The 57,671-nt window shown below is 57.2% G+C and carries 53 protein-coding genes; 29 read left to right on the top strand and 24 right to left on the bottom strand.

Translation table 11 applies throughout. The features are described 5' to 3' along the window. Positions 1-23 precede the first annotated feature (23 nt). Positions 24-1,319, top strand: coding sequence for a M23 family metallopeptidase (locus PGS25_RS10755; RefSeq protein WP_270418647.1), 1,296 nt, complete (start codon positions 24-26; stop codon positions 1,317-1,319). Between the two features lie 197 nt (positions 1,320-1,516). Here PGS25_RS10755 and PGS25_RS10750 read toward each other — a convergent pair whose 3' ends face one another. From PGS25_RS10750 to proB, 8 genes are all read right to left on the bottom strand, one after another. Then, positions 1,517-3,301 carry a Na/Pi cotransporter family protein gene (locus PGS25_RS10750; protein ID WP_118478622.1) on the bottom strand — a complete coding sequence of 595 codons (1,785 nt, stop codon included), beginning with the start codon at positions 3,299-3,301 and terminating at the stop codon, positions 1,517-1,519. A 676-nt stretch (positions 3,302-3,977) separates the two neighbouring features. Further along, positions 3,978-5,246 (bottom strand): diaminopimelate decarboxylase, encoded by a 1,269-nt coding sequence (locus PGS25_RS10745; protein WP_270418646.1) that lies wholly within the window; start codon positions 5,244-5,246, stop codon positions 3,978-3,980. 31 nt (positions 5,247-5,277) lie between these two features. Continuing rightward, complete coding sequence (locus PGS25_RS10740; protein WP_117490977.1) at positions 5,278-5,511, bottom strand: DUF3006 domain-containing protein; 234 nt, start codon at positions 5,509-5,511, stop codon at positions 5,278-5,280. An 89-nt stretch (positions 5,512-5,600) separates the two neighbouring features. Beyond that, positions 5,601-7,097 (bottom strand): sodium/proline symporter PutP, encoded by a 1,497-nt coding sequence (gene putP / locus PGS25_RS10735; protein ID WP_270418645.1) that lies wholly within the window; start codon positions 7,095-7,097, stop codon positions 5,601-5,603. Between the two features lie 161 nt (positions 7,098-7,258). Further along, positions 7,259-8,476 carry a cation:proton antiporter gene (locus PGS25_RS10730; protein WP_270418644.1) on the bottom strand — a complete coding sequence of 406 codons (1,218 nt, stop codon included), beginning with the start codon at positions 8,474-8,476 and terminating at the stop codon, positions 7,259-7,261. A gap of 327 nt (positions 8,477-8,803) precedes the next feature. Further along, positions 8,804-9,409, bottom strand: coding sequence for a CYTH domain-containing protein (locus PGS25_RS10725; RefSeq protein WP_118360206.1), 606 nt, complete (start codon positions 9,407-9,409; stop codon positions 8,804-8,806). Next, complete coding sequence (locus PGS25_RS10720) at positions 9,409-10,656, bottom strand: glutamate-5-semialdehyde dehydrogenase (protein ID WP_270418643.1); 1,248 nt, start codon at positions 10,654-10,656, stop codon at positions 9,409-9,411. The genes PGS25_RS10725 and PGS25_RS10720 overlap by 1 nt, the downstream gene beginning before the upstream one ends. Before the next feature lie 124 nt (positions 10,657-10,780). Next, positions 10,781-11,581: a glutamate 5-kinase gene (gene proB, locus PGS25_RS10715; RefSeq protein ID WP_117490982.1), complete on the bottom strand. Its 801-nt coding sequence runs from the start codon at positions 11,579-11,581 to the stop codon at positions 10,781-10,783. Positions 11,582-11,868: 287 nt separating this feature from the next. Here proB and PGS25_RS10710 point away from each other — a divergent pair, with 287 nt between their 5' ends. From PGS25_RS10710 to PGS25_RS10640, 15 genes are all read left to right on the top strand, one after another. Next, entirely contained in the window at positions 11,869-12,180 is a 312-nt protein-coding gene (locus PGS25_RS10710; protein WP_158574630.1) for a cell division protein ZapA, read from the top strand. Then, positions 12,177-14,210 (top strand): U32 family peptidase, encoded by a 2,034-nt coding sequence (locus tag PGS25_RS10705; RefSeq protein WP_270418640.1) that lies wholly within the window; start codon positions 12,177-12,179, stop codon positions 14,208-14,210. The genes PGS25_RS10710 and PGS25_RS10705 overlap by 4 nt, the downstream gene beginning before the upstream one ends. Next, positions 14,210-14,770, top strand: coding sequence for a Maf family protein (locus tag PGS25_RS10700; RefSeq protein WP_270418638.1), 561 nt, complete (start codon positions 14,210-14,212; stop codon positions 14,768-14,770). Before PGS25_RS10705 ends, PGS25_RS10700 begins: the two co-directional genes overlap by 1 nt. A 60-nt stretch (positions 14,771-14,830) precedes the next feature. Continuing rightward, the gene (mreC, locus tag PGS25_RS10695; protein ID WP_158575586.1) at positions 14,831-15,676 is read left to right on the top strand and encodes a rod shape-determining protein MreC; all 846 of its coding nucleotides are present in this window, start codon (positions 14,831-14,833) and stop codon (positions 15,674-15,676) included. A 3-nt stretch (positions 15,677-15,679) separates the two neighbouring features. Further along, positions 15,680-16,192, top strand: coding sequence for a rod shape-determining protein MreD (gene mreD, locus PGS25_RS10690; protein WP_270418637.1), 513 nt, complete (start codon positions 15,680-15,682; stop codon positions 16,190-16,192). 26 nt (positions 16,193-16,218) lie between these two features. Beyond that, positions 16,219-18,555 carry a penicillin-binding transpeptidase domain-containing protein gene (locus PGS25_RS10685; RefSeq protein WP_270418636.1) on the top strand — a complete coding sequence of 779 codons (2,337 nt, stop codon included), beginning with the start codon at positions 16,219-16,221 and terminating at the stop codon, positions 18,553-18,555. Positions 18,556-18,974: 419 nt separating this feature from the next. Next, complete coding sequence (locus PGS25_RS10680; protein ID WP_117490997.1) at positions 18,975-19,715, top strand: nucleotide-binding protein; 741 nt, start codon at positions 18,975-18,977, stop codon at positions 19,713-19,715. A 40-nt stretch (positions 19,716-19,755) separates the two neighbouring features. Further along, a complete protein-coding gene (locus tag PGS25_RS10675) occupies positions 19,756-20,166 on the top strand; it encodes a methylglyoxal synthase (RefSeq protein WP_110437294.1) in 411 nt (136 codons plus the stop codon). Positions 20,167-20,242: 76 nt separating this feature from the next. Then, on the top strand, positions 20,243-21,601 hold the full coding sequence (hisS, locus tag PGS25_RS10670; RefSeq protein WP_270418634.1) for a histidine--tRNA ligase: 1,359 nt from the start codon (positions 20,243-20,245) through the stop codon (positions 21,599-21,601). Between the two features lie 94 nt (positions 21,602-21,695). Then, positions 21,696-21,905: a hypothetical protein gene (locus PGS25_RS10665; RefSeq protein WP_117491001.1), complete on the top strand. Its 210-nt coding sequence runs from the start codon at positions 21,696-21,698 to the stop codon at positions 21,903-21,905. Between the two features lie 12 nt (positions 21,906-21,917). Beyond that, the gene (locus PGS25_RS10660; protein ID WP_117491003.1) at positions 21,918-22,103 is read left to right on the top strand and encodes a hypothetical protein; all 186 of its coding nucleotides are present in this window, start codon (positions 21,918-21,920) and stop codon (positions 22,101-22,103) included. Positions 22,104-22,143: 40 nt separating this feature from the next. Further along, positions 22,144-23,955, top strand: coding sequence for an aspartate--tRNA ligase (aspS, locus tag PGS25_RS10655; RefSeq protein ID WP_270418633.1), 1,812 nt, complete (start codon positions 22,144-22,146; stop codon positions 23,953-23,955). Positions 23,956-24,028: 73 nt separating this feature from the next. Further along, entirely contained in the window at positions 24,029-26,032 is a 2,004-nt protein-coding gene (locus tag PGS25_RS10650) for an LTA synthase family protein (RefSeq protein ID WP_270418632.1), read from the top strand. Between the two features lie 418 nt (positions 26,033-26,450). Next, positions 26,451-28,169 carry a solute:sodium symporter family transporter gene (locus PGS25_RS10645; RefSeq protein WP_116704803.1) on the top strand — a complete coding sequence of 573 codons (1,719 nt, stop codon included), beginning with the start codon at positions 26,451-26,453 and terminating at the stop codon, positions 28,167-28,169. Between the two features lie 119 nt (positions 28,170-28,288). Further along, positions 28,289-28,693 carry a VOC family protein gene (locus PGS25_RS10640; RefSeq protein WP_270418631.1) on the top strand — a complete coding sequence of 135 codons (405 nt, stop codon included), beginning with the start codon at positions 28,289-28,291 and terminating at the stop codon, positions 28,691-28,693. Between the two features lie 224 nt (positions 28,694-28,917). On the opposite strand, the gene iolD is transcribed toward PGS25_RS10640, so the two are convergent. Next, positions 28,918-30,879: a 3D-(3,5/4)-trihydroxycyclohexane-1,2-dione acylhydrolase (decyclizing) gene (gene iolD, locus PGS25_RS10635; protein WP_270418698.1), complete on the bottom strand. Its 1,962-nt coding sequence runs from the start codon at positions 30,877-30,879 to the stop codon at positions 28,918-28,920. 335 nt (positions 30,880-31,214) lie between these two features. Beyond that, positions 31,215-32,021 (bottom strand): 5-deoxy-glucuronate isomerase, encoded by an 807-nt coding sequence (locus PGS25_RS10630; RefSeq protein WP_270418630.1) that lies wholly within the window; start codon positions 32,019-32,021, stop codon positions 31,215-31,217. A gap of 369 nt (positions 32,022-32,390) precedes the next feature. Between PGS25_RS10630 and PGS25_RS10625 the strand changes: the two genes are divergently transcribed. Then, positions 32,391-33,272, top strand: coding sequence for a helix-turn-helix transcriptional regulator (locus PGS25_RS10625; protein ID WP_270418629.1), 882 nt, complete (start codon positions 32,391-32,393; stop codon positions 33,270-33,272). 1,058 nt (positions 33,273-34,330) lie between these two features. Here PGS25_RS10625 and PGS25_RS10620 read toward each other — a convergent pair. Then, positions 34,331-36,544 (bottom strand): hypothetical protein, encoded by a 2,214-nt coding sequence (locus PGS25_RS10620; RefSeq protein ID WP_270418627.1) that lies wholly within the window; start codon positions 36,542-36,544, stop codon positions 34,331-34,333. Positions 36,545-36,557: 13 nt separating this feature from the next. Further along, on the bottom strand, positions 36,558-37,331 hold the full coding sequence (rlmB, locus tag PGS25_RS10615) for a 23S rRNA (guanosine(2251)-2'-O)-methyltransferase RlmB (RefSeq protein ID WP_110437307.1): 774 nt from the start codon (positions 37,329-37,331) through the stop codon (positions 36,558-36,560). A 234-nt stretch (positions 37,332-37,565) separates the two neighbouring features. On the opposite strand from rlmB, the gene PGS25_RS10610 reads away from it, so the two are divergent. Beyond that, on the top strand, positions 37,566-38,144 hold the full coding sequence (locus PGS25_RS10610; protein ID WP_270418625.1) for a hypothetical protein: 579 nt from the start codon (positions 37,566-37,568) through the stop codon (positions 38,142-38,144). Between the two features lie 47 nt (positions 38,145-38,191). Here PGS25_RS10610 and PGS25_RS10605 read toward each other — a convergent pair whose 3' ends face one another. Then, on the bottom strand, positions 38,192-39,289 hold the full coding sequence (locus tag PGS25_RS10605) for a stalk domain-containing protein (RefSeq protein WP_270418623.1): 1,098 nt from the start codon (positions 39,287-39,289) through the stop codon (positions 38,192-38,194). A 226-nt stretch (positions 39,290-39,515) separates the two neighbouring features. On the opposite strand from PGS25_RS10605, the gene PGS25_RS10600 reads away from it, so the two are divergent. After that, positions 39,516-40,010 carry an RNA polymerase sigma factor gene (locus PGS25_RS10600; RefSeq protein WP_270418622.1) on the top strand — a complete coding sequence of 165 codons (495 nt, stop codon included), beginning with the start codon at positions 39,516-39,518 and terminating at the stop codon, positions 40,008-40,010. Continuing rightward, positions 39,997-40,992 carry a hypothetical protein gene (locus PGS25_RS10595; RefSeq protein ID WP_270418620.1) on the top strand — a complete coding sequence of 332 codons (996 nt, stop codon included), beginning with the start codon at positions 39,997-39,999 and terminating at the stop codon, positions 40,990-40,992. Before PGS25_RS10600 ends, PGS25_RS10595 begins: the two co-directional genes overlap by 14 nt. Positions 40,993-41,036: 44 nt before the next feature. On the opposite strand, the gene PGS25_RS10590 is transcribed toward PGS25_RS10595, so the two are convergent. The 3 genes from PGS25_RS10590 to PGS25_RS10580 form a co-directional block, all read right to left on the bottom strand. Further along, positions 41,037-41,552 (bottom strand): HD domain-containing protein, encoded by a 516-nt coding sequence (locus tag PGS25_RS10590; protein ID WP_110437311.1) that lies wholly within the window; start codon positions 41,550-41,552, stop codon positions 41,037-41,039. A gap of 105 nt (positions 41,553-41,657) precedes the next feature. Beyond that, positions 41,658-42,113 carry a GNAT family N-acetyltransferase gene (locus PGS25_RS10585; RefSeq protein ID WP_118647224.1) on the bottom strand — a complete coding sequence of 152 codons (456 nt, stop codon included), beginning with the start codon at positions 42,111-42,113 and terminating at the stop codon, positions 41,658-41,660. 194 nt (positions 42,114-42,307) lie between these two features. Continuing rightward, entirely contained in the window at positions 42,308-43,576 is a 1,269-nt protein-coding gene (locus tag PGS25_RS10580; protein WP_195386709.1) for an O-acetylhomoserine aminocarboxypropyltransferase/cysteine synthase family protein, read from the bottom strand. A gap of 142 nt (positions 43,577-43,718) precedes the next feature. Between PGS25_RS10580 and PGS25_RS10575 the strand changes: the two genes are divergently transcribed. From PGS25_RS10575 to PGS25_RS10550, 6 genes are all read left to right on the top strand, one after another. Beyond that, positions 43,719-44,201: a hypothetical protein gene (locus PGS25_RS10575; protein WP_270418617.1), complete on the top strand. Its 483-nt coding sequence runs from the start codon at positions 43,719-43,721 to the stop codon at positions 44,199-44,201. Between the two features lie 63 nt (positions 44,202-44,264). After that, entirely contained in the window at positions 44,265-44,471 is a 207-nt protein-coding gene (locus PGS25_RS10570) for a DUF896 domain-containing protein (RefSeq protein WP_116704796.1), read from the top strand. After that, positions 44,471-45,805, top strand: coding sequence for a CCA tRNA nucleotidyltransferase (locus PGS25_RS10565; RefSeq protein ID WP_270418616.1), 1,335 nt, complete (start codon positions 44,471-44,473; stop codon positions 45,803-45,805). The genes PGS25_RS10570 and PGS25_RS10565 overlap by 1 nt, the downstream gene beginning before the upstream one ends. Beyond that, a complete protein-coding gene (locus PGS25_RS10560; RefSeq protein WP_110437317.1) occupies positions 45,795-46,364 on the top strand; it encodes a hydrolase in 570 nt (189 codons plus the stop codon). Before PGS25_RS10565 ends, PGS25_RS10560 begins: the two co-directional genes overlap by 11 nt. A gap of 2 nt (positions 46,365-46,366) precedes the next feature. Next, a complete protein-coding gene (locus PGS25_RS10555; RefSeq protein ID WP_270418615.1) occupies positions 46,367-46,768 on the top strand; it encodes a secondary thiamine-phosphate synthase enzyme YjbQ in 402 nt (133 codons plus the stop codon). Between the two features lie 65 nt (positions 46,769-46,833). Next, on the top strand, positions 46,834-47,376 hold the full coding sequence (locus PGS25_RS10550) for a nitroreductase family protein (protein ID WP_270418614.1): 543 nt from the start codon (positions 46,834-46,836) through the stop codon (positions 47,374-47,376). 890 nt (positions 47,377-48,266) lie between these two features. Here the strand turns inward: PGS25_RS10550 and PGS25_RS10545 are convergent. From PGS25_RS10545 to PGS25_RS10520, 6 genes are all read right to left on the bottom strand, one after another. Then, on the bottom strand, positions 48,267-48,608 hold the full coding sequence (locus PGS25_RS10545; RefSeq protein ID WP_270418613.1) for a hypothetical protein: 342 nt from the start codon (positions 48,606-48,608) through the stop codon (positions 48,267-48,269). Beyond that, the gene (locus PGS25_RS10540; RefSeq protein ID WP_270418612.1) at positions 48,608-48,910 is read right to left on the bottom strand and encodes a DUF2089 family protein; all 303 of its coding nucleotides are present in this window, start codon (positions 48,908-48,910) and stop codon (positions 48,608-48,610) included. The genes PGS25_RS10545 and PGS25_RS10540 overlap by 1 nt, the downstream gene beginning before the upstream one ends. Positions 48,911-49,046: 136 nt before the next feature. Further along, positions 49,047-49,541 (bottom strand): GNAT family N-acetyltransferase, encoded by a 495-nt coding sequence (locus tag PGS25_RS10535; RefSeq protein ID WP_116704791.1) that lies wholly within the window; start codon positions 49,539-49,541, stop codon positions 49,047-49,049. Positions 49,542-49,543: 2 nt separating this feature from the next. After that, entirely contained in the window at positions 49,544-50,317 is a 774-nt protein-coding gene (locus PGS25_RS10530; RefSeq protein ID WP_270418611.1) for an alpha/beta hydrolase, read from the bottom strand. Positions 50,318-50,325: 8 nt separating this feature from the next. Then, positions 50,326-51,348: a LacI family DNA-binding transcriptional regulator gene (locus PGS25_RS10525; RefSeq protein ID WP_188885664.1), complete on the bottom strand. Its 1,023-nt coding sequence runs from the start codon at positions 51,346-51,348 to the stop codon at positions 50,326-50,328. Positions 51,349-51,605: 257 nt separating this feature from the next. Next, positions 51,606-52,301, bottom strand: a complete 696-nt coding sequence (locus tag PGS25_RS10520) for a 4Fe-4S binding protein (RefSeq protein ID WP_118285109.1) — start codon at positions 52,299-52,301, stop codon at positions 51,606-51,608. A gap of 905 nt (positions 52,302-53,206) precedes the next feature. On the opposite strand from PGS25_RS10520, the gene PGS25_RS10515 reads away from it, so the two are divergent. From PGS25_RS10515 to PGS25_RS10505, 3 genes are read left to right on the top strand one after another with little or no spacing between them, the layout of a single operon-like run. After that, a complete protein-coding gene (locus tag PGS25_RS10515; RefSeq protein ID WP_110437327.1) occupies positions 53,207-53,875 on the top strand; it encodes a Crp/Fnr family transcriptional regulator in 669 nt (222 codons plus the stop codon). A gap of 26 nt (positions 53,876-53,901) precedes the next feature. Further along, complete coding sequence (pepV, locus tag PGS25_RS10510) at positions 53,902-55,266, top strand: dipeptidase PepV (RefSeq protein ID WP_270418610.1); 1,365 nt, start codon at positions 53,902-53,904, stop codon at positions 55,264-55,266. 9 nt (positions 55,267-55,275) lie between these two features. Further along, entirely contained in the window at positions 55,276-56,643 is a 1,368-nt protein-coding gene (locus PGS25_RS10505) for an MATE family efflux transporter (RefSeq protein WP_270418609.1), read from the top strand. Between the two features lie 41 nt (positions 56,644-56,684). On the opposite strand, the gene PGS25_RS10500 is transcribed toward PGS25_RS10505, so the two are convergent. Then, entirely contained in the window at positions 56,685-57,407 is a 723-nt protein-coding gene (locus PGS25_RS10500; RefSeq protein WP_270418608.1) for a peptidoglycan recognition protein family protein, read from the bottom strand. Beyond that, positions 57,404-57,671: hypothetical protein (locus PGS25_RS10495; protein WP_270418607.1), on the bottom strand; the 268-nt coding region annotated here is incomplete at its 5' end. The genes PGS25_RS10495 and PGS25_RS10500, both read right to left, overlap by 4 nt.

Genomic DNA, 57,671 nt, shown 5'->3' with positions numbered 1-57,671 from the left:
CATCATTCCGCCATACTACCATCATGCGAAACCTGTTATCTTTTGTTTTGGGCGTGATTTCACGCCTGCTCTACCTGCTTCTGCGGCTCATCCTGCTGCTCGACCGCACGATCTGCCGCGTATACGATCTGCCGGTCTGGAGCCGGTTCGCCGGCGTTCTGCGGCAGGCAGGCCGCCGCCGTTCGGTCTGTGCGCTGAGCGTATTCGGACTGCTGTTCCTGCTGCCCGCTCTGCTGCTGACCCGGCCGGGCACGCTGCTGCTTGCAGACGGTCAGCCGCTCGGTGTCATCGAGGATAGCGCAACGCTGCTGAACGCAGTAAACGCGGTTGAATCCAGTGCATCTGCCGTTTCCGGCACGGACTATTACCTGCCGCTGCGCCTGCAGGCCAAACCGGTGCGGACAGCTGCTCCGCTGCTGACGCAGGAGGAACTCGAGCGCAATCTCATTACTGCCAGCGGCGAGTTGGACACGCTTGCCATTATTTCGGTGGACGGCAAACAGACCGCCATTGCCGCCGATACGGACGGCGCGCAGGCCGCGCTCGACCGGATCAAGGCCGCGTACACGACAGCGGCAGACGAAAACGTACACTTCCTGCAGACCGTCCGCGTGGACAAGGCCGTTGCGCCAGCCGCGCTTGCAGAGACCGATTCCACGCTGTATGATACCCTGTCGCAATGCCTTGACGTGACTGCGACCCGCGCCGTCACCTACACCGAGCAGATTCCGTTCGACACCGTGACGCAGAAGAACGAAAATCAGGACCAGACCTACCGTGAAACCGTTCAGCAGGGCTGTGCGGGTACCGCGCAGGTCACCGCCGAGATTGAAACCGTGGACGGTGAGGAGCGCACGCGCACCATCCTTGCGCGCACCGTGCTCCGGCAGGCCACCGACGAAATTGTCGAGGTCGGCACGCGCAATGTCGGCATCGGCACCGGAGAATTTGCCGTACCGCTGAACAGCTACACGTTCACCTCGGCGTTCAAGTACCGCTGGGGACGCCTGCACGGCGGCGTGGACCTCGCCGTGGACGAAGGCACGCCGGTCTATGCCGCGGATAACGGCAAGGTCATCGTTGCAGAGGACTCCGGCAACGGCTACGGAAGCTATATCATCCTCGACCACCGGAACGGCTTCAAGACGCTGTACGGGCATAATTCACAGCTGCTCGTGTCGGTCGGCGATGTGGTCAGCAAGGGCGATAAAATCGCGCTTTCCGGCAATACCGGCAACTCCACCGGCCCGCATCTGCATTTTGAGGTGCAGGTGAATGATGAAAAGGTAGATCCGACGCAATACGTTAATCTGTCATAATTTTGCAATCATCTCAAATTTATAACCATGTAAACCGTAGGGCAGGATGAGGTCATACCCCAGAGCACCTTCTCTTGCCCTTTGGGCAATTCACCTTGTCCCGCCCTGCAATAAAGCCTCATCCTATGCAGCAATAATTACTAATTTCTAACTACTAATTAAAAAAGAGAGATTGGTTTCCCAATCTCTCTTTTTGATTACTCCATCGCTTCGACTTCATCAATCTTGGTGAGGTACTTATTCTGATAGAATTTGAGCTTCTCCGCGAACTGCGGGGTCTCCTTATATGCCTGCTTGACGTAGGCGTGCGTATCAAACTCGGCTGCGCCCTCGGCCAGCTGGATGGTATAAATGGCGATATTCGAGCAGTGGTCGCTGATCTTCTCAAGGTCATGCACAATATCCAGGAAGTGGATACCGGTCTGCATGGTGCACTCGTTCCGGCCCAGACGCTCGATGTGGCGGCTCTTGAGACGCTCCTTCATCGTATCCACGACTTCTTCCAGCGGCTCGACCATACGGGCGGTCGAAACAGCCTGATTGTCATAGCCGTCAACGGTCATGTCGAGCACCTCGGCAACCGCTTCGCACATGGTGCGCAGTTCCTGCATCGCACTCGGCGAGAAGGACAGACCGGCCTCACGGAACTCGTCGGCACGCTCGAAGATGTTCTGCGCATAGTCACCGATCTTCTCAAAATCGGACAGCGAGTGCATCATCTCGGCCATCTGGCGGCGTTGATCGACCGAACGGATGTTGTGGATGGTAGTCAGGTAACGGCCAATCTCAACCTCTGCACGGTCGAGGAAGGCCTCGTGCTCGTGGAAGATCTCCTCGTTTGCAGCCGCGCCGCCGAACAGCGGGTCGGTTGCCAGATGGAAATTCTGCTTGGCAGTGTCGCCCATGTCAGCAATGCAGCGCTGTGCCTGATCGAGTGCCAGGGACGGCGTGGTCAGGAAGCGAGGCTCCAGCTTTGCCAGCGGATCCTCCTGCGTCTCCTCTGCGGGCACGCTCGCCGTTGCCAGCTTGACCAGCAGACCGGTGAACGGCAGGAACAGCACCGTACAGGTGAGATTGAACAGCGTATGGAAGTTTGCGATGCCGCCCTTGTCGATTGCGTTATCCCAGAAAGAGAAACCAACCGTGTACTGAATCGCATAAATGCCGATCAGGAACAGGATGGAGCCGATCAGGTTGAAGTAGAAGTGTACCATCGCGGTACGGCGGGCATTCTTGGAGCCGCCCACCGAGGACAGGAATGCGGTGATACAGGTACCGATGTTCTGACCGAGAATGATCGGGATAGCAGCCGAATAGGTGATCGCACCCGTGGTGGACAGCGCCTGCAGAATACCAACCGATGCGGAGGACGACTGGATGATCGCGGTAACGCCCGCGCCGACCAGCACGCCGAGCACCGGATTGGAGATAGCAGCGAACAGATCCGCGAACTGCGGCAGATCAGCCAACGGTGCAACCGCGCCCTCCATGACCGACATGCCGATGAACAGAATACCGAAGCCGGTGAAGATATCCGCGATATCGCGGGTACGGCGCTTTTTTGCAATCATCATAATGATTACGCCGACAAGCACGATGATATATGCCAGATTCTTCGGCTTGAGCAGATCCATGAACAGGCTGCCGCTGCCCTCGCCGCCGGACAGACGCAGGATCTGCGCGGTAATCGTAGTACCGATGTTGGCACCGAGGATAACGCCGACCGACTGCTTGAGCGTCATGATACCGGCGTTTACAAAGCCGACAACCATAACGGTCGTTGCGGACGAAGATTGAATGACCATGGTAACGACCATGCCCATCAGCAGAGCCGTAACGACATTGCCCGTCATTTTTTCAAGCGTTTTCTCCAGTTTAGAGCCTGCTGCGCGCTCCAAACCTTTTCCCATTGTCGTCATACCGTAGATGAACAGCGCAAGACCACCGATCATCTGCACGATTGACAGCACATCAAAACCCATATGCTTCCTCCCGTTTTGTTACACAATCATTTTCATTATTTCTTTACGATTTACATACATTTTAATTATATGGTTTTTACATGGTACTGTCAATAAAAATTGCGTTAATACGCAGGCTTTACACACATTTAACATTGGTTTGCCTACCCGGCAGGGGCACAAGAGGGTAGACACCTGCGGTTTCCACCCTCTGATTTTCACCCCTTTCCCTTTGGGATAGCACGGCGAAATTTGCAGAACTGAGACTATAAAGGAACGGCAGAGGATTTTTTCTTCCGTAGGGGCGGACCAATGTGTCCGCCCATTCCCCTACCTCTATGCAATGCCAGATACATTACTGCTACACATATGGTTTACTCTACGCAGACGCAACACAAGGTGAATTGCCCGAAGGGCAAGAGAAGGTCCTCTGGAGGATACCCGTGTCGCGCAACTCGTTGGCTCGTTATTACGGACGGCACCTACGAATATAATCCATTAATATCATTTAACAACTATCCGTAGGGCGGGGTGCCCTCACCCCGCCGTTCCCCAATAACCCCCATATGTTAAACCCAACCGGAGACATTGTTTCATCTGTACGTTCATTTTCCATTCTCCATTTTCAATCCTCAATTACTCCACAGAACGCAAAAAAGGACCCCAAAGGGGGTCCTTTTCTGTGTGCGTAAGGCTCTTACTTAATATTATCAAACAGTCCGGTAAAATCAAACGTTGCAAAGTAGTCCTTCGGGGTCTCTGCGCGGCGGATCATCTCTACCGAGCCGTCCTCGCGGAGCAGCAGCTCTGCGGAACGCAGCTTTGCGTTATAGTTATAACCCATCGAGAAGCCGTGCGCGCCGGTATCGTGGATATAAACGTAATCGCCGATGTCAATCTGCGGCAGATTGCGGTCAACGGCAAACTTGTCGTTATTTTCGCACAGACCGCCGGTCACGTCGTAGGTATGATCGCACAGCGCGTTTTCCTTGCCGAGCACGGTGATATGGTGGTATGCGCCGTACATCGCCGGACGCATGAGGTTTGCCGCGCAGGCGTCCAGACCGGCATACTCCTTATAGGTATGCTTCTGGTGGATGCACTGGGCAACCAGAGCGCCGTAAGGGCCAAGGATAAAGCGGCCCATCTCGGTGTAGATGGCAACATCGTCCATGCCGGCCGGAACAAGAACCTCGTCGTATGCCTGATGCACGCCTTCACCGATGGCCATGATGTCGTTCGGCTCCTGCGACGGACGGTACGGAATGCCTACGCCGCCGGACAGGTTGATGAATGCGATATGCACGCCGGTCTCCTTCTGCACGTCAACCGCCAGCTGGAACAGGATGCGTGCCAGTGCCGGATAGTACTCATTGGCAACCGTGTTGGAGGCGAGGAATGCGTGAATGCCGAAATGCTTAACACCCTTTTGCTTCATGTACTTGAACGCTTCGACCAGCTGCTCGCGGGTCATGCCGTACTTGGCCTCCTGCGGGGTATCCATGATGGAGTTGTTCAGCACGAAGTCGCCGCCCGGATTGAAGCGGCAGGACATGGTCTCCTTCCAGTCGCCTACTACCTTGTCGTAGAAATCGAGGTGGGTAATATCATCGAAATTGATGATGGCGTTCAGGTCGGACGCGAGCTTGTAGTCCTCTGCCGGAGTAACGTTGGAGGAGAACATGATGTCATGCTCCTTTACGCCGCAAACATCGCTGAGCTGCAGCTCGGGCAGGCTGGAGCAGTCACAGCCAAAGCCTTCCTCATGCAGAATCTGGATGAGACGCGGGTTCGGCGTCGCCTTAACAGCGAAGTATTCCTTGTATCCCGGATTCCACGCAAATGCTTTCTTTACCTTGCGGGCGTTCTCACGGATCGCCTTCTCATCGTAAATGTGGAACGGAGTCGGATAGGTTTTGGTGATCTCCTGCACTTGCTGGAGCGTCACAAAGGGTTTCTTTTCCATTGGTGTGTTCGCCTTTCCTTTACTGGGGTATTCAATCGGTATTCTTACCGAGAATTCGCTCAAATCGACGGCGCATATCGTTTTCCATGCGCTGAGTCTCGATTTCATCGATATCAACGATACGGCCGTCCTTGATGATGACCACCATGCCCTCGCACAGCATTGCCGGTGCATCGGCACGGTCGAAATTCACCATTTCGCCGTTTACTTCAACGACTACGGAATCGCCTTCAAAGCGATCTACAATTCCGGTCTGCTTTGTCATAGCAGTCTCCTCCTCGCCTCATTGATTCTGGGCGGTACCACATTGGGTATTCCCTTTTACTTACATTACTTACTCTTAAATTCTGCAGATTACTCTACGCAGTGATGGTAGGAATCGAACTCATCGGTCACTGCCTTGGTCGGTGCCGGCGTCAGCAGGCTGACAACAACGATGGCAAGCAGACCGAACACAAAGCCCGGCACGATCTCATACAGATCGAAGATGCCGCCGGACAGCTGCGCCCATACCAGATCGACCACGCCGCCAACGATAATGCCGGCATACGCGCCCTGCTTGTTCGTGCGTCTCCAGAACAGCGAACACAGAACCAGCGGACCGAAGGCAGAGCCGAAGCCGCCCCATGCGTAGGATACCAGACCAAGGATGGTGCTGTTCTGGTTGGTTGCGATCAGAACAGCGATAATTGCTACCGCCATAACGCAGCCGCGGGAGACCCACATCAGCTCCTTCTCGCCTGCGTTCTTGCGGATCTTGTTGTGGTAAAAGTCCTCCGTGATAGCGGATGCGGTAACCAGCAGCTGGCTGTCCGCAGTGGACATGATGGCTGCCAGAATAGCCGACAGGAAGATACCGGCGATGAATACCGGGAAGATCTTCGCTACCATGTTAATGTAGATGGTTTCCTGATTGCCGTCATTGAGCAGCAGTCCGTCGCCGAGGAACATACGGCCGGAAACGCCAATCATGATAGCTGCGGTCAGCGAGATAAGCACCCATACCGTAGCAATGCGTCGGGATTTCTTGATCGCCTGCGGAGACGAAATGCCCATGAAGCGCACGAGGATATGCGGCTGACCGAAGTAGCCGAGACCCCATGCAAGCAGCGAGATGATGCCCATTGCAGTATACGGCACGCCGGTCGCACCGTCAACGAGCATATTCAGGAAATTCGGATTGAACGCTTCCACCTGCGAGAAGAACTCGGTCGGGCCGCCCATCGAGAAGATAGCGATGGTCGGAACCGCGAGCACGCAGAAGAACATCAGGATGCCCTGGAAGAAGTCGGTCCAGCAAACAGCGAAAAAGCCGCCTGCAAACGTGTACGAAATAACGACTACTGCACCGACCAGCAGCGACACTATGTACGGAATGCCGAATACGGACGAGAACAGCTTCGCGCAGGATACAAAGCCGGACGCAGTGTAAAACAGGAAAAACACCAGAATGAACACCGCTGCAACAACCGAAATCCAACCGCTTTCATCGTGGAAACGGTTTTTGAAGAACTGCGGCAGCGTAATCGCATCACCTGCGGTTTTGGTGTACTGGCGCAGACGCTTTGCAACGAGCAGCCAGTTAAGGTAAGTGCCGATGGCCAGGCCAATGGCAATCCAGCCTGCGGAAATACCGGACAGGTACGCCGCACCCGGCAGACCCATCAGCAGCCAGCCGGACATATCGGATGCCTGCGCACTCATGGAGGTTACCCACGAGCCAAGCTGTCGGCCGCCCAGAAAATACTCATTTGTCGTGCGGTTTTTGCCGACGAAATACATGCCTATGCAGAGCATAAAGATCAGGTAACAGCAGAATGCCGCTATTGTGATTATGCTGTCGAAAGTCATATGTTTTACCCTCCTAAAATTTCACTTTAATTATACACGGAAACGTGCAATTTTGCAAGATTTCACGAAGGAAATTGCATCTTTAGCGAAAAATATACACTTTGCACAATTTTCCGCCAAGAAAAATGACAGCAGTTATCACAAACGCACCCAACATATCCTCATTCTGCAATAGCGGACGAGTTCTCCTGCATGAGAAGGTGTCCGGCGGTACGGTCGATGCCAATGGCGCCAAGCGGCGCGGTAATCAGGATGGCGAGCACCGCCACCGAAAGCACCAGCTGTCCGCACGACAGACCCATCGACAGCGGCACCGAGCCGATGGCCGCCTGCACGGTTGCCTTCGGCAGATAAGCGATGACGCAGAACAGACGCTCCTTCCGGTTCAGCCCGGTACCGAGCATGCACAGGCTCACGCCGACCGCGCGGAACACGAGCGCAAGTGCGATCATGAGCACAGCGGCGGCACCGGCCTGTACTGCGCAGCGGATATCCACAGCCGCGCCGACCAGCACGAAAAGAATCGCCTCGGCAGCGATCCACAGCTTGCCGAACTTGGCAGACAGACGTTTGGTGACTTTTTCCGAACTTTTGATCTTGAGGACGCACGCCATGCTCATAACGGCCAGCAGTCCGGACACGGAAACGATGCCCTTGAGCCATGTCTCTACCGCCATCAGCAGGAACGACAGGCCGAGAATCAAAATAACCTTCGTACTGTTGCGGACGTAACAGCCATGCCGGTACGCGGTTTCAAGGAACAGGTGCAGCAGCAGACCGACAGCCGCACCGAGCACCACGCCGAGCACAATGGAAATCGGGATGTTCACGAAATCCATCATGTTGGCACTGCCGCCCTGTGCCATGCCGACAAAGGTCGAGAACAGCACGATCACATAAATATCGTCGCAGGACGCGCCCGCCAGTATCATCTGCGGAATGCCCTGCCCTGTTCCCCGCTTTTCTTCCATCAGCTGTACCATTCTCGGCACAACCACCGCCGGAGATACCGCGCCGAGCACGGCACCCATGACGGCCGCTTCTATCCGGTTGATGCCCAGAATGTGCGGCGCGAGCAGGAAAAACGCCAGAATCTCACAGCTTGCAGGCACGCACGCCATCATGACCGCCGGACGTCCCACCCGCTTGAGGTCGGACAAATCGAGTGACAGACCCGCTTTAATTAAAATAATGATGAGCGCCATCTGCCGCAGGTCGGACGAGATGGACAAAATGGAATCGTCCAGCCAGTTCAGCACATACGGCCCTATCAGAATGCCCGCGAGCAGCATACCGATGATGCGCGGCAGACCGATCCGGCTGCATAGTGCCGCCGCAGCCAGACCGAGCAGAAATACGAGCGCGAGTGAAGTTAACATAGTTTTTCCTCCCAGAAACGCAGAAAAGCCGATGGCATCTGCGCAGAATTAGTACGCAGAAGCCATCAGCTTCGAAAGCAGTTCAGATAAATAGTGCGGCAAAAGTAGCGTATACAGCGCGCAAAGAGCAAGGAAATTTTACGCAGGCATGCTGTCGCATGGCAAGTGAAATTGACGATGCTATTGGCGTGCTGTATGCGCGCACTTGTCGCAATATTTGTCTGAAGTGCTTTTATAAGCGGTTTAGGACGTTTGTCCAAGGGAGAACCTCATTCCCCTGTTGCAGTTCTTATTATAAGGTATAGAAACCGGTTTGTAAAGCGAAATTTACAGCGCCATCGCTCTCGCCAGCTTGCTGGTCGGCTCAACCACGAGGTCAAGCTGCTGCGCCAGCTCTGCGGCAAGCGCGTGGAAGGTATCCTCACTGCCTGCGACATACTCAAGTTCGATCTCGCACAGCGGCGCCGCTTTACCGTTATGACGCAGTTCGCCTTCGTCAAGCGCCATTTCGCACACGGTGTCGTCCTCCTGCAGCAGAACCGCACACCGGCGGAACGAAACCGTGCAGATTTCCTGCAGGTCGGCTGCCAGCGCCCGCTCGCACAGGTCGTTCGGTGCACCAAGCTCGGGCAGTCGGCGCAGACCGTCAAGCAGAGAGACCGCCTCGCACTGGTACTCCTCGTGGGCGCGCATGCCGTCCGGCGTATCCGTGTTGCGCAGCTTCATGCAGCACACGCTGCGGTCGTTCTCGCGGCGCAGACGCAGTGCCGCCTGATGTTCCTTCAGCAGTCCGTCCGCCGTGTCAAAATAGCTGGATTCCATGTTGATGGTTCGGCTCTGGCTGCCAATCCGCGAGGAAGCCCACAGCAGCGCCTGACCGAGCAGCTTTTCGTCGGCACGCCACTTATATTCCTTCTCCATCGTTTTATCCATTATCGCACCTGTCCGTTTCCGTAAATGATATACTTGGTGGTGGTGAGCGCGGTCAGACCCATCGGGCCGCGTGCGTGCAGCTTCTGGGTAGAAATGCCGATTTCAGCGCCGAAGCCGAACTCAAAACCGTCGGTAAAGCGCGTAGACGCATTGACATAGACAGCCGCCGCGTCCACTTCCTCCAAAAATCGCTGCGACGCATCATAATCGCGGGTGACGATACACTCCGAGTGGCCGGTGTTAAAGCGGTTGATGTGGTCAATGGCCTCATCGAGCGAATCGACCACCTTGCACGAAATCTCGTAGCCGAGGTATTCTCTGCCGTAATCCTCCTCGGTCGCAGGCGCAATGCTGTCACCGAGGATGTCCATCGTGCGCGGACAGCCGTGAATTGCCACATGCTCGGGTGCAAGGCCCTCTGCTGCCATCGGCAGAAATTTCTCCGCAACGTCCTTGTGGACGAGCAGGCTTTCCGCCGCATTGCATACGCTCGGGCGCTGGCACTTGGCGTTGACGAGAATATTCTTCGCCATCTCAAGGTCGGCAGTCGCATCAACGTAAACGTGGCAGTTGCCCGTGCCGGTCTCGATGACGGGCACGGTCGCGTTCATGACAACCGAGCGGATCAGTCCTGCGCCGCCGCGCGGAATCAGCACATCGAGATAGCCGTTGAGCTTCATCATCTGGGTTGCGGTATCGCGGCTGGTGTCCTCCACCAGATTGATAGCGTTCTCCGGCAGACCCTCGGCCGCCAGTGCCTCGCGCATCAGTCTGGTCAGGCACATGGAGGACCGGAATGCCTCCTTGCCGCCGCGCAGAATGCACGCCGAACCGGCCTTGAAGCACAGCACAGCCGCATCCACGGTAACATTCGGACGAGCCTCGTAGATAATGCCGATCACGCCCATCGGCACGCGCTTCTGACCGATGTTCAGGCCGTTCGGACGCTTATGCATCCAGAGCACCTCACCGACCGGGTCGGGCAGCGCCGCCACCTGACGGCAGCCTTCGGCGATGCCCGCAATGCGCTTTTCGTCCAGCATCAGACGGTCGATCAGGCCGTCGTTCAAACCTGCCGCTCTGCCGTTTTCAATGTCAATCCTGTTTGCCGCGATGATCTCGTCCGCATGTGCCATCAGCGTGTCCGCAATGGCGAGAATGCCGCGGTTTTTGTCGTTCGTGCCGAGCTTCGCCACCGCGTACTTAGAGCGGCGTGCGTCCTCGGCAATCTGCATAAGCGTTCTCATTATATATTCACCTCATAATCTGCACAATTTATCTCGTAGGGCGTGACGACCTCGGCACGCCGCTGTAAACCATCTGCAATTCGTTAGAAACGGCGCGCCGAGTCGTCGCGCCCTACGGTATACGTTAGCGTTCGCGTTGGAACAGGGTTCCGACTTCCTTACCGTCCACAATATCATAAAGCAACCCCTGCTTATCGCCGTTGGCGACCATCATGGGAATGCCTGCGTCCATGCAAAGCTCTGCGGCGGTGATTTTGGTCGCCATGCCGCCCGTGCCGTGCGCGGAACCGGCGCCGCCCGCCATGCGGCGGATTTTTGCGTCGATCCTGCCGACGTGGTTAATCAGCTTGGCCTGCGGGTTGGTGCGCGGGTTGGAGTCGTACAGGCCGTCGATATCCGAGAAGATAACCAGCAGATCGGCATCGCACATGCGTGCCACAACCGCGGACAGCGTATCGTTATCGCCGAAGTTCTCGATGTGCTTCAGCTCGGCGGTTGCAACCGTGTCGTTCTCGTTGATGATGGGCACAACGCCGATCTTGGTCAGCGCGGTAAACGTGTTATGGATGTTGGTGCGCTGGTCGTCATCGACGATATTCTCGCGCGTCAGCAGGATCTGCGCCACGTTAATGCCATATTCCAGAAACATCTTGTCGTAAATGTGCATCAGCTCGCACTGCCCGACAGCCGCTGCCGCCTGCTTGACCGACAGCTCCTTCGGTCTCTCCGCCAGACCGAGCTTTGCCGTGCCGACCGCCACCGCACCCGAGGATACGAGCACCATCTCGAAGCCGCGGTTCTGCAGGTCGCTGATCGTGCGTACCAGACGCTCGATACGGCGGATATTCGGCTTGCCGTTGTCATAAGTCAGCGTCGAGGAGCCGACCTTGACGACAATGCGCCGGACCTCGTTCATGTTCAGCATAAAAATGACCTCCAAAAGATAACGTGGAAGCCTTTTCCCGGACTTCCGCCAATATACACATTTTATCACACTAAAACGCGAGAGACAAGCCGAACACAAATCTTTTACACTTTATACACATTGTGAAAATTTTATACGGAGATTTTTATCGTTTGCACAGAATTTTTATTTCAAAACCCGTCATATTGTGCTATACTATATTTTATCTTCTTATGCCCAAATTCGACAGTACCGCTTTTCAGCGGCGCTGTCCGCATATATATTATAATGAAAGGAAGGGACCCGTTATGGCAAACCGCATGGTTCTTCATATTGCCGGTCAAAAATACAATCTGGTCTCCGACGAGAGCGCGGACTATATGAATGAGGTAGCCGAGCTGGCACGCCAGACCGTGGCGCACTGCGGCGGCTCGCCGTCGTTCGCGTCCACACGCGCGCTGGCACTGGCAACGATCACGCTGGCGGATGATTACATCAAGGCCAAGTCTGCCGCCGAAGCCGCTGAGGCAAAATGCCGTGCCCTCGAAGCCGAGCTTGCCGCACTGCGCGACCGGCAGGCGCAGAATAACGGCAAGCACCCGAATCACAACCGCAAATGAGGAATAAAGTAGAACTTCTTGCTCCCGCCGGTTCGCCGGAGGGCATTCGCGCCGCTGTGCAGTCCGGCGCAGGCGCGGTCTATATGGGCTTCGGCATGTTCAACGCACGCCGCAACGCACAGGGCTTTTCGCATGACGAGATGGCGGACGCCATCGCCTACTGCCGCGCACGCGACGTAAAAACCAATATTACGCTCAACATTCTTGCGGGCGACCGCGAGCTTGAGGACGCACTCGAGGACGCAAAATTCCTGTACGAAGCAGGCGCGGACGCGCTCATCATTCAGGATCTGGGACTGGCGCGGCTCATCCACGCACACGCGCCGGATTTCGCGCTGCACGCCTCCACCCAGATGACCATTCACACGCTCGACGCGGCCAAGCAGGCGCGCGACATCGGCTTTTCGCGCGTGGTGCTCAGCCGGGAATGCTCCCGCGAGGAGATCAAACTCATCACCGAGCAGGCCGGTGTCGAGACCGAGGTGTTCGTGCACGGTGCGCTGTGCATGTGCTACTCGGGTCAGTGCTACCTGTCCGCCGTGATCGGTCAGCGCTCGGGCAACCGCGGTCTGTGTGCACAGCCGTGCCGCCTGCCGTACAGCGGCGGCTATCCGCTGTCGCTCAAGGATCTCATGCTCGCCGGACACGTTGCCGAGCTTTCCGACTGGGGTGTGTCCTCGCTCAAGATCGAGGGCCGCATGAAGCGTCCGGAGTACGCCGCTATTGTAACCAAGGTCTACTCCGACCTGCTCCGCGAGCACCGCAGACCGACCGCCGAGGAGCGCGACATTCTGCGCCGCGTATTCTCGCGCGACGGCTTCACCGACGGCTACTACACCGGCAAGCTGGGCGACAGCATGTTCGGCACCAAGACCGATGTGCCGATGAACGAGGTAAAGAAACTCTATGACGAGGCCGCGCATCGCTTTGCCGAGGGCAAGGAGGCACCGCTCGTTCCGGTTTCCCTCTGCTTTACCGCCCGCAAGGACACCGGCGCGGTGCTCAGTGCGGACGGCGTTTCGGTCGTCATGCCGGTGGAGCAGGCGCAGAACCGCCCGACCACACCGGAGATGATCGAAAAATCGCTCAGAAAGACCGGCGGCACGCCGTTTTATATTGAGAATATGCGTATCGAGGTGCAGGACGGTCTGATGATCCCAGCGTCCGTGATGAACGGCATGCGCCGCGATGCACTCGACCTTCTGCTGGCAAAACGCGGCGTTGCGCCCTCCCGCGACTGGCTGCACGGCAGCGTGCTGCCGCGCGACGATGAGACCGCTGCCCGCGAGGGCTTCCGCGGCTATACCGCAACCGTGCGCACTAAGGCGCAGGCGGATGCGCTGCGCGAACTTGGTCTGGAGACCGTTTACGTCCCGCTTGAAGTTGCAGCGCAGACCGGACTGCCCGCCATCCTGCCGCGCGTGTTCTCGGACAACGAGCAGCCGCAGATCGAGATGCTGCTCGGTGAAGCCATGAGCCGAGGAACCGACACGGTTCTCGCCGGAAACATCGGCCACATCCCGCTTGCAAAGAGATTGGGCTTTACCGTGCACGGCGATTTCGGTCTGAACGCCTACAACAGCAAAACGCTGAGCGCACTGGCTGAAATGGGCGTTTCCCGCCAGACGCTTTCGTTCGAGGCTCGTCTGGCGCAGATTCGAGATATGCGCGGCCCGCTCGAGACCGACCTGATCGTCTACGGCCGTCTGCCGCTGATGATCTTTGAAAACTGCGCCATTCGCCGTCAGCACGGCGGCAAGTGCTCGTGCCAGAACGGCGTGACGTACCTCACCGACCGGCGCCGGGAGCGTTTCCCGCTGCTGAACGAATTCGGCTGCCGCAACACGCTGCTGAACAGCCGTCCGCTCTGTCTGCGCGAGGATTTTGCCCGCCTGGGTATACAGACCGCGCGTCTGCAGTTCACCATCGAATCGCCCGAGGAATGTACACGGATTGCCCGCGCGTTCCTGTCCGGCGCACCGCTGGACGGCGAATTTACCAACGGATTATATAAAAGAGGAGTCGAATAATGGAGATCGTTTTAGCGTCCGCTTCGCCGCGGCGCAAAGAGCTTCTGAGCCTTATCACCGAACACTTTACGGTCTGCCCTGCCGATGCGGACGAAACCCTGCGGGATGCGCCGCTCGGTGAGGAAGTCACCCGTCTTTCCCGCCTCAAGGCCGAGGCTGTGCAGGCGCAGCACCCGAACGCCGTGTGCATCGGCTCGGATACCATGGTCACGATCGACGGACTGCGCCTCGGCAAGCCGAAGGACGCGGACGAGGCCGCTTCCATGCTCCGCCGTCTGCGCGGACGCACCCATGAGGTGCTGACCGGACTTGCCGTGCTCACGCCGGACGGCGGGGCGCACACGCTGCACACCTGCACGCGCGTCACCTTCCGCGATTTTGCGGAGGACGAGCTTGCCGCCTACCTCGCCACCGGAGAGCCGCTCGACAAAGCCGGCGCCTACGGCATCCAGGGCCACGGCGCACTGCTCATCAAGGGCATCGAGGGCGACTATTACAGCGTCATGGGTCTGCCTGTGGCTCCGCTTTATACCATTCTGCGCGATATTCATGCGGTATAAGCCGCATTTACCTGCTGAAATTCCACATTTCAGTGCAACATTATGAAAGGAAGATTCGTTTTGCGACGACGTCATAAAGTCGGCTCTCCGCTCCTGATCGGTGCGGCAGTCGTCATTCTGCTGTGCATTCTCTCCGCAGTGTACAGCGGCATCAGCGGTAATTCCTCGCCGATCACGAGAGCCGCCGGTGCGGTTGTCCGGCCGTTTCAGCGGTTCGGCACCGGTGTCGGACACTTTTTCAGCAAGGGACTGGATTATTTCACCGAGTTTGATGCACTCAAGGCCGAGAATGAGCAGCTCAAGCAGCAGATCAGCGACAATGCACAGCTTGTGCGTGACGCACAGATCGCGCTCGAGGAAAACAACCTGCTCCGCTCTCAGCTTGGGCAGCCGGAAAGCACCCGCAGCACCACGACGGTCAGCGCTGAGGTCATCGCCCGCAGTCCGGGCGACTGGGCGGATACGCTGACGCTGGACAAGGGCAGCTCGAGCGGCGTCAACAAGGACGATCTCGTAACGACCGTGGACGGCATGCTCGGCTTTGTCAGCGAGGTGACCGACAACACCTGCGAGGTGACTTCCATCACCGACCCGAAAATGCAGTGCGGCGCGCTTGTCACCCGCACGCGCGAGACCGCCATTGCGGAGGGCGACTATAACCTGATGACACGCGGTGCGCTTCGCCTGTCCTATCTGCGCGAGGACTCCAAGGTGGTCGTCGGTGATACGGTCGAGACCTCGGGACGCGGCGGTGTATTCCCCAAGGGCATCCTCATCGGCACGGTGGAAAGCGTACAGCCGGAGGAAAGCGGCCTGTCCTACTATGCGGTCATCAAGCCGTTTGTCAGCGTGGACAGTGTTTCCTCGGTTTCCATCATCACCGAATACACGGACACAGCGGAGTAAGCCATGCAGAGAGAACATATTTCCATCCCGAAGCTGATCGTGTATGTGCTGTTTTCGGTGATTATCTTCGCGCTGCAGACCGGCACGTTCGGCGGCATGCGCATTTTCGGCTCTGCGGTCGATCTGCTGCCCGCACTCGTCACGGCAGCCGCGCTGCTCGGCGGCCCGGCGGAGGCGGCTGTTGTCGGCTTGACGGTCGGCATCTGCTATGACCTCAGCTTCACCGGCGTGGACGGTCTCTATCCCCTGTTTTTCCTGCTGTTCGGCTATGCCGCCGGAAAGCTCTGCCAGAGACTGCTCACCCGCAATTATATTTCCATGCTCATCCTTACGGCGTTTGAGTGTGTGCTGCTCGGTCTGCTGCGGTATCTCTTCTCGCTGATGCATGCAGGCGCGTCCTTCCTGATCGTCCTGCGGCAGCTTGCCGTCGGTACGGTGCTGACCTGCCTGTTCTGCTTTATCGTTTACCTGCCGCTGCGCAGGCTCAGCAGCAAATCCCGCAAGCGCAGCCGCTGACCCTTTGCGGAAAGGAGCACTTCCCCATGTTAAATAAACCTCAACTGCTTCGCCGTCTGCTCGCGCTGTGCGGACTGCTGCTGCTGTGCAGCGGTGTGGCGCTCTCGCAGTTATTCCAGCTGCAGATTCTGAGCGGCGAAAAGTATGTCCGCCGCTCGGCGGAGTTTCTCACCACCACGTCTACGGTTTCCGCAGCCCGCGGTGAGATCCTCGACCGCTACGGCAGGCCGCTCGTCACCAACAACACCGGCTTTTCGCTCGTGCTCATCTACTCGTCCTTCTGGGACGGCAACGACAAGCGGTTTGATACCCTGCTCGATCTGACGCACCGTATCCAGACCGCGGCCGTGGACGCGACCGCCAAGCAGAATGCCGCAAAGGCGGCTGCTGCCACCGATACCTCGAGTGACACCTCTGCGGATGCTGCAGACAGCACGGATACGTCCTCGGACACCCCGACCGACACCGCGCAGGCGGTTTCTGCGGACACGGCGGCGATTCCGTCCATCAACGACCGGCTGCCGATCACGCAGTCCGCGCCGTTCACCTACAACAGCTCATCGCTGACCGAATTATCGGGTTATATGAAGGACAGCGCCAAGTCGCTCGGTCTGGATGCGGTTACGGCGGCCGTAGACGCTGCCAAACAGGCGAGCGAGACCGACCCCAAGACCGACGAGAACGGCAACACCATTGATCAGGCGGCACAGGTGGATGCGACCAAGCTGGTCTCCCCGACCGAGTTTATCAACGCCATGCGCGCCTATATGGAGAAAAACCTCGGCATGCCGACCGATCTCTCGCTTTCGGATGCCCGCACGATGGTCGGCATCTATTACAGCATGCGCACGGTCGGCTTCAGCAATCAGGCGACCTACACGCTCGCGGACAATGTGCCGATGGACCTGATCGCCTATATCAAGGAGCACAGCGCGGATTTTCAGGGCATTGAAATCCAGAGCGAAGCCGTCCGCCAGTACGACACCGCCACCGCCGCGCACCTGCTCGGCACGATCGGCTCCCTGACCTCCGACGAGTGGAATTCCGACAAAAACGGCGGCCCTTACAAGGACAAGGCAGGCTACCAGATGAGCGATCTCATCGGCAAATCCGGTCTGGAGAGCGCGCTCGAGTCCTACCTGCACGGCACGGCAGGCTCCCGCACGGTGGAGACCGACCTTGGCGGTTCGGCTATTGCCGAGCAGACCACCGCTACGGCTCCCAAGCCGGGCGACAATGTTATCACCACGATTGACCTTGACCTGCAGGAAGTCGCCGAGAAATCGCTGGCAGGCAATCTCTCCGCTTACGGCAAGGGCGGCGCGGCTGTTGCGCTCGACCCGAACACGGGCGAGGTGCTCGCGATGGCGTCCTACCCGACCTACGACCTGGCAAACTACAACAAAAACTACGCCTCTATCCAGGCGGACAGCCGCCATCCGGAGGTAAACCGTGCAACCTCGGGTGTGTACCCGCCGGGCTCTACCTTTAAGATGGTGACCGCCATCGCGGGTCTGGAGGAAGGCATCATCTCCGGTGACACCTACGTTACCTGTACCGGCACCTACGAGTACGGCGGACAGACCTTCCGCTGCAACAACCACGACACGCCCATGACGCTCAACGTCACGGATGCGCTCAAATACTCGTGCAATACGTTCTTCTACACGGTCGGTCAGAAGCTGACCGGTGAGCACCTCGAGCAGTGGACTAAGAAGTTCGGTCTCGGCACGGCGACCGGCATCGAGGTCGGTGAAACCACCGGTCAGGCGGCAGGCCCGACCTACCGTGAGCAGCAGCGCAAGGCCGACCCGGCGATCCGCGAATGGCAGGGCGGCGATGATCTGAACGCAGCGATCGGTCAGTCGGATAACGGCTTTACGCCGCTGCAGCTGGCAAACTATGTTTCCGCGATCGTAAACGGCGGCACGCTGTACAAGCCGACGCTCGTCAAAAGCATCAAAAGCTACGATTACAGCAGCTTCATGAAAACCGATGAATCCGAGGTGCGCGGCAAGATCGACATTTCGGATGCCACGCGTGAGCTTGTCATGCAGGGCATGAGCGAGGTTACCGACGAGGGCGGTACCGCAGGCAGCGTTTTCGCGGACTACCCCATCAAGGTTGGCGGCAAGACCGGTACGGCCGAGATGTTCGAGAACGGCGAGTCGTTCGACAACGGTCTGTTCATCGCGTTTGCACCCTTTGACAACCCGCAGATCGTTATCTGCGTGGTCGGTGAAGGCGCAGGCCACGGCGCTTACGTTGCGCCGATCGTGCGTGATATGCTCGATGAGTATTTCTCTGTCGGCAAGTCGGACAGCGCAGCCTCCCGTCAGGCGGAGAACACCCTGATTCGATAAAACAATTGTAAGCGAAACTGCAGTTTCGCGGCAGCCTAAGCCCGGCAAATGTGATTTTGCCGGGTTTTTTCTTTCCAAACCCGGTGCCATTTGAAGTTTTCGTCAAAAAAATCGCGATGAACGCTTGTAAACCGCCCGCTGTTAGTTTATAATACACTTGTAGGCGAATCTGCAGATTTATGCGGTATTGCCTTAAGGCAATACCGCATAATTGAACAAGAGCGATTTGCGAGCAAATTTTGCGTTCTGACAAGGCACGGTTTTGCGGTAATACTTGATGTATTACCGTGAAATCTCGGCAGCGCGGACGGAACTCGCGCAAGGAACCGAAGCCAAAGTCAGGGCACAAAATTTCCGCAAAGCGCCGCAGCTTTAATTATGCGGTATTGCCTTAAATAAGGTTTTCTTTCGGAGGCGGTATGTTGAAGGTGATTCTTGTTGCGTCCGGTAAGGGCGGCACAGGAAAAACCTCCCTTACAGCGGGCGTAGGCGCGGCTCTCGCGCAGCTTGGCAGCAAAGTGCTGCTGATTGACGGCGACTGCGGTCTGCGCAATCTGGATATCGTGCTCGGCATGTCTGATCGGGTGGTCTACTCGTTTGCCGATGTGGCAGGCGGCGCGGTCCCCCTCGCGGATGCCATGGCGTGTCATCCGGATATGAAAACGCTGTACTTACTCACTGCACCGGTGGCGCTTCCCGCTCTCAGCGAGCGCGGCATGGAGCAGCTGGCTGTGCAGGCCGAGGAGGCCGGGTTCGACTACCTGCTGATCGACGGTCCCGCCGGACTGCCGGCTGAGCTTTCCTTTCTGGCACACATTGCCACGCAGGCGATCATCGTCACCTCGACCGACCGCGTGTGTGTCCGCGGCGCAGAACGCTGCGCCCGCAAGCTGGAGGAGGAATACTGCATCCAGCGCATCCGCATGGTGCTTAACCGCGTGCGTCCGCAACTCATCAGCCACGGCAAATCCGGCAACATCGACGACGCGATGGACGAAGCAGGGCTTCCCCTGCTCGGTCTCGTGCCCGAGGATGTGGATCTCATTTCGTGCAGCAACAGCGGCAGGAGCATTCATGCCGTCAAGCACACGGGCGCGGCTCGCGCCTTTATGAATATCGCCCGGCGGCTCAACGGCGAGCGTATTCCACTTAAATTGTAAGTAATCTCAAAATGAATATACAGGAAAGGGGTTATTCCTGATGAATATAGCACTGATCGCACATGACCGCAAAAAAGAACTGATGGTACAGTTTTGCATGGCATACTGCGGTATTCTTGCAAAGCATAATATCTGTGCCACCGGCACCACCGGCAAGTTTGTTGAAGAAGCTACCGGTCTGAAAATCGACAAGTGCCTTGCGGGTATGCAGGGCGGCGAGGAGCAGATCTCCGCGCGCGTGGCCTACAACGAGATCGACCTCGTGCTGTTTTTCCGTGATCCGATGTCCAACGCACAGTACGAACCGGACGTTCATGCGATTTCCCGCCTGTGTGACATGCACAATATCCCGATTGCAACCAACTCGGCAACCGCCGAGATGCTCATCCTCGGTCTGGATCGCGGTGATCTGGATTGGCGTAATATTGTCAACCCGAAGAACAAAAAATAAACAATAGCATTCGTTGCACCGGATCGGGTACGCCAATTCGGTGCATACGTCTGTCTTGAGGAGAATCAAAATAGTTATGGAAAAAGTAAAACCCAGAACCTTATCCGGCTTTATGGAGCTGCTTCCGGCACCGCAGGTGCAGATGGAGCGCATCATGCAGGTACTGCGCGAAACCTATGCGCTGTACGGCTTCTATCCGCTGGATACCCCGCTGATCGAGTCCTCCGAGGTGCTGCTTGCCAAGGGCGGCGGCGAGACCGAAAAGCAGATCTACCGCTTCACCAAGGGCGACAGCGATCTGTCCCTGCGATTCGATCTGACCGTACCGCTGGCAAAGTATGTTGCCCAGCACTACGGCGAGCTGACCTTCCCGTTCCGCCGTTTCCAGATCGGCAAGGTTTACCGCGGTGAGCGCGCACAGCGCGGCCGTTTCCGCGAGTTCTATCAGGCGGACATCGACGTCATCGGTGACGGCAAGCTGGACATCATCAACGAGGCCGAGGTGCCGAGCATCATCTACAAGACGTTCACCTCCCTGGGCCTCGAGCGCTTCAAGATCCGCATCAACAACCGCAAGGTGCTCAACGGCTTCTTCGCTATCCTCGGTCTGACCGAGAAGGCCGGCGACGTGATGCGTACCATCGACAAGCTGGAGAAGATCGGCGCAGAAAAGGTAAAGACCATTCTGGTCGAGGATTTCAGCGTGGAAGCGGCTGTGGCTGACGAGCTGCTGAAGTTCATCGAGACCCCGGGCGGCACCGAGGGTATCCTCGCGGCGCTGGAGGGCTACAAGGGCAGGAACGAGGTGTTCGACCTCGGCGCAGAGGAGCTGAAAACGGTTGCAACCTATATGCAGGCGTTCGGCGTTCCGGCTGACCACTTCGAGATCGACCTGACCATTGCCCGCGGTCTGGACTACTACACCGGCACCGTTTACGAGACCGCTATGCTCGACCATCCGGAAATCGGTTCCATCTGCTCGGGCGGCCGCTACGACAACCTTGCCGAGTATTACACCGACAAGCAGCTGCCGGGCGTTGGCATCTCCATCGGTCTGACCCGCCTGTTCTACGTTCTCGGTGAGCAGGGCTACCTGAACGACCAGATGAACAAAGCACCGGCGGACGTACTCATCCTGCCGATGACTGACGACATGGGCGCCGCTATCAAGACCGCTACCGCTCTGCGTGAGTCGGGCATCCGCACCCAGCTGTACAGCGAGCAGAAGAAGTTCAAGCACAAGATCGGCTACGCCGACAAGCTGGGCATTCCGTTCGTTATCTTCCTCGGCGAGGATGAAATTAACGCGGGCGTGGTCGCTGTCAAGGATATGGAGAGCGGCGAGCAGGTCAAGGTTTCGCTTGACGAGGCAGCAAAGCTGATTCATGACGGTCTGGCGAAGAAAAACGCAGGCAAGGTCATCTGCGACAAATAATTCATTCTAATTAGGAATTAGTAGTTAGTAATTATTGATTGCTGACTGTTAATAGAAGGATAGGATTTTTTAACTGAATATGGAGGGATTTTTTATGAAACAGCTTGTTTACGGCGGTATTCTCATGATAACCGGCATGCTCGGTGTCATTGCGGCTATTCTGGCGCTTTCCGCGTCGATTGCCGACAACGCTTCCATTATGTTCCTTATCGCCTTTGCCGGCATTATTTTATTTGCGATTATGGTCTTTCTCGGCTATTATGAGCATGTTCGTCCGGCAATGAAGGATAAGGATTCCGAGTAAGGAGGCCGTCTTATGGATAAACTGCGTAAGACCATCATTCGCTGCACGGGATTTCTGTGCGCTGCGATTTTTCTGGCAAACGGATTTATGATCCTGCCAATTGCGTCCCTCATTATCGGCTTTATCGCCGCTTATCTTGTGGGTTCCGACGCTGTGGAAGATGTGATCTCCACAATCAAGGAAACCGGCGATAAATAAAGAAATTGTTCAAAATACTTAGTAATAAGGATTGATAAACATGAATAACACATCTATTGCAGGCATGAAGCGCACGCATATGTGCGGCGAGCTTCGCCTGGAGCACGCCGGTCAGACCGTTACCGTAAACGGCTGGGTTGACCGCGTGCGCGACAACGGCGGCGTACTGTTCCTGCTGCTGCGCGACCGCGCAGGCATCGTGCAGTGCACCTTTGACAAGTCGGTAAACGCCGACCTGTTCGACATTGCCTTCACCTGCCGCACCGAGTTCGTTGTAGCGGTAAAGGGCAAGCTGGTGGCCCGCGACGCGGCGGCCATCAACAAGAAGATGCCGACCGGCGAGGTTGAAATTATTGCCGAGGACATTCGCATTCTGTCCAAGGCGGAGACCACCCCGTTTGAGATTGACGACACCAAGGAGGTCGGTGACCAGATTCGTCTGAAGTACCGCTACCTCGATCTGCGCCGTCCGTCCATGCAGAAGAACCTGATGCTGCGCCACCGCGTAACGCAGGTTGCCCGCAACTACTTCGACGAGCACGGCTTCCTCGAGATCGAAACCCCGATGCTCACCAAGTCCACCCCGGAAGGCGCGCGCGACTACCTCGTGCCGTCCCGTGTACATCCGGGCAAGTTCTACGCCCTGCCGCAGTCCCCGCAGCAGTACAAGCAGCTGCTCATGCTGTCCGGCATGGACCGTTACATTCAGATCACTCGCTGCTTCCGCGATGAGGATCTGCGTGCTGACCGTCAGCCGGAATTTACCCAGATCGACCTCGAGATGTCGTTCGTGGAGCAGGATGACGTTATCGCCGTCAACGAGGGCTTCCTCCAGCGCGTATTCAAGGAAGTGCTCGATGTTGACATTCAGCTGCCGCTGCCGCGCATGACCTGGCAGGACGCCATGGACAAGTACGGCTCGGACAAGCCGGACGTTCGCTTCGGTTTTGAAATCAAGGATATTTCCGACATTGCCAAGGACTGCTCGTTCAAGGTGTTCAAGGACACCGTGGAGAACGGCGGCACGGTTCGTCTCATCAACGTAAACGGCTATGCGGACAAATTCCCGCGCAAGGAGATCGACAAGCTGGGCGAGTTCGTCAAGACCTACCGCGCAAAGGGTCTGGCATGGATGAAGATTGCCGCGGACGGCAGCATGACTTCTTCGTTTGCCAAGTTCCTGTCCGAGGACGAGATTGCAGCCATCAAGGAGCGCGCAGGTGCAAAGGAGAACGACCTGCTGTTCGTTGTTGCCGACGCAAACTGGCAGACCGCCGCTGTGGCTCTGGGCGCGCTGCGCTGCGAGCTGGCTAAGCGCCTGGGTCTGGCTAAGAAGGACGACTTCAAGCTGCTGTGGGTCACCGAGTTCCCGCAGTTCGAGTACAGCGAGGAGGAGAACCGCCTCGTAGCCATGCACCATCCGTTCACCGCACCGATGGACGAGGATATCCCGCTGCTGGACACCGATCCGGCCAAGGTTCGTGCCAAGGCGTACGACATTATCCTCAACGGCTGTGAGCTGGGCGGCGGCTCCATTCGTATCCACGATCCCGAGCTGCAGACCAAGATGTTCGAGGCCCTCGGCTTCACCGAGGAGAAGGCCAAGGAGCAGTTCGGTCACCTGATTACTGCATTCTCCTACGGCGCACCTCCGCACGGTGGTCTGGCTTACGGTCTGGATCGTCTGTGCATGCTGCTCGCCGGTCTGGATTCCATCCGCGACGTGATCGCCTTCCCGAAGGTTCAGAACGCGTCCGACCTGATGATGAACTGCCCGGATATCGTAGACGACAAGCAGCTGGACGATCTCTCTATCGCAGTTACCCGCGTAGAGGAAACGCCTGAGGCATAAATTCTAACGACTTGAGAAGCCGCTGCGGAAACACCACAGCGGCTTTTCCGTTTCTGCGAAAGGAGCAACTTTTTTGAGCATTGAACACAAGGTTCAAAACGAAACCGGAAGAAATCCGTACCGAATCGGTGCAAATGTACTGCTGCTCGTTGCGTTTTTCCTGCTGTTCCATCCCCTGCTGAGCAGGGGCTCGCTGATGTATCAGCCGACCATCTCGCACTGGCTGACCGCAGGCGCATTCGTGCCGCTGGTGCTGCGTCCGTGGCGCCGCAACCACCCGTTTGCGGAAAATCACACGCGGCTGTACGCGGCGGTTCTGCTCGTGCATGACGTGCTGCTGTTCCTGTCTGCGGCGGCTGTCAGCCTGATCCTGGTGGAATACATGGTCAAGGGCTGTGTCATTACGCTCAAGCAGTCTTTTTTTCAGGGTTGGATCTGCTATGTGGCGGTTTACGCCGCGGCCTATCTGATCTGCGGCAACGTGCGTGTCGGCGTATGCCTCGGCATGGCAATTTCGATGATCCACGGCATGATCGACCACTACGTTATGCTGTTCCGCGGCACGCCTGTCATGCTGAGCGACATTGCCGCCATCGGCACGGCAGCCAACGTGTCCAAGGGCTACTCTGCACCGATAGAGCTTTCCGTGCTCCGCGCCGCAGCGGCGGCTGTGCTGTTCTGCGTGAGCGTGTGCCTGATGCAGCGCAGCTTCAAGGTGCACAAGCGCTGGTACTTCCGCAGACTGTTTTCGCTGCCGTGTGTGCTCGTGCTGGCGTTCATCGCCTACACCGGCATCCAGACGGTCGGCACCGGACTGGCGTTCTGGCAGTCCAGCCGCCAGTACAGCGAGATTTTCTACTTCCTGCGCTGCGCGACCAGCTCGTTTGTCAAGCAGCCGGAGGGTTACAGCGCGGATTCGCTTTCTGACGCACAGAGCGAATTTACCGGCAAACAGGGCACGAAAACGCCCAATCTGATCGTGATTATGAACGAATCCTTCTCGGATCTCGGCTCGGTCGGTGCGCTTGAGACCAACGAGGACCCCATGCCGTATGTGCACAAGCTGATGCAGGGTCAGGAGAACACCATCAGCGGTCAGCTGACCGTTTCGACCTTCGGCGGCGGCACCGCCAACACCGAGCTGGAGTTCCTCACCGGCGATTCAATGGCGTTCCTGCCGTACAACTGCTCGGCGTATCAGGTGTTCATCAAGAGCGAAATGCCCAATCTGACCTCGGGTCTGGATTCGCTCGGCTACCAGACGGCGGCGATTCATCCCTATCTGTCCACCTCGTGGAACCGCACGAACGTCTACCGCTTCTTCGGCTTTGAAGCGCAGTATTATCAGGACGATTTTGCCGCTGACGCCGGTCGTGTGCGCGATTATATCAGCGACAGTGCAAGCTACAAGAAGATTTTCGAGCTGTACGAGAGCAAGAGGGAAAACACGCCGCTGTTCGTGTTCAACGTAACGATGCAGAACCACGGCGGCTACGACTGGGACGGCGACGGTTACTTCGACAAGCGCATCTGCCTCACCGGTAAGGAGCAGGACAAGTACCCGACGGTTGACCAGTACCTATCGCTCGTGCGGTACAGCGACGACGCCGTGCAGGAGCTGATCAGCTACTTCTCCAAGGTGGATGAGCCGACGGCGATCGTGTTCTTCGGCGACCACCAGCCCAATCTGCCGGAGGACTTTTACAACACCCTGCTCGAGAGTCAGCGCGGCGATCTCTCGGATGCCGAGCTACGCCAGAAAAAGATGGTAACGCCGTTCTTCATCTGGGCGAACTACGACATCAAGGAGCAGACAAACATGCAGATCAGCGCGAACTATCTGTCCGCGTATGCGCTGAACGCGCTCGGCTGCTCGACCTCGGGCTTTGACCAGATGCGCCTTGCCCTGCAGCAGCAGATTCCGGTGATGAACGTCAACGGCTACCGCCTGCCGGACGGCACCTGGTATCCGCAGAGTGAACAGCCGGAAAACGACCTGCTGAACGATTATCACCATGCGGAATATGCGCAGATTTTTGACGCAAAAAATCGCAGCGATGAATGGTATACACCGTAATTCCGTACAGAATCCCCGCTTTATGCGGGGATTTTTTCCTTGTAAAAAAGATACAGTTTTACGAATTTTTTTGTTGTTATTGATAATTTTTTAACGTTTACTTTGTAAATCTGCTTTCAGTTAACGTCGAAATGCACAAATACGTCTTCTTGTTTATGTGCAAGTATCCAAAGTGCAAAAAAAAGTAAAAAAAATGTTTTGCTATAGCCTCTGTATAGTGTTAGAATAACTCTCGGACAAACGGCAACGCGGTTTGCCCATTTAACAGATCATCAGTCCTTCGATTGACGGTCTTGTTTTTTGGGATCTTGCGGGCACGCGCACGCAAGCGCAGACCGAGGCCGTCATTCAGAAATCGTTTCGGTGGATTTTGAGGGATCTCCGCCGGGACACGAAATTTTTACAAGGGGAGAAAAAGATGAACTTCGTAAACTCCATGGCGTTTACCGCGATCACCTTCGTGGCGTTCACGGCACTCGTCGCACTCATCTCGTGGTGGAAAACCCGCGGTGACAACCTCGACACGCAGGACGGCTACTATCTCGGCGGCCGCAGCCTGACCGGCCCGGTCATTGCCGGTTCTCTGCTGATGACCAACCTTTCCGCAGAACAGCTCGTTGGCAACAACGGTCAGGCAGTTCGCGTCGGCATGTCCACCATGGGCTGGGAGGTAACCTCTGCAATCGCTCTGGTAATCCTCGCATTCGTACTGATGCCGAAGTACCTGAAGACCGGTCTGACCACCGTTCCGCAGTTCTTTGAGCAGCGCTACGACGAAGGCACCCGCCGTCTGGTTTCCATCATCGTACTGCTCAGCTACGTTGTAATCATGCTGCCGAACATCCTGTACGCAGGCGCACAGGTATTCGTAAACATCTTCGGCATTGACGAGATGTTCGGTATTTCCCGTTTCGCAGCAATCGCAATCGTCTGTGTTGCAACCGCAATCATCGGTTCTATCTACGCCATCTTCGGCGGCCTGAAGGCAATCGCACTGTCCGACTCCATCAACGGCCTCGGCCTGATCGTCGGCGGCCTGCTGGTTCCGGTATTCGGCTTCATGTTCCTGTCCGGCCAGCTTGGCGGCGACGGCTCCTTCATGGACGGCTTCGACAAGTTCCTGCACACCAATCCGTCCTACCTGAACGCCATCAACGAGGTTAACACCCCGGAGCCGTGGCTCCCGTGGCCGCTGCTGTTCACCGGTCTGCTGGTCAACAACATGTACTACTGGGCAACCAACCAGTCCATCATCCAGCGTACCTTCGGTGCTAAGAACCTGAAGGAAGCACAGAAGGGCGCCGTATTTGCAGGCTTCCTCAAGATCATGACTCCGCTGATCATCGTTGTTCCGGGCGTTATCTGCGCACTGGCTTACCCGGGCATGGACTGGGGTTCCGGCGACTCCGCTTACCCGATGCTGGTAGCACAGGTTATGCCGAAGCCGATCCTGGGCTTCTTCGCTGCTGTAATGTTCGGCGCGATCCTGTCCTCCTTCAACTCGGTACTGAACTCCGCATCCACCATCTACGCACTCGACATTCACCGTCCGCTGTTCAACCCGACCGCATCCGATGCCCGCATGGTTAAGATCGGCCAGAACTTCGGTACTGTAGTAGCAGTTGTTTCCACCATCATGTCCCCGTTCATGCTGTACATGGGCGGCATCACGAGCTTCGTAAACTCTGCTTTCGCTGCGTTCAACACCCCGATCTTTGTTTGCCTGCTGTGCGGCTTCTTCTGGAAGAAGGTTCCGGCTATCGCTGCTAAGATCGTCATCCCGGTTCACGTTGTACTGTACTTCATTCTCCAGTTCGGTCTGCGTAACGTAATCCCGGCACTGAACAACATCCACTACCTGTACTTCACCGCGATCCTGTTCGTATTCGACATGCTGCTGATGTGGGTAATCGTTAAGAAGCATCCGCGTGCAACCGATTTCGAGCTGAAGGACGTAGGCGCTGTAGATCTGACCCCGTGGAAGAACGGCAAGATCTGGGCTACCGTTACCCTGCTGATCATGGTTCTGGCTTATGTAATCTTCTCTCCCCTTGGCTTCGGCAAGAGCGAGAAGACCACCTACCAGAACTACCTCGAGAATCAGACCACTGCTTCTGTTTCCGATTCTGTTCAGTAATGCAACTCAAAACGACCGTCTTTCGACGGTCGTTTTTTTATGCCTATCCCCTATGCAAATCATGCAAAACGTGCTATGCTAATACTAAGGCGAGAACGCCCGTACAAGGAGGAATCACCATGAAGGAACACTATAAGGGTATCGGCCATATTGCGATCTACACCGTAGATATGGACCAGAGCATTGCATTTTACGAGATGATCGGCGGCAGTGTATTCAAGCGCGACGGCGTAGAGACGCCGGAGGGCCTGAAGAAGCTGGCGCTCGTTGAATTCGGCGGCTTCCTGCTCGAGCTGATCGAGCCGCCCGCAGACACGCTCGTGCCGTCCGGCGAGGGCAGCATCCCGCACTTTGCCGTTTACGTTGACGACCTCGACAAGACCGCGGCTGACCTCAAGGCGGCAGGCGTTATCAGCTTCACTGCACCAGAGAAGAAGGTGCTGCCGAATACCTTCGGCGGTTTGCAGAACTGGTTCTTCACCGGCCCGTCCGGTGAGCAGATCGAGCTGCTGCAGATGCTGTAAAAAACGAACACCTCCCGTCTGTATCGATGGGAGGTGTTTTTTATGCAGCCCGCCCTACGGAAACTATTTAATTCGCTCCTTAAAAATGAAACAGCATACAAATAAAAAACGAAACCACCACACTAATTCTCTATTCTCCCTTATTCAGCCCTCAGGCGACAAAAAAGCTCCCAACCTCACGGTTGGGAGCTTTCGTAAACCTAAAGCGAGTTTATCGCGCGCTATTAATAGTGGCGAGACTCGAACAGGTGATCCTCGATGCGCTTGCGGGCAGCCTGAACCTCAGCCTTCTGAGATACCTCAGCTACGCCTACACGCCACCAAGCCTCGTAGCCTGCGGACATGGTCTTCGGCAGAACCTTCATGTCGATCAGGGTGGAAACGGTCTGCTTCTTGGAATCCTCGATTGCAGCCTTCAGCTCGTCAAGAGTCTTAACGGTGTAGGTCTTGCAGCCGTAAGCAGCGCCGATTGCAGCGTAATCTACCTGGATTACCTTGCCCTTGTGTACGCCGTTGGTTACGCCTTCCTCAAGCATGTTCTTCTCGGTGCAGATGGAAGCGTTGCCGTTGGAAACCTCGAGGTTGTTGATGCAGCCGAAGGAAGCGTTATCGAACAGCATAACGTTGATCTTGTGGCCCATCTGAACCGAAGTGATCAGCTCAGAGTGCAGCATGTCGAAGGAACCGTCGCCGCACATAGCGTAAACTTCCTGATCCGGGCAAGCGATCTTAGCGCCCAGAGCGGAGGCAACCTCGTAACCCATGCAGGAGTAACCGTACTCCATGTGGTAGGTGTTCTCCTTGCGGGCACGCCACAGACCCTGCATGTCGCCCGGCAGAGAGCCTGCTGCTGCACATACGATAGCGTTGTCATCAATGAGATGGTTGATAGTGCCCAGAACGGTGGTCTGGCACAGCTTGCAGCCGGTATCCTCGATGTACTTCTCAACGCACTCACGGTTGTCGTCGTTGCACTCCGGGGTGAAGTGCTCCGGATCGGTGTACTCAACCTTGTCCAGACGCTCAACCTCGGTCCACCACTCCTTGCGCAGAGCAGCAACTTCCTCAGCGTAAGCCTTGTCGGTGTGGTAGCCGATCTTAGCCAGCTCCTCGCCGATTGCGGTCAGAGCCTCGTTTGCGTCAGCAACGACCGGAGTAGCATCCATCTTGTAAGCCTGGAACTCAGACGGGTTGATGTTGACGAACTTAGCGTCGGTGCGGTACAGCCACTTGGAAGCGGTGGTGAAGTCGGTGTAACGGGTGCCAACGCCGATTACAACGTCAGCCTCGTGCGCCAGCTTGTTTGCAGCGATGCCGCCGGTGGTGCCCAGACCGCCGAGGTTCAGCTCGTGATCCCAAACAACAGCGGACTTGCCGGCCTGGGTCTCGCCGAATGCGATGCCGAAGTCCTCAGCGAACTTCTTGAATACCTTGTGTGCCTCAGCGTAACGAACGCCGCCGCCGCAGATCAGGAGCGGCTTCTTTGCGTTCTTGATGACCTCAACAGCCTTGTCCAGAGCGTACTTGGTAACCGGACGGCGGTCGATGCGCCATACGCGCTTCTTGAAGAAGTCAACCGGGTAATCGTATGCTTCAGCCTGAACGTCCTGCGGCAGAGAAATTGCAACAGCACCGGTGTTAGCGGTATCGGTCAGAACACGCATAGCGGAGATCATGTCGGTCATAACCTGCTCCGGACGGTTGATGCGGCCCCAGTACTTGGTAACAGCCTGGAAAGCATCATGAGCGGAGATGGACAGGTTCTGCGGCTGCTCCATCTGCTGGAGAACCGGGTCCGGCTGACGGGAAGCGTAGATGTCGCCCGGCAGGATCAGAACCGGAATGTTGTTAGCGGTAGCGGTAGCAGCAGCGGTAACCATGTTGCAAGCGCCGGGGCCTACGGAAGAGGTGCAGGCGAAGATGGACTTGCGGCGCATCTGCTTAGCGTAGCCAACTGCAGCCAGAGCCATGCCCTGCTCGTTCTTGCCCTGGTAAACAACCATGTCCTTGAGCTCCTGCTCAACGCCGTTAGCGAAGCCAACTACGTTGCCGTGGCCCGGCAGCATGAAGATGCCCTTAACGAACTTGTGCTCCTGCTCGTTGCCATCCATATCAATGTAGCTGATATACTGGTTCTCGAGGAAGCGAACGAGTGCCTGAGACGCAGTCAGACGAACGGTTTCCATATGAATCATGTTGGAAATCCTCCTAAATAGAATACAAATAATGATGAATCAAAGCCAGTCTCCAACAAGCCTTGACTTAGCACCCTCCCTCTCCAAAAGGAGGGGCAAGGGAACCATAGGTTCCCAAACGCACGAGACAGGTCTCGTGCCTGCCGCGCGCACGCGGCAGATGCAGTTCCTTATCAAAGTCCAGCTCCGCCGGACTTTGATACCACTGCCTGCGCCGTGGCGGCGCAGCCACCTTTGCCGTGCAAAGGTGAGAGGGGTATCGCCAAAAGTTTCTACGGAACTTTTGGCGTATATAGGGGAGACGGAGTCGCCCCTATAAGCGGCAATCAGTTGCCGCTCGGGCAGTGCCAGATATGATCGTTGGCATCGTCCTCAAGCAGCCACAGGTGCTCCTCGTCGTCGATGCGGGTCTTGTCCCACGGGTCGTCCGGCAGATGACGGATGCCCCATGCGTAGCAGCAGGAGTAACCCGGTGCGGTTACCTGAGAGTGCATCTTGTCGGTGATGATAGCCAGACCGTTGTGATGCGTTTCGTAGATCTCGCCGTTGCCCCAGCCTGCGCCGAAGCCCATCGGCTTGTCGAAGCGGTAGAAGTAGCACTCCGGCTGCGGATGATGATGCGGCGGGTAAGAGGACCACTTGCCCGGCAGGTTGACAACTTCGCCCAGGACCATGTTGGAGTACGGTGCGTTGTCAAGGTCGAAGCAGGTGCGTACATCGCGCTTGATGCAGCCCATCAGCTCGCCCTTGTTGCCGCGTGCCCAGGTATCGGTGTCTTCCGGCTTGTACATCTTGCTTGGGAAGGTCTTTTCGTTCAAAGTCTTCTGGATGTAGATGTTGCACGGACCGTGTGCGATGATCTCGAACTTTACGCCCTTGCAAACGTGCAGGCAGGACGGGTTGTAATCGAACGGATTCGGACGGTCTACGTCGTAGGACTCATTCTCCCACTTGATGGTGCACTTGCCGTCGAATACCAGTGCTGCAACTTCCTTCTCAGGCTCCTCGCAGCTCCAGGTGTCGCCGTCTTCCATCACGAGGAGAGCAACGTCCATCATGGCATCCTTGCCGATGCCTTCGTCAAGACGGATGTACTCGTTGTATCCGCGCTTGACCTGCTTATCCATGTACATAGGAATTCCCTCCAAAAAATAATTTTTTGGTGCGGTGACCGGTATATCCCACCCGATCACGCAGATTCAGCTGTGTAAAACAGCCTATCTATTATCATTATACCACGCCATAACAGCCAGTTTCAACCACTCATTGAACGGATTCGGCGCGGTGCGGAAAGGCTTTGGCATTCAGCACAAAAATCCAAGCGGATTTTCTCGCAAATGATACAACAAAAATACGATTGGTTTATGTCGCACTCTTGCCTTCCCTTCCTTTTTCATCTATAATTATAGCAGATATTCAAAGGATTGCTTGCAATTTCTTCAGCAGTAATAACACGATTTTAAGGTATGCACGCAGCGTGTGCACAAGAAAGGATTTTCGCCATGGATGCAGCCCGCCGAGAAAAAAAAGAGCACGGCACACTTGCGTTTCCGTTTCAGATCTACCCCGCGCTGGACGGCAGTGAGGCCGATGACAGCGATTTCATCCCCTATCACTGGCACCCGGAGCTGGAAATCATCACGGTGGACGCGGGCCACGTTTCGCTCACCATCGCCGACCACACCTATGAGGGCACGCACGGCGATGTGTTCTTCGCCGCCGGTGAGGAATTGCACGAAATTCGTGCCGCCGGACGGGAGAATCAGTTCCGCTCGTTCGTATTTGCTGCGGATTTCCTGCAGTTTTCGCGTGCCGACCAGAGCGAATTCGCGCTGCTCGCGCCGCTCGCGGAGGGACGGCTGCGGTTCGACACCTGCATCCGCGCCGGTGAGCCCGGGCAGAGTGAAATCCGTGCGCTGCTCGCACAGATCGTGCGCGCGTGGCAAGTGCAGGCGCCCGGCTGTCAGCTGGCCGTGAAAGCCGCGCTGCTCGGCATTGTGGCCGTGTGCGCGCAGTACGACAGACTCATCGGACATCAAATGCGCCCGGGCGCGGACTACAAGGCGCAGCAGCTGAAGGAGATCGTCGGCTACCTCGGTGAGCATTTCACCGAACCGCTCTCGCTGCCGGCGGTTGCAGCGGAGTTTGGATTGTCGCCGCAGTATTTCAGCACCTTTTTCCGGGATAATTTCGGAAGAACATTCACCCAGCATATCAATTCCCTGCGGATCGAGCAGGCGGCGCGTCTGCTCCGTGAGACCGATCTGCCGGTCATGGAGGTCGGGTTTCGCGTCGGATTTGATAATTTCAGCTACTTTATCAAGCGGTTTCGGCTTGTGTATGGCGTTTCGCCGTCGCATTATCGAAAAAACAGTTTAACTTAAACACGAGATTTGTTTTCTGCACCGGCTGACCGGGGTGCTCGAACTGCGTCAGCGTGTTCGCCCTAACGGGGCGGCTCCTTTTCTGCACCGGCTGACCGGGGTGCTCGAACTGCGTCAGCGTGTTCGCCCTGACAGGGCGGCTCCTTTCTCTGCACCGGCTGAGCGGGGCACGCGAACTGCGTTAGCGGGTTCGCCCTTTCCGGGCGGGGAGTTTTTCGCTGAACCTCAGCAGGGATTCGCCGTCTGCGGACGGCGGGAGCATCGCGGCGCCCGCCGCGGGGGCAAAAAGGAAGGACAACCTGCGGTTTTCCTTCCTCTTTGGACTCCTACCTTTCCCTTGCTTCCTAATCTGGCGCAAATTTCCTATGTGTGACCGCTCCGAAAAGGAGTACGGCAGAGGATTTTTTCTACCGTATCTTTCGCAACCTGTTCGCAGGGTCAGATACATTACTGCTACACATATGGGTTCATCTAAGCAGGCGCGACATAACAGTGTCGCGCAATTTTTTTGCGCGTTATACCGGAAGGCACCTGCGAATTTAGGTGTTTGGTACAATTTATCCTCGCAGGTGCTGTCTATCATAACGCGCTAACGAGTTGCGCGGCACTGCTATGCCGCGCCTGCGAAGACTTTCCGGTCTGTGTAGCAGTAATTTATCTGACGCTGCGAATATGTCGGGACATGGGAGCACACTGTGCTCCCCTACGGAAGAAAAAATCCTCTGCCGTTCCCCTATTTTCGCAGCGGTCACATGTCGGCAATCTGCGCCAGGCTAAGAAATAAAAGGAAGTGGGAGTTAAGAGGGTAGAAACCTTGGTGTCTACCCTCTTGCCCCGCCGCGGGGCGCGGCTAATCCCCTCGCTGAGGTTCAGCGGAAAACTCTCCGCCCGGATAGGGCGAACACGCTTACGCAGTTCGAGTGCCCCGCTCAACCGATGCAGAAAGGCTGCCGCCCGGACAGGGCAAACCCGCTGACGCAGTTTGCGTCCCCCGCCTAATCACTGCCAGAAAACGCAAAAAAACCTCCGTACGAACCATACGGAGGTTTTTCTATGTCTTATCTCGTCTGCTGGGTGATAATAAACACCGGAATGTACCAAATAAGCTGATACAGCAGGATATTCATCACCGGAAGCGCGTCTGCGGCGTTCTGGTACAGCAGGTAGAACACGATCAGCATACCGAGCAGGCCGGCGAACGTGCCGAGCGTCAGCGCCGAGCGGACGGCGCCCGCCAGCTTATCCGCGCCGCGGAGCACCTGCATGAACGGACCGGCACCCTCGCGGGTGAGGATAGCTGCCGGTGCATCGCCCTTGGCGTAATTCGGATTCAGCAGACGATCCACGCCTGCCGGGTCCGGCTGGTCGGCAAAGCCGCGTCGAAGGTCAAACTCCTCCTCGATCATCGCCGGGGAGATATTGAAATCACGGACGGCGAGGACCGCATTCATGTGCATGCGGCGCATGAGGCGCATCGCCTTATAGGTATTCTTGGTAGTCTGGTAGCGCATGGTCAGCACGCCTGCGAGCGCGTTATCCACAACCAGATACATATTGATCTGACCCTTATGGCCGGATTCGATCGGAATGCCCATCTTGACCATGAGCGCTGCCGTGCCGAGCACGATGCGGCTGGTACCGACAGCGCCGGTTACACCGCCCTCGACCAGATGCACGTCACGCGCGGTAAAGGTGATGCCAAAGCGCTCCTTCGTGGTATCGGTCAGCACGCGGCCCAGCTCCAGACCGGCGGATTCGGTCAGCGCGGCTGCACAGCCGAGAATCTGCTCGTCCGTGATACGGCCCAGATTGTCGATGGCCTCAAGCTCGATCGAGCCGGTCGGGAACAGATCGTTCTCGAGCAGCATGACCTTCTCTGTGCCGCGCAGCAGGTTGGCCTGACGCGCACCCGCAATGGCTGCACCCGAGCGCAGCAGGCGGCTTGCGGTGTTCTTGTAGCTTGCGCCGAACGCGCACAGCAGACCGATCGGAGCAGACACCGACAGGATCGCCGAGAACGCCCAGAAGAAGCGCACCGGCTCGCCGCAGTTAAACGAAGCGACCAGCGACAGGATGATTGCCAGCGCCAGTGCGATCGGCGTGTAGATGAGCGAGAAGCGGTCAACCGTGTCCGGTCGCTCGATCTCGGTCAGGAACGAGCTTGCGTCGTACAGCGGGCACTTGACGGCGTTACATGCGTCAATCTCGCTGTCGTAATGGCTGTAAACCGCCAGCGGCTGCTCTGCCTCGCAGACAGCACGATAGGAACGCGCCTGCGCCAGACTGCGGCCGCGTGCCTCACGCATTTCGGCGTAAAGCAGAAGGATGGAAACCGCCGTGTACGGTACGGCGACGCCGCCCTGATCCGGAAATACCAGCAGAGAGGCACAGTGCAGCAGCGATGCCAGCGCCGCGAACGACACGAGCGTGCCGCGTGCCGGACGGCCATGCAGCAGCGAGGAAAAGCCGTTGCCGAACACGTCAATACCGATCAGCAGCGCCAGGATCTGCAGGGCAGCCAGTGCGCCGATGCCGATGGTCGGGTTCTGCAGAATATCGAGCACGACCGGAAGCGGCAGTGCCTCAAAGCTCGGTGCAAAGCTGAGATACGCGGCAGCTGCGGCAAGGAGCAGCACCAGCAGCGACCGGAACGACAGAATGCCCGAACGGCGGCGTGCCGCGTGCATAGCCGCCTCCGGATCGACCAGCTTGATGTCCTCCTCTTCCTCAGCCTGATCGGCAGCAATGCGTGCCGCTCTTGCCTGCTTGCGCGAGATGCTCGCCTTGCGGCTTGCTTCCTCGGCGGCGGCTTCTTCCACGATCTCCTGCTGCTCGGCAGCCTGCTCGGCGGCTTCCTTTTCTGCCAGCTTGGCCTCGCGGCGTGCCTGCCGCTCGGCGATCTTCTGCACGGTCCTGCGCTCGCGCTCTGCCATTTTCTGCTCGCGCGCCGCGATGCGCGCTTCGCGCACTTCTTCAACAGACTCGTGTTCGGCGGCGGCTGCGGTCTCTGCGGCCTTCTTTGCCGTTTTATCCTTCTTATTTCTGGGAGCCGTCTTTGGCTCCTCTGCCTTGGTCTCTGCCGCCGGTGCGGGCTGCGGCTCGACCGGCTTTTCCGGCTCTGCCGCTGCCTTAGGCATTGGCTCTGCCGCCTTTGCAGGCGCCTGACCGGACACCTCGGCGATGATGGAATCCAGATCAAATTCATCGGTATCCGGTACGTCGCTGAGCATATTTTTCAGCGATTCCAGATCCATATCGTCTTTTCTATCCATGTTCACTTCCCCCTTAATTGCCCTGCGTGCGTCGGCGAAGCGCCTCAAACAGCAGCACAGCCGCTGCGTTGGATGCGTTCAGCGAGTTGACACGGCCTCTCATCGGGATGCTGACGATGTAGTCGCACTTGTCGCGGGTCAGGCGGCTGAGGCCCTGTCCTTCCGAGCCAATGATGATGGCGGTTGGGCGATCAAACGGTGCGTCATATAGGCCGACCGTACCGTCAGCCTCTGCACCGAACAGCCATACACCGCGTTCCTTGAGTTCATCGAGCGTGGACGCAAGGTTGTTTGCCTTGTGTACGCCGACATACGCGAGTGCGCCCGCCGCCGAACGAGCGACAGCCGCGGTCAGACCGACAGCTCTGCGCTTCGGGATGATAACGCCGTGTGCGCCTGCGGTCTCTGCCGAACGGATGATGGCACCCAGATTATGCGGGTCCTCGATGCCGTCGCAGACAACGATGAGCGGCACCTCACTGCGCTCCTCGGCGACGCGGAAAATATCGTCGAGCGAGACGTACTCCTGTGCCGCCGCCTGTGCGATAACGCCCTGATGGTTGCCGGTCGGGCTCATGCCGTCCAGCTTGCGCCGGTCGCAGGTGACGACCGGAACGCGATGCCTGCGCGCTTCTGCCGCCACATCACCGATGTGTGCGCCTTCGGCCACAAACACCTTATCCACTGCACGGCCTGCGCGCAGCGTTTCGAGGACGGCGTTGCGTCCCTCGATCAGCGTGCCGTCATCCTCAACCGGAGGACGGCGTCTGTTTTTTTCATATGCCATAAATTTTTACGCTCCAAAATGAGAAATAACTTTGCATATCCTCAGATACTTTCAGTTAGTTTCATTATACACACTTCCCGACCGTTTTTCAATGTTAGACACGAAAATTATACAAACATCGCCGCAAAAGTGCTGCCATAACTTCGACAGATATCGACAATTCGCTCTGCCGCATTTACACAGTCAGATTTTAGGCGATACAATGAAACCGGACTGAAAGGAGTGAGGACATCCATGGATGGCAAAAAATTTGACAAAAACACGCTGAAAACACTTGTAATCGCGGCTTCTCTGCTGCTGAACTGCATTTTAGGCGGTGCATCGTACACCTATTATAATCATCTGGCGGAGCAGATGAACGAGACCGCTTCCCTGCAGTCGCAGGTAAGCCATCTGGAAGGCTCGGTCTCCGACCTGCAGGCGCAGGTGGACGAATCCCAGCCGGCCATTGACGGTTTGAAAGCGCAGGTGGCTTCACTCACCGAGGAGAAGAACGGCCTGCAAAGTCAGGTGAACACGCTCACGAGCCAGAAAACGGATTTACAGAATCAGGTGGATACGCTCAAAGCAGGTGCATCGAGCGGTTCCTCGTCCGGCTCGAGTTCGGGCAGTTCATCGAGCGGCGGCAGTTCTGCGTCCGTCCCGGCGGCTTACAGCAGCTCGGACGACCAAAGCGAGACGGTTTACATCACGAACACCGGCTCTAAATATCACAGCTCCGGCTGCCGGTATTTGAAGAAAAGCCAGATTCCAATGTCGCTTTCCGAAGCCAAGCGGCAGGGTTACACCGCCTGCTCGGTCTGCGGCGGATAACATGAAAAAGAAGCTGAGATTTTGTCTCAACTTCTTTTGTTTGCCTGTTAAAACAGTCTATCCATATTCTGCCGTAGCATGCGAACCATACGTTCGCAGTCGAGCATGGTATCATCCGCGCCGAACATGACAGCGGTCTGATCCACTACGCTCGTATCCGGATTGCTGCTGCCGACCACAACCCGACCGTTCTTCACGCGGTCCATTACGGTATTCGCGTTATTGATGAGGAAATCCAGTTCGTTCATCAGGCTGCTGTTGTAGTAGCGAATCGGATTGACCTGCTCGGTCATGCCGCTGCGGATGGTCTGCGCCTTGCGCTTGATGGAATCCAGCGCCGCCATAGCAGCCGCCTTATCGGTAATCACATAGTCGGTATAGCTGCCGTTTTTCACCGCAGAATCGCAATTCTTGAACTTTTGCGTATCCGTTCGCATATCGAGCAGCTGCTTCATGAGGTTCGTCGCGTAGGCTTCCATTTCGGCGCGCTTGCTGTCCGAAAGCGGCATGCGCAGGAAGATGGCGTTCACGTCATTCTCTGCCTTGGCGCTGTACCACGTTACGTCCATGCCGGTCAATTCACCGATGTTGCGCAGCGGCAGATAGATGGAGTTTGCGTAGAAGAGCGGATAAATCGTCTCGCCCTTCTGGTTTTTGAAGGTCTGCTGTTTGCCGTCCACGAGCACCTTCACGCCCTTATCGAGCGTAGCCGTGCCGGTCGCACCGACATATTTTACGCCTTCCTTGTGATACGCATCGTCATCCGCACACGGATAGGACTTTTCCGTGGTGCCGGACAGGAACACCGTGCGCGATGCACTGTCCCACGAGATATTTTTGCCCATCCAGCGGCCAACCGTGCGCAGCGGCATGTAGGTCGAGCCGTTGTAGCTCAGCGCCGTGTAAACCGTCTTGCCGTCCTCGCTCGGGAAGGCAGCCGGAATGCCCTCTGCATAGATGTCCGCGCTCTGCGGATTGATTTTTACGGCGGTGCGAACCTGTGCCGCAGTCTGCGCTGCAGCCTGCACCCCCGCCTTGGAAATCACGGTGGTCTGCACATTTGCTGCGCCTGCGCTCATCATCAGTGCGGACGCCATCAGGCAGCCCGCGAGTGTGCCGCTTACGATTTTCTTGAACTTAGTCATAATTGCCCCTCCACATAATAAAATACAGTTTTTCTATCCATACCTATGGTATACAACAAAAATCATATTCTGTCAATCCATTTTCCTGATACCATTATAACGACTGGGAGCGCCGTTTTGTGACAACAAACCGCTAAGGATTTTTTTCAAAAAATTTGCCACAGAAAATCCCGCTCAGGCGTTGTATAATTGAATGGTATCATTTCCAACCCGAGGGGGAACCAAATTGACACAGGAGCAAATCCTCTTTTTCGAGGAATCATATACAAAGTATTACAGGATGATGGTGCAGACCGTTCTGCCCATTGTCGGCAGCCGCGATATTGCCGAGGACATTGTGGCCGACACCTTTCTCATCCTGCTGGCAAAGATAAGCAGCGTGATGGAGCACGAGCAGCCGGTCAAGTGGCTGTTCCGTGTGCTGAAAAACAACGCCATCAGCGAATACCGCGCACAGTGCAGACACGCGGCCGCGCCGCTTGAGGAAAGCATTCTGCGTACCGCCGAACCCGAGCTGATACCGTTTTCCGGCATGCTGCCAAAGGGCTTATCCGAATCCGAACAGCGCATTCTGACCCTGCGGCTCGCTGAGGACATGGACTATTCCACCATTTCGGAAAAACTCGGCATTTCCGAGACCGCCTGCCGCAGCCAGTACAGCCGCGCACGGCGGCACTGCGCCGAACTTATGGAAAGGAGTGACGACAATGCAGGATTCTAAGCAGATTGACGAGCTGTTCCGGCTGATGGACGAGGTTTGCGAAAACGGTGATGCGGCTCTGCCTGCGCTCGAGCAGTATTTGCAGACGCAGACGGACGCGCCGGAAATCGACACAGAAGCGTCACTCAAAAAGTTCAAGGCCGACCATAGGGAATTTTTCGTCAAGCCGCACCGCGGACGGCGGCTGTGCTACCGCATTTTTGTTGTCGCGGCGGCTGTTTTCGCCGCAGGAACCGTGTTTGCACTGGCTACCGGACACAATCCGTTCGACTATGCGGCGATGTGGGGTGCGGAAACATTCGGCTTTTACCATGATGATTTTGCTACGTCAGAAGATGGAAAAATCATTTATTATCCAGATGGTTCACACGATGACCGTACAGACATGCCCGACTATGACCATACCACCTATACTGCGTTGCCCGAAAATGATACTTCTGCCGCAGCAGATTCAGCGGAAACACAAACGCCAATCGAACAAGGTGAAGCACTTCCGGAATATGCAGATTTACCCGATACCGATTCATCCGATATAGGATTGCAAAAAGGTACTTCTTCTTGGGATGGTTCACATACAATAGAATGGTTTGAAGTCGAAAATGTATCATTAAAAGAAACTTTAACGGCATTGCAGATAAACTATCCAATGGCACCATCTCGGCTTCCCGATGGATATAAACAAACTCGTATCAAGGTTACAAATGACCACATGCTCGGTGCTTATGATGTGCGTGCGGATTATGACAATGGTGATTCTAAAATGTTTATTCAAATCTTAAAAATCACCGACACAACCGGTGATACGATTGAAAAAGATGATCGACCTGTCATTGAATATACCAAAGAAAATACAACATGGTATATTATGCACAACTTACAGCGGTTGAATGCTGCTGCGATGATGGACGATTATGAGGTACTTATATCTGCTCCCATATCTGTTGACGAAATGAAATCCACTATCAACTCCATCTACGAATAACAAAAACCCGATCTCCAACAGACACAATGGAGATCGGGTGCTTTTTATGCGAAAATTTTATGGTACGCGTGCGAGACGTAACCGCCGACAGCGGCGGTCATTTCCTTGGACGCCACGGCCTTATCCGCCACGGTGACGATCCACGCGATTCGCGTGCGCGGCATGGCCGCCAACGGAAACATATGCCGTGCAATGGCTTCGCACTCCCGCTCGGACAGACCGAAGGTATGCTTGGCGCGGTCGGCTGCGATGTGGCCGTGAATGAACCCGTGCATGTGGGCAATGCGGTGCACGCCGGAAAAATGGCTCAGATAACGGCGGAAGCGCTCGCCGTGCCAGTCATAGCCGAAAAAGTCATGCAGTAGCGCGGCACGGACAACCGAGGTCGTTTCACTCTCCGACAGACGCATCAGGCGGGCGATCTGACAGGCTGCTTCCGCTACCGCAACGGAATGGTCATACACAGAGTTGTCCAGTCCGTGGTGACAGAACGTGCGAAGCTGCTGAAAACGCGGATGTGCAAGGATATCTCCCGCGTACTGCTGGATTTCACTGTCCATCGGATCCACCTTCCTTCCTTTTGATGTCTTTATTATAGTGCGCTTAGTGCACAAAATCAAGAGGTAATTTGTAACAAGTTTGTGACAAAAATACCAACAATCTGCTTAGCCGAGCGGCGGCGTGTCCAGTATCATCTGCCTGTACTCCAAATCCTCAAAGCCGAGCATGTGATAGAGGGCACTTGCCCGCACGTTGCTTTCCGTTACCTCCAGACGATACCGCGCGGCTGTGTTGTACTTTTCGTGCACCGCGGCAATAATCCTGCTGCCGATGCCCTTGCCGCGCTGCTCGTCATCCACCATGATCTCCTCCAGCCAGACGCACAGACCGCCCGCCTCGTTCGACCAGGTGAGCGCCAGCAGACAGTACGCGCACGGCTGTCCGTTCTCGTCCTCGGCAATCAGGCAGTCCGCATACGGCGTGCCGTGCAGGAGCAGCTCAAACGTGCGTTCGGCGTTCTGCTGCGGGATTTCGTGGTCGCAGGCAGGCGTTTTGTAGAACGCATGGCAGCGGTCGATAAAGAATTCGCGGTCAGCGGCTTCAATAGAACGAATACGCATAGTTTAACCTTTCTTTTTGCGCGTAGCGCGCATTTAATAGAATTTCGCAGAAATTCATAAAAAGTCAGGACATGCGCCTGACTTTTTATACAAGAAAGAACATCGGTGTGCCGCCGTGCGACGCGCCGATGTTCGTATGGGACGTATCCGAACGTGTTCGGTACGTTCTCTTCGATTAAGACGATGAAATCGTCTTAATCGAGGGTGTCGAGTGCCTGCTTGAGGTCAGCGATAATGTCCTCAACATTCTCCAGACCGACCGAAATACGCACCATGCCCGGCTCAATGCCTGCGGCAACCAGCTGCTCATCGGTCAGCTGACGGTGGGTTTCGGACGCCGGATGCAGCACGCAGGTGCGGATGTCGGCAACGTGAACCTCATTGCACGCCAGCTTGAGGCTGTCCATGAACTTCATCGCTGGAGCGCGGCCGCCCTTGATGTCGATGGACATAACGCCGGAGGTGCCCATCGGCAGGTACTTCTGTGCACGCTCGTAGTGCTCGTTGCCCGGCAGTGCCGGATAGCGAACGGATGCGATCTTGTCGCTCGACTCGAGGAACTTGGCAACGGTCAGCGCGTTCTCGCAGTACTGGCGCATACGCACCGGAAGGGTCTCCAGACCGAGGTTGAGCAGGAACGCCGAGTGCGCCGCCGGATAGCAGCCGAAGTCACGCATCAGCTGCATACGCGCCTTGATGATGTATGCCATCGCGCCGAACTCGCGGGTGTAGACTACGCCGTGGTAGCTTTCGTCCGGCTCGGTGAAATCCGGGAACTTGCCCGATGCCGCCCAGTCAAACTTGCCGCCGTCCACGATCACGCCGCCGCCCTGTACGGCATGGCCGTCCATGTACTTGGTGGTGGAGTGGATGACAATATCCGCACCCCATTCGATCGGCCGGCACAGCACCGGCGTTGCAAACGTGTTGTCCACGATGAGCGGCACGTTGTTCTTGTGCGCGATGTTCGCCCACTTTTCAATGTCGAACACGGTCAGAGCAGGATTGGCCAGCGTCTCACCGAACACCGCCTTGGTGTTGGGCTTGAACAGCTTCTGCACTTCCTCCTCGCTCGCCTCTGCGTCCGCCCAGATGCACTCGATGCCGAGCTTTTTGAGCGTTACGCCGAACAGGTTGATCGTGCCGCCGTAGATGGTGGAAGCCGCGATGAAGCTGTCGCCTGCCGAGCACAGATTGAGGATGGACAGCAGGGATGCCGCCTGACCCGAGGAAGTCAGCATCGCGCCGACGCCGCCCTCGAGGGACGCGATTTTCTTCTCTACCGCGTCGCAGGTCGGGTTGGCAAAGCGCGAATAGATGCACTCTGTCGGCATATCGAACAGGGACGCGATCTTTGCGGTCGAGTCAAAGCGGTAAGTGGTGGACTGCACGATCGGCATGACGCCCGGACCGCCGTTTTCCGGCTTGTAGCCTTCATGCAGGCATTTTGTTTCGATTTTCATATAAACTACCTCTTTACTATGATTTAACACAGAAGAATCTCCATTCATTGTAGCATGCAGAAGCCTGTCGGTCAAGGCAGTTCGGTTGAACAAACGGCGATATCATGGTATGATAGAGGCAGTACGAAGGGAGGCAAACCGCATGAAGGATCTGCTCATTACTCTGCTGAATACAGCGTTCTGGGTCGGACTGCATTTCGGTACGGCTGGCGTATTCTGCGCTCTGCCGAAGGACGTGCAGACACGGTGGTTCGACCCAAACCGGCGCTTTTTCACGGTTTCCGATTGGGAAATGCGGTTTTTCCGCAAGATCGGTCTGCCGAAATGGAAGGACCGGCTGCCGCAGTTTAATCCCGAATTTGACAAGCGGCACCTCAAATCCGGGCGGGATACGGCATACCTCGACCGTTTTCTGTTCATCACCTGCCGTGCGGAGGTGATTCATTATGTGATCGGCGTGCTCGGCTGGGTATCGCTCGTTTTTTGTCTGCTGAGCGCCGACCGGACGGCGTGGCTCATCCGGTATGCGGTCATTGCGCTTGCGATTCAGCTGGCGAACCTGCCGTTCGCATGGATTCAGCGGTATAACCGGAAACGCCTGCTGCGGGTACGCAAAAGACTTTAATTCTGGATAGAAATTTGATATAATATAAAGATAGCATAAGGATAATCAAGGAGATTTTGCAATATGACTGACGAAAAAATTGCACGCATCAACGCACTTGCCAAAAAAGCCAAGACCGAAGGACTGACCGACGCAGAGAAGAAGGAGCAGCAGGAGCTCCGCGCGGAGTACGTTGCCGATTTCCGCAAGAGCCTGAAGGCACAGCTGGACAACACGGTGGTTATCAATCCGGACGGCAGCTCGTACAAGCTGAAGCAGGACAAAAAGTGATGCAGCTGCCCGAACACGCGGCGCACGCCATCCGGCAATTAGAGCGTGCCGGATTTGAGGCGTGGGTGGTCGGCGGCTGCGTGCGCGACAGCCTGCGCGGAGTCGAACCGCACGACTGGGACTTGTGTACGTCCGCCTCTCCGGCGGAGATGCAGGCTGTGTTCGCGGACGCGCGTGTGCTCACCACCGGACTCAGGCACGGCACGCTGACCGTACTCACGGACGGCGGCCCGCTCGAGATTACCACCTACCGCACGGAGGGCGGCTACTCGGACGGACGGCATCCGGACGGCGTGCGCTTTGTCACCGACATCCGTGAGGATTTGGCACGCCGGGATTTTACGGTCGGTGCGATGGCGTGGCACCCGGAACGCGGTCTGTGCGACCCGTTCGGCGGGCAAACCGACCTCAAATACGGCGTTCTGCGCGCGGTCGGTGATGCAGACACCCGATTTCAGGAGGACGCGCTGCGCATCCTGCGCGGACTGCGGTTCGCGTCCAAGCTGGGATTCGCCATCGAGCCGGAAACCGCCGCTGCCATGCGGCGGCAGGTGCATCGCCTGCACTGCATTGCCGCCGAGCGCATCCGCGAGGAGCTGACCGGTCTGCTGTGCGGCCGCTATGTGCAGCGCACACTGATGACTTACGCCGACCTTATCACCTCTGCCCTGCCCGAGCTGGCGCCCATGCTGGGCTGTCAGCAGCAGAATCCGCACCACCTGTACGATGTGTGGGAGCACACCGTACGCGCGGTCGGTCAGGTGCCGGACGAGCCGGTGCTCCGGTGGGCGATGCTGCTGCACGACAGCGGCAAACCGGCCTGCAAGACCGTGGACGAGCAAGGCATCGGGCATTTCCGGGGACATCCCAAGATCAGCCGAGAGATTGCGGAGCGCGTTGTTGCGCGCCTGCGGTTTTCGACCGAGGACACCGAGCGCATTCTCCTGCTGGTCGAGCGGCACGACACACCGCTCGGCGACAACGAAAAGCTGGTGCGGCGCAGCCTGTCGCGCATCGGAGAGGCGCGGTTCCGCGACCTGCTGGCGATCAAAAAAGGCGATGCGGTCGGTCAGGGCACCAGCCGCGACTATGTGGCGCAGCTGTTTGAGACCGAAGCGCTGCTGAACCGCGTACTCGCGCAGGAGCAATGCTTCTCGCTGCGGCAGCTTGCCGTAAACGGAACCGATTTACAGGCGCTTGGTCTGCGCGGCAGGCCGGTCGGTGAAATGCTGCACGCCCTGCTGGATGCCGTGATAGACGGTCAGACCGACAATCGACGGGATATGCTTCTGCGGCTTGCCCGCACCCGAATGGAGGAACAACATGTCAAATAAAGAGATTTTCATCGAAACCTACAACAAAAACATCCATCGTCCGGGCGCGGAAAAGTTGCTTGCATGGCTCGAGGGCACGGATTTCTTCACGGCTCCCGCGTCCACGCGGTTCCACGCTGCGTATGAGGGCGGTCTGCTCGACCACTCACTCAACGTGTACAACGTGCTGATCTCCAAGCATTTCAATCCCGAAACCGACGATCTGGAAAGCTACACCATCGTTTCGCTCCTGCACGATCTGTGCAAGGCCGGTTTCTACAAGACCGAGCTCCGCAACCGCAAAAACGACCGCGGCGAGTGGGAAAAGGTGCCGGTTTACGCAGTAGACGACCAGTTTCCGTATGGTCACGGCGAAAAATCCGTGTTCCTGATCGAGCGGTTCATGCGGCTGCGCACGGAGGAGGCCATCGCCGTGCGCTGGCACATGGGTGGCTTTGACGAGTCGGTCAAGGGCGGCAGCTTCGCACTCGCGCACGCGTTCGAGAAGTACCCGCTTGCCGTAAAGCTGCACCTTTCCGATCTGGAAGCGACCTATCTGCACGAAAGCCGAGGAGAATGAGCATGAAAACCAGAGAATTTTCCATCTCGACCGATCACGAGGGCATGTACAATATCACCGCCAGATTGCGTGAAGTCATCCGCGAAAGCGGCGTGCAGAGCGGCCTTGCCGTGGTGTACTGCCCGCATACGACCGCCGGTATCACCATCAACGAAAACGCTGACCCGGATGTGCAGCACGACCTGCTGCTCGGTCTGCGCGAGGCGTTTCCCGACCGACACGAGTTCCGGCATGCCGAGGGCAATTCGACCGCGCACCTCAAGTGCAGCTATGTCGGCCCGAGCCAGACCGTGCTCATCGAGGACGGCAAGCCTATCCTCGGCATCTGGCAGGGCGTGTATTTCTGCGAGTTCGATGGTCCGCGCCATCGCCGCTACTATATTAAGGTGATGGCAGATAATTAACTTGCACTTGCTTTTCCGCTCTGCTATAATAAAGTCAAACATACTCTAAAAAGGAAGATATTCTCATGGAAGCACTGGAATGTATCAAAACCCGCCGAAGCATCCGCAAGTTCACCGAGCAGCCTGTGACCGAGGACGAGGTTCGTCAGGTCGTTGAAGCTGCTGCCTTTGCGCCGAGCTGGAAGAATACGCAGATCGCGCGCTACATCGTTGTGACCGACAAGGAAAAGAAGGACAAGCTGGCGGACGACTGCATGCTGGACTTCGCCTTCAACCAGAAGACCACGCACGGTGCACCGGCACTGGTCGTGCTGACCATGATCAAGGGTCGCTCGGGCTACGAGCGCGACGGCTCGTTCAGCACCCCGCTTGCTGCCCACTGGCAGTCCTTTGACGCGGGCGTTGCCGCGCAGACCTTCTGCCTGTCCGCGCATGCGCTCGGTCTCGGTACGGTCATCATGGGCATTTACGATCCCGCCGAGGTTGCCAAGGTCGTGGAAATCCCCGAGGGTCAGGAAGTGGCCGCGCTCATCGCGCTCGGTCATCCGGCACAGGACCCGCAGGCGCCGGCGCGTAAGGATGTCGATACGCTGCTGCGATTTGAGTAAAAGTGCATACTTTGAGCACCGTGGAAGCAATTCTGCGGTGCTTTTCTTTTCTCGGCACAAGGTGACCAGGGCACACGAACTGCCGCAGGCGGGTTCGCCCCTGACGGGCGGCTCCTTTTCTGCATCGGCTGCGCGGGGCACGCGAACTGCCGCAGGCGGGTTCGCCCCTGACGGGCGGGGAGTCTTTTGCTGAACCTCAGCGGGGGATTCGCCGTCTGCGGACGGCGGGAATGTGCCGCGCCCCGCGGCGGGGGCAAAAAGGAAGGACAACCTGCGGTTTTCCTTCCTCTTTGAACTCCTACCTTTCCCTTGTTAGATAGTCTGGCGCAAACCAGAGACCGGCGACCGCTTCGAAAAGGGGTACGGCAGAGGATTTTTTCTTCCGTGTTTTTCTCAACCTGTTCGCAGTACCAGATACATTACTGCCACACAGACCGGAAAGTCTACGCAGGCGCGACATGCCCGTGTCGCGCAACTCGTTAGTCTGGAGATTACAGACAGCACCTACGAAGATAAATTGTATCTAATAGATAGATTCGCAGGTGCCGGGCGGTATAACGCGCAAAAAAATTGGGCGGCACTGTCATGCCGCCCTCTGCGTGGAGCTAATCTTATGTGTAGCAGTACGCTGTCTGTGAACTGCGAAAAGGTGGAGAAAGACACGCAACGGTAACCCGACTGCCGTTCCCCATTTTCGCAGCGGTCACATGTCGGCAATCTGCGCCAGACTCTCCAAGGGAAAAGGGGAGATTTACAAGAGGGTGGAAAACCGCAGGTTGTCTACCCTCTTGTACGCCCGCGCGGCGTCAGCGCACTCCCCGCCGCGGGGCGCGGCAAATCCCCCGCCGTCCGCAGACGGCGAATCCCCTCGCTTAAAGTAAGCGAAAAACTCACAAATCCTGAATATTCATCTTCTCGATCTGCTTTTTGCGGTTCATCCCTCTGCGGCAGAGGAAGTAGATCACCAGCAGCACGATAGTCGGCAGCAGCGTGAGGAACACGCGCAGGATGACGTTCAAACAGCCCGCCGCAAGCGTTTCCGCACAGAAAAACGCGACTGCCACTACGTTCGGCAAGACGAATAGCTCGCCCAGAAATAGAATGCCCGGCAGAACGAGTCCCGGCACTTTGCTCTCTCGTCTGGAAAGATATACCTCGAGTGCGATGACACCCACGCTCACGAGCAGCAAAATCACGCACGCGATAATGATGGTTTTGGTTGCAATCAGCATTATTTGTTCCCCTCTCTCAGCTTTTTGTACTCGTCGATGAGCAGCTTCGCCGTGTCAAAATCCAGCTTGTCCTTGACCGCAAGACGCTTGATGAGCGCGATATACGGCTCCTCGTCTGCCTGCTCGCCAAGCCTGATCTTCTGTATCAGACGGTCCAGACGCAGGCGCACGGTCGGGTAGGTCACACCGTAAATGCCCGCGACCTCCTTGAGCGAACCCGACGCCAGCACGAATTTTTTGATGAACGACACGTCCTCCTCGTCCAGCGATGCAAGCCACTCCGGCATTACCTCGATTGCCACGGCTATCACTTCCTTTCATTGTAACTTCATTATAATATTAAATTATATTAAAGTCAATCTTTAATTTTATCAAAGTTCGGAAATGAAAAACGGCACACCGGAGATTCTCTCCGGTATGCCGTTTGCTGTTTCTTACTTACTTTTCTACTCGTTTCTGGAACGCCAGACGCTCTCCGCGCCCGTTTTCCAGCTCAATGACACCGCAATAGGTATAGCCGAGCTTGTTCAGCAGGCCCTGCATAGGCTTGTTGTTCGCGTGCGTGTCGATGCGGATGTTGCCGCACTGCTCCATGCACCAGTTCATGCAGAACGAAGCCGCGCCGTGCGTGCCCTTAGCCGCCGCGATACGGTGGACAACGCCGTACGGCGCATCGTCCAGCCAGGCGCCGCCGCGAATGACGCGATAGGTCGGCTCGCCGTCGGTCGTAAACGCAAAGGTCGCTGCGATTTTGCCGTTGTCCTCGCAGACATAGCTGCGGTGCAGTGCAAGATCCTTGTCCAGCATTTCCCGCGTCGGGAATCTGTCTCCCCACTGATCGGGATTGCCGTTTTCGCGCATAAATGCCCGCGCGTCCGCAAAAATTTCCTGCATCGCCGGAAGATCCTCCGGCCGGGTGTGTCGAATCTGCATTGTTATTCCTCCTTCACCCATTCCGCGCAGAGCGCCTGCCAGCGGTTGATATGCCGGTCGGGCACGCGCCCTTTCATCGGATCGGCTGTCTCCAAATCCGCGAGCGCGAGTCCGTGCACGCCGTGCGGGAACAGGTGCAGCTCGTGGCTGATGTTCTCTCGGCGCAAAGCCGCCTCGAGCAGCAGTGTGTTCTCGACCGGAACGGTCGCGTCCGTCAGGGTGTGCCACAAAAACGTGCGCGGCATGTGCGCGGAAACCAGCGTTTCGAGCGAAAACCTCTGCTGTTCCGCAGCATTTTCGCCTGCCAGACGCACAAAGCTGCCGCGATGCGCATACACTCCCGCCGAGACCACCGGATAGCACAGCACTGCCGCATTCGGTCGGTGCGCCTGCAGATCCGTGCCCGCAGGAAACCAGTCTGTGTCGTGCCACGTCGCCGCCAGCAGTCCCGCCAGATGGGCGCCCGCCGAAAATCCGCCGACCGCAATGCGGTCTGCCGCGATGCCGAGCTGTGCCGCATGTTCTCTCACCCAGGCGACAGACGCGGACAGCGTGTGCAGCGGCTTCACGCCAAGCGGCACCTCCGTGCAGTCGTACTCGAGCACGAACGCTTCCACGCCGTCCCGCGCGAATGCACGCGCGACCGGTGCACCCTCCCGGATGGAGCAGTATTCGTAGCCGCCGCCCGGGCACAGGATGAGCGCAGGCTTATTCCATCCGACCGGTGCCGGAAAATGTGTCAAAACGCCGTGATCGAGCCGCAAAACCTCTTTCATCGCGCACCTCACACGTTGTAGCGGTTGCGGATATCAATGCACGCAAGAATGCGGTCGGTCTCCGGCTTTTCGCCTGCCAGCAGATAGTCCATGAGCAGCTCGATCGGACGCGCCCCCTGCAGGGCGGCATCCTGATCGATCAGGAAGTCGATAAGTCCGCGGCGGACATTCTCCGCATTTGCCGGAATCAAATCGTGGCAGATCAGGTGCACCTTGCCCTGTAAACCCAGTTCACGCAGCGCGTCGCACGCGCCGAGCTGACCGTTTACCGAAACGTACACACCGCGCAGCGACGGATGCTCCTTCACGGCGCGGCACACAATATCATGCGCCAGCTGCTGATCGTCCCCGCAGGTCTGCGGCGGCAGCAGGCTCAAACCGGGGAAATTTGCGGCAGCCTCGGTCTGAAAGCCGTCCACGCGCTGCTGATGTGACCAGTTGTTTTCCTGACCGGCAACCAACAGGACTTCCCCGTGACCGGCGAGCAGCAGGTCCATCAGACCGGCGCTCATGCGTCCGCACGCAAAATTGTCCACGCCGACATAGCACAGGCGGCCCGAGTCCGGCAGATCCGAGTTGAAGGTAACGACCGGCATGCGCCCGGACAGCTCCTGAATACGGGCGCGTATCCGCTCGTCCTCCGCCGGAGAAAGCGCGATGCCCTGCACGCCTGCCTCGAGCAGCTCGTCGATCACGTCCAGCTGCTGCTGTGCATCGATGCCCTCAAGCGGCCGCACGAGAACCTCTGCGCCGGTGGTGGTAAAGTGCGCCGATGCGCGTTCGATCTCCTCAAATACCGTGTGCATGAACATGGTCTCGACCGACTGGACGATCACGCCAATCCTGATCGGATTTTTCGCGCGTGCCAGCATGCGTCCCGCACGGTTCGGGCGGTAGCCTCGCTCTGCCGCAATGCGGCGCACGCGTGCCGCAACCTTGGGATCGACGCGTCCTCTGTCGTTAAGTGCCCGATCCACCGTGCCGCGTGAAACGCCCGCCAGCGCAGCGATCTCTGCCAAAGTGACTGCCATGAATTTTCGCTCCTACATACCGCGTTGCGCGGTGTCATTCCAAAGGCACCACCACACAATTTGACTGCGGTGCTTTGTGGAAATTTTGCGCTCTGACTTTGTTACGATTTCTTGCAATACATCAAGTATTGCTGCGAAACCGTGCCGCGTCAGAACACAAACTTTACTCACAAATCACTCTTGTCCAATTATGTGGTGTTACCTTTTTATTTTACACGTTTTGAACGAAAATTGCAAATGCAAATCAGTAAAATCGGTCAGTCGTCCAGCAGTTCGCCCTTGATGGAAATGGTCTTCACCTGCCACGGCAGCAGCTTGCCGCAGTTCTGCAGCGCGGTGCGGACGGCGTATTCCAGTCCGCCGCAGCACGGCACCTCCATGCGGACAACGGTTACGCTTTTGATGTTGTTCTGACGGAGGATTTCGGTCAGCTTCTCGCTGTAATCCACATCATCCAGCTTGGGACAGCCGACGAGCGTTACCTTCCCCCGGATAAAATCCTGATGGAAGTTTGCGTACGCGTAAGCGGTGCAGTCCGCCGCGATGAGCAGGTTTGCGCCGTCAAAATAAGGCGCATTCACCGGCACGAGCTTGATCTGCACCGGCCACTGGCGCAGCTGGCTCGGCATCGGAATGAACGAGGCCGGCTGATTGACCGGGGCGTGTTCAATGCTCCGCGCCATGCTGCCCGGGCATCCGGTATGCGGCTGAGATTTTGCCTGCATATTGGCCTGCACAGCGGCTTCGTCATAAGCGGCGGCTTCGCGCTCGACGAACGAGATGGCGCCGGTCGGGCAGACCGGCAGGCAGTTGCCGAGGCCGTCGCAGTAGTCGTCGCGGAGCAGAGTGGCCTTGCCGTCCACCATGCCGATGGCGCCCTCGTGGCAGGCGTGGGCACACAGGCCGCAGCCGTTGCATTTTTCTTTGTCGATTTCGATAATTTTGCGAATCATAGTGTTTTCTCCTTATATATCCTGTTTCTTGTCTTGAGATGGTTCCGCTGGGGCCAGCGGGGGCCGCCTACCCGGCGGGGGCACAAGAGGGTAGACACCTGCGGTTTCCACCCTCTTGTGAATCTCCCCTTTTCCCTTGGAGAGTCTGGCGCAGATTGCCGACATGTGACCGCTGCGAAATAAGGGAACGGCAGAGGATTTTTTCTTCCGTGTCTTTCGCAACCTGTTCGCAGGGTCAGATACCGTTCTGCTACACAGGTCGGCTACTTCCAGCAGGCGCGGCATAACCGTGCCGCGCAATTCGTTAGTCTGGAGTTTGCGGACAGCACCTACGAATTAAGCGTTTGGTGCAATTTATCCTCGCAGGTGCCGTGCGTTACAACGTGCCAAAGAGTTGCGCGACACTGTTATGTCGCGCCTGCGTAGAGTAAACTACATGTGTAGCAGAACGGTATCTGCCCCTGCGAATAGGTTGCTCAAGAGGACGGACTCCGAAGGTAGTTCGTCCGTAGCAGAGAAAAAATCCTCTGCCGTTCTCCTTTTTCGGAGCGGTCACATGTCGGCAATCTGCGCCAGATTAGGAAGCAAGGGAAAGGCAGGAGTTCAAAGAGGAAGGAAAACCGCAGGTTGTCCTTCCTTTTTGCCCCCGCGCGGCGGGCGCCGCGACGTTCCCGCCGCCCGCAGGCGGCGAATCCCCCGCTGAGGGTCAGCGAAAAACTTCCCGCCCGTTAGGGGCGAACACGCTCACGCAGTTCGTGTGCCCCGGTCAGCCGGTGCAGGAAAAAGAGCCGCCCCGTCAGGGCGAACCGCCTGCGCGGTTCGTGTGTCCCGCTTGACTTTACGCTCATATCTTACTATACTGAGAAGGCAAAGTATGTTGTCCCAACAACAAAACAGGAGGAAATATGAACCTGTCCATTCTTGCGCGCTGCGGTCTGTTCCGCGGCATTGAAACCGCAGAATTATCCCCGCTTTTACGCCGTCTGCACGCCTGCACGCGTGAATTCGATAAATTTCAGCCGATTTACCGTGTCGGCGATACCGCGCATGCGCTGTGCATTCTGCTCTCGGGCGGCGTGAATATCGAGCGCTGCGACGCATGGGGCCACAAGACGCTGCTCGATCACATTACGCCCGGTTCGGTATTCGCTGAAACGTACGCCTGCGTCCCCGGCACGCCCATGATGGTCTCCGCAGTGGCAGACGAGCCGTCCGAGGTGCTGTTCCTGCCGAGCGAAACACTGCTCTCCTCTGCCGCGCAGGACAGCGCGCACAGTGTGCTTTTACGCAACCTTCTGGACGTCACCGCGCAGAAAAACCTGCTTTTGACGCGAAAAATCTTCCACACAAGTCCGAAATCCATGCGCGGCAAGCTGCTGTCGTACCTGTCCGCACAGGCGGTGCAGCACGGCTCGGACACGTTCGACATTCCGTTCGACCGCCAGCAGCTGGCCGACTACCTCGGCGTGGACCGCAGTGCGCTGTCCGCCGAGCTGAGCCGCATGCAGCGCGACGGACTTATCGCATACAAAAAGAGCCATTTTGTGCTCAACCATTCCCAATCTGATGAATAATCCACCCTGTTAAGGAGGTTTTTGTTATGAACTGCAAACCCTATATCCGCGCACATGCGGACGAACTGCTGGAGAGTCTTGCCGCGCTCGTGCGCATCCCGAGCGTAGAAGGCGTGCCGGAGGAGCATGCGCCGTTCGGCCGTGAGCCTGCCCGTGCGCTGCACGAAACACTTGCGCTCTGCGAAAAGCTGGGCTTCCGGACCGGCAATATGGACGACCGTGTCGGCTGGTGCGAGTACGGCGAGGGCGAGGAAATGGTGGCTGTGCTCGGTCATCTGGACGTTGTGCCCGCCGGTGACGGCTGGACCGAGACTGAGCCGTTTTCCGGCGAGATCAAAAACGGCCGTATTTACGGACGCGGCACGATGGACGACAAGGGCCCGATGGTGGCGGCCATCTACGCGCTGGCGGCGCTCAAGGATGCCGGATTTGCCCCCTCCAAGCGCATTCGTCTGCTGTTCGGCACCAACGAGGAAACCGGCTGCGGCGATATGTCGTGGTACGTTTCGCATGGCGGTGAGCTGCCGGTGTACGGCTTCACGCCGGACGGCGAATACCCGATCATCAACGGCGAAAAGGGCATTCTCAACGGCACTTACAGCCGAAAGCTGCACCAGACCGGCGAATACCGCCTGACAAAGTTCGAGGGCGGCGCAGCCTCCAACATCTCGCCCGCGTATGCGGCGGCGGAGCTGAAATGTCCGGCGGACGCGGCTGCCAAAATCTCGGCGGACAAGGTAACCGCCACGCCGATCGAGGGCGGCATCCGCGTGGAAGCCGAGGGCATTGCCGTTCACGGCTCGACCCCGGAGCAGGGCGAAAATGCCATCGGACGGCTGGCGCAGGCACTCAATCAGCTGCCGCTGACCGGCGAGCTTGGCGACTGCATGGCATTTGTGGCAGAGCGCATCGGCATGGAGGTACACGGTGAGTCCCTCGGTCTCGCCATGCGCGATGAGCTGTCCGGCCCGCTGACGCTCAACCTCGGCGTGGCAAACTTTGAGCAGGAAACGCTGTCGCTCGTTTTCTCGGTGCGCTACCCGGTCACCCTGAAATACGAGCGCGTGTACCCGCGTCTGTCGCGCGGCTTCACGCTCGGCGGCTTTACCGAAACCGAAATGACGCACGCGGCGGCCATTTACATGCCGCCCGAAAGCGAACTCATCCGCAGACTGTCCAAGGTATATGAGGAGCAGACCGGCGAGAAGGCGGAGCTGAAGAGCATCGGCGGCGGCACCTATGCCAAGTCCATGCCGAACCTTGTCGCATTTGGCCCGATCTTCCCCGGCGATGAGGTGCGCGAGCACAAGCCGGACGAGTACATGGAGATCGAGCGCGTGCTGCAGAACGCGGAAATCATCGCGGCGGCAATGTACGAACTGTCAAAGTAAGGAGATTGTATGAGCAGAGAAACAAATATGACGGTCGGCCGTCCGACAAAACTTATTCTCGGACTGGCCGTACCGCTGATTTTGACAAATGTCGGTCAGCAGCTGTACACAGTCGCAGACGCGTCCATCGTCGGGCGCGGTGTCGGTGTGGAGGCACTGGCCGCACTCGGCGCGACCGACTGGCTGTACTGGCTGGTGCTGTGGACCGTGCAGGCCATGACGCAGGGCTTTTCCGTGCTCGTGTCGCAGACCTTCGGCTCGAACGATAAGAAGGGACTGCGCAAGGCCATCACCATGTCCGTGCTGCTGTGCGCGGCAGTCGGCATCCTGCTGACCGTGGTGTTCGTGTCCTCGGCAGGCTGGCTGCTGCACCTGCTGGACACGCCCGAGAACATCTATGACGGCGCGCACATTTATTTAACCATGATGTATGCGGGCACGCTCATCACGATGGCGTACAACATGGCAGCGGCGATTCTCCGCGCACTCGGAGACGGCAAAAGTCCGCTTATTGCCATGTTTACTGCCGGATGTCTGAACATTGTGCTCGACCTGCTGTTCGTTATCCGCTTCGGCTGGGGCATTCCGGGCGCTGCCGCCGCGACACTGCTCGCGCAGCTGTTTGCATTCGCGTACTGCGTCATTGCGCTGCGGAAAATCCCGGATGTGTCCGTCGAAAAGCCGGACTGGCAGCCGAACGGCAGTGTGATCCGGCGGCTGTGCCACCTTGGTCTGCCGCTCGCGCTGCAGCATTTCGTCATCGTCATCAGCGGCATCATCATGCAGGCGGTTATCAACACCTGCGGCTTTGTGTTCCTCGCGGGCTTCACCGCGACCAACAAGCTGCACGGCCTGATGGACTGCTCCGCGTCCGCGTTCGGCTACGCCGCCTCGACCTACACCGGCCAGAACTGGGGCGCAAACCGGCTTGACCGCGTGCGGATGGGTGTCCGCTCGACGCTTGTGCTGGCGCTCAGCTTTTCCGCGCTGCTGGCGGCGGGCATGATCCTGTTCGGCCGTCACGTTGTCGCGCTGTTCATCTCCGCGGATGCCGCCAACGCCGCCGAGGCGCTGTCGGTCGCGTACGATTATCTGGTCGTCATGAGCACGTTTTTGCTGTCCGCCTATGTGCTGCACACCTACCGCTCGGCCCTGCAGGGCATGGGCTTTACGACCGCGCCCATGCTCTCCGGTCTGACCGAGTTCGCAGGTCGTGTGGGTGCATCGCTGCTGCTGACCAAGGTCATCGGCGAGCGCGGTCTGTTCTACACGGACGCGGCCGCGTGGACATTCGCAGCGGTATTCCTTGCGGCATCGTACTATATCCAGCTGCTTATCATCCGAAAAAAGGGTCTGACCTATCAAAACACCAAGTAACAAAAAGAGGCTGTAAGAGATACTTACAGCCTCTTTTGCACCTATTCGCCGTAGATTCCGGCGCGGTCGTTGATAACCAGCGTGCGGAGCAGCTCTTCGGTCAGGTCGAGTTTTCCGTGCTCATCGCCAAGCAACCAGCCCTTGCGCGTCAGCTTCTCGACAGTCGGCTTCGCCCACGCGGGAACGGCGGAAACGCTGTTGTACGTCCTGCGGGTGCTCTCGATGATCTTCTTTACCTCGGCTTCGGTCATGTCAGGTTCCTCCTTTTTCTGTAACCCCTGCTTGAATGCTGTCCACGCGGATGCGCTCTCGACGAACGGCGCAGGACAGTTTTTGTGCGTAACATCGTAGTGGCGCACAACATTTTCGATTGGAATACCGTACTTTGTCATCAAACCTCGCACAAGCGTCTGTGCTCGGCGCACGGTCTCGGGCATAAAGTAGAATTTCTCGCCGTTTTTGCGGCTGCACAGCTCAATGCCGATGCTGTTCGCGTTGCGGCAGTACGGATGAAAATAGGTGCCGCGCGTGCCGCAGTGCCATGCAATATCCGCGTCGCGGACCGACTGCCAGACCTCGTTTTCGTCCACAAAATAGTGCGCTGAGGTCGAAATCTCCGCCCGAGCGAAGTAATCCGCGTTGTTTTTCGCGGTATCGCCGTCGTTCGCCGTAAAGTGAATCACCAGATAGCGGATATCCTCCTTTCCGCGTGCGGCTCGGCGGTAGTTGCCGCTGTGCGCCTGTTTGAATGCAATGTTCATCATTGCGTCACCTCCTTCAACCCTATGCCGGATGGAGGCGAAAATTGACCGTGAATGGTCAACTTTTTGAAAATTTTCGAGAAATTTTTCTGCACCGATCGTGTAGGGCACTCGAACTGCGTAAGCGGGTTCGCCCTTTCCAGGCGGCAGGTTTTTTCAGCACCGGCTGACTGGGGTACTCGAACTGCGTCAGCGGGTTCGCCCCTGACGGGCGGCAGTTTTTTTTGCTGAACCTCAGCGAGGGGATTCGCCGTCTGCGGACGGCGG

It is taken from the genome of Butyricicoccus sp. AM78-15b2TA (assembly GCF_027665985.1).
Lineage (GTDB): Bacteria > Bacillota > Clostridia > Oscillospirales > Butyricicoccaceae > Agathobaculum > Agathobaculum butyriciproducens.
The sequence above is the reverse complement of the archived record's forward strand: the minus strand, read 5'-3'. Positions and strand labels throughout refer to the sequence as shown.

What these genes read in the sequence shown, in the direction of transcription:
- PGS25_RS10605 (WP_270418623.1), bottom strand. Translation starts at nt 39,289, where the DNA reads ATGACTAAGTTCAAGAAAATCGTAAGCGGCACACTCGCGGGCTGCCTG.
- PGS25_RS10575 (WP_270418617.1), top strand. Translation starts at nt 43,719, where the DNA reads ATGAAGGATCTGCTCATTACTCTGCTGAATACAGCGTTCTGGGTCGGA.
- PGS25_RS10725 (WP_118360206.1), bottom strand. Translation starts at nt 9,409, where the DNA reads ATGGATAAAACGATGGAGAAGGAATATAAGTGGCGTGCCGACGAAAAG.
- aspS (WP_270418633.1), top strand. Translation starts at nt 22,144, where the DNA reads ATGAATAACACATCTATTGCAGGCATGAAGCGCACGCATATGTGCGGC.
- PGS25_RS10535 (WP_116704791.1), bottom strand. Translation starts at nt 49,541, where the DNA reads ATGCAGATTCGACACACCCGGCCGGAGGATCTTCCGGCGATGCAGGAA.
- PGS25_RS10610 (WP_270418625.1), top strand. Translation starts at nt 37,566, where the DNA reads ATGGATGGCAAAAAATTTGACAAAAACACGCTGAAAACACTTGTAATC.
- PGS25_RS10705 (WP_270418640.1), top strand. Translation starts at nt 12,177, where the DNA reads ATGAGGAATAAAGTAGAACTTCTTGCTCCCGCCGGTTCGCCGGAGGGC.
- pepV (WP_270418610.1), top strand. Translation starts at nt 53,902, where the DNA reads ATGAACTGCAAACCCTATATCCGCGCACATGCGGACGAACTGCTGGAG.
- PGS25_RS10530 (WP_270418611.1), bottom strand. Translation starts at nt 50,317, where the DNA reads ATGAAAGAGGTTTTGCGGCTCGATCACGGCGTTTTGACACATTTTCCG.
- hisS (WP_270418634.1), top strand. Translation starts at nt 20,243, where the DNA reads ATGGAAAAAGTAAAACCCAGAACCTTATCCGGCTTTATGGAGCTGCTT.
- PGS25_RS10710 (WP_158574630.1), top strand. Translation starts at nt 11,869, where the DNA reads ATGGCAAACCGCATGGTTCTTCATATTGCCGGTCAAAAATACAATCTG.
- proB (WP_117490982.1), bottom strand. Translation starts at nt 11,581, where the DNA reads ATGCTGAACATGAACGAGGTCCGGCGCATTGTCGTCAAGGTCGGCTCC.
- mreD (WP_270418637.1), top strand. Translation starts at nt 15,680, where the DNA reads ATGCAGAGAGAACATATTTCCATCCCGAAGCTGATCGTGTATGTGCTG.
- PGS25_RS10720 (WP_270418643.1), bottom strand. Translation starts at nt 10,656, where the DNA reads ATGAGAACGCTTATGCAGATTGCCGAGGACGCACGCCGCTCTAAGTAC.
- PGS25_RS10740 (WP_117490977.1), bottom strand. Translation starts at nt 5,511, where the DNA reads ATGACAAAGCAGACCGGAATTGTAGATCGCTTTGAAGGCGATTCCGTA.
- PGS25_RS10590 (WP_110437311.1), bottom strand. Translation starts at nt 41,552, where the DNA reads ATGGACAGTGAAATCCAGCAGTACGCGGGAGATATCCTTGCACATCCG.
- PGS25_RS10700 (WP_270418638.1), top strand. Translation starts at nt 14,210, where the DNA reads ATGGAGATCGTTTTAGCGTCCGCTTCGCCGCGGCGCAAAGAGCTTCTG.
- PGS25_RS10525 (WP_188885664.1), bottom strand. Translation starts at nt 51,348, where the DNA reads ATGGCAGTCACTTTGGCAGAGATCGCTGCGCTGGCGGGCGTTTCACGC.
- rlmB (WP_110437307.1), bottom strand. Translation starts at nt 37,331, where the DNA reads ATGGCATATGAAAAAAACAGACGCCGTCCTCCGGTTGAGGATGACGGC.
- PGS25_RS10665 (WP_117491001.1), top strand. Translation starts at nt 21,696, where the DNA reads ATGAAACAGCTTGTTTACGGCGGTATTCTCATGATAACCGGCATGCTC.
- PGS25_RS10750 (WP_118478622.1), bottom strand. Translation starts at nt 3,301, where the DNA reads ATGGGTTTTGATGTGCTGTCAATCGTGCAGATGATCGGTGGTCTTGCG.
- PGS25_RS10520 (WP_118285109.1), bottom strand. Translation starts at nt 52,301, where the DNA reads ATGATTCGCAAAATTATCGAAATCGACAAAGAAAAATGCAACGGCTGC.
- PGS25_RS10630 (WP_270418630.1), bottom strand. Translation starts at nt 32,021, where the DNA reads ATGTACATGGATAAGCAGGTCAAGCGCGGATACAACGAGTACATCCGT.
- PGS25_RS10570 (WP_116704796.1), top strand. Translation starts at nt 44,265, where the DNA reads ATGACTGACGAAAAAATTGCACGCATCAACGCACTTGCCAAAAAAGCC.
- PGS25_RS10580 (WP_195386709.1), bottom strand. Translation starts at nt 43,576, where the DNA reads ATGAAAATCGAAACAAAATGCCTGCATGAAGGCTACAAGCCGGAAAAC.
- PGS25_RS10680 (WP_117490997.1), top strand. Translation starts at nt 18,975, where the DNA reads ATGTTGAAGGTGATTCTTGTTGCGTCCGGTAAGGGCGGCACAGGAAAA.
- PGS25_RS10640 (WP_270418631.1), top strand. Translation starts at nt 28,289, where the DNA reads ATGAAGGAACACTATAAGGGTATCGGCCATATTGCGATCTACACCGTA.
- putP (WP_270418645.1), bottom strand. Translation starts at nt 7,097, where the DNA reads ATGACTTTCGACAGCATAATCACAATAGCGGCATTCTGCTGTTACCTG.
- iolD (WP_270418698.1), bottom strand. Translation starts at nt 30,879, where the DNA reads ATGGAAACCGTTCGTCTGACTGCGTCTCAGGCACTCGTTCGCTTCCTC.
- PGS25_RS10515 (WP_110437327.1), top strand. Translation starts at nt 53,207, where the DNA reads ATGAACCTGTCCATTCTTGCGCGCTGCGGTCTGTTCCGCGGCATTGAA.
- PGS25_RS10660 (WP_117491003.1), top strand. Translation starts at nt 21,918, where the DNA reads ATGGATAAACTGCGTAAGACCATCATTCGCTGCACGGGATTTCTGTGC.
- PGS25_RS10675 (WP_110437294.1), top strand. Translation starts at nt 19,756, where the DNA reads ATGAATATAGCACTGATCGCACATGACCGCAAAAAAGAACTGATGGTA.
- PGS25_RS10620 (WP_270418627.1), bottom strand. Translation starts at nt 36,544, where the DNA reads ATGGATAGAAAAGACGATATGGATCTGGAATCGCTGAAAAATATGCTC.
- PGS25_RS10550 (WP_270418614.1), top strand. Translation starts at nt 46,834, where the DNA reads ATGGAAGCACTGGAATGTATCAAAACCCGCCGAAGCATCCGCAAGTTC.
- PGS25_RS10685 (WP_270418636.1), top strand. Translation starts at nt 16,219, where the DNA reads ATGTTAAATAAACCTCAACTGCTTCGCCGTCTGCTCGCGCTGTGCGGA.
- PGS25_RS10755 (WP_270418647.1), top strand. Translation starts at nt 24, where the DNA reads ATGCGAAACCTGTTATCTTTTGTTTTGGGCGTGATTTCACGCCTGCTC.
- PGS25_RS10730 (WP_270418644.1), bottom strand. Translation starts at nt 8,476, where the DNA reads ATGTTAACTTCACTCGCGCTCGTATTTCTGCTCGGTCTGGCTGCGGCG.
- PGS25_RS10545 (WP_270418613.1), bottom strand. Translation starts at nt 48,608, where the DNA reads ATGCTGATTGCAACCAAAACCATCATTATCGCGTGCGTGATTTTGCTG.
- PGS25_RS10745 (WP_270418646.1), bottom strand. Translation starts at nt 5,246, where the DNA reads ATGGAAAAGAAACCCTTTGTGACGCTCCAGCAAGTGCAGGAGATCACC.
- PGS25_RS10505 (WP_270418609.1), top strand. Translation starts at nt 55,276, where the DNA reads ATGAGCAGAGAAACAAATATGACGGTCGGCCGTCCGACAAAACTTATT.
- PGS25_RS10585 (WP_118647224.1), bottom strand. Translation starts at nt 42,113, where the DNA reads ATGCGTATTCGTTCTATTGAAGCCGCTGACCGCGAATTCTTTATCGAC.
- PGS25_RS10595 (WP_270418620.1), top strand. Translation starts at nt 39,997, where the DNA reads ATGCAGGATTCTAAGCAGATTGACGAGCTGTTCCGGCTGATGGACGAG.
- PGS25_RS10560 (WP_110437317.1), top strand. Translation starts at nt 45,795, where the DNA reads ATGTCAAATAAAGAGATTTTCATCGAAACCTACAACAAAAACATCCAT.
- PGS25_RS10625 (WP_270418629.1), top strand. Translation starts at nt 32,391, where the DNA reads ATGGATGCAGCCCGCCGAGAAAAAAAAGAGCACGGCACACTTGCGTTT.
- PGS25_RS10555 (WP_270418615.1), top strand. Translation starts at nt 46,367, where the DNA reads ATGAAAACCAGAGAATTTTCCATCTCGACCGATCACGAGGGCATGTAC.
- PGS25_RS10645 (WP_116704803.1), top strand. Translation starts at nt 26,451, where the DNA reads ATGAACTTCGTAAACTCCATGGCGTTTACCGCGATCACCTTCGTGGCG.
- PGS25_RS10500 (WP_270418608.1), bottom strand. Translation starts at nt 57,407, where the DNA reads ATGATGAACATTGCATTCAAACAGGCGCACAGCGGCAACTACCGCCGA.
- PGS25_RS10565 (WP_270418616.1), top strand. Translation starts at nt 44,471, where the DNA reads ATGCAGCTGCCCGAACACGCGGCGCACGCCATCCGGCAATTAGAGCGT.